The organism is Bradyrhizobium sp. OAE829, assembly GCF_040546575.1.
In the GTDB taxonomy this organism is placed as follows: Bacteria; Pseudomonadota; Alphaproteobacteria; order Rhizobiales; family Xanthobacteraceae; genus Bradyrhizobium.
The window spans coordinates 4,523,382-4,579,856 of the sequence record NZ_JBEPOE010000001.1 but is presented as its reverse complement, the minus strand read 5'-3'; the positions used below and the strand labels follow the sequence as shown (position 1 = coordinate 4,579,856).

General features: G+C 63.1%; 54 protein-coding genes and 2 tRNA genes (2 of these 56 running past the window's edge). 30 read left to right on the top strand and 26 right to left on the bottom strand.

What is annotated here, in order from left to right; translation table 11 throughout:
- The 8 genes from ABIE49_RS22155 to trxA form a co-directional block, all read left to right on the top strand.
- Positions 1-887, top strand: partial view of an alkaline phosphatase family protein gene (locus tag ABIE49_RS22155; protein ID WP_192736245.1) — the 3' end only. Its footprint begins 913 nt before the window's first position; the window shows 887 of its 1,800 coding nt (coding positions 914-1,800); the start codon falls outside the window, past its left edge; it ends in the stop codon at positions 885-887.
- Between the two features lie 312 nt (positions 888-1,199).
- Complete coding sequence (locus ABIE49_RS22150; protein WP_192736244.1) at positions 1,200-3,719, top strand: PAS domain-containing sensor histidine kinase; 2,520 nt, start codon at positions 1,200-1,202, stop codon at positions 3,717-3,719.
- Positions 3,716-5,233 carry a tRNA (adenosine(37)-N6)-threonylcarbamoyltransferase complex ATPase subunit type 1 TsaE gene (tsaE, locus tag ABIE49_RS22145; protein WP_192736243.1) on the top strand — a complete coding sequence of 506 codons (1,518 nt, stop codon included), beginning with the start codon at positions 3,716-3,718 and terminating at the stop codon, positions 5,231-5,233. The genes ABIE49_RS22150 and tsaE overlap by 4 nt, the downstream gene beginning before the upstream one ends.
- Before the next feature lie 83 nt (positions 5,234-5,316).
- On the top strand, positions 5,317-5,649 hold the full coding sequence (locus ABIE49_RS22140; protein ID WP_192736242.1) for a PilZ domain-containing protein: 333 nt from the start codon (positions 5,317-5,319) through the stop codon (positions 5,647-5,649).
- Positions 5,650-5,787: 138 nt separating this feature from the next.
- Positions 5,788-6,510, top strand: coding sequence for a nucleotidyltransferase family protein (locus tag ABIE49_RS22135; RefSeq protein ID WP_192736241.1), 723 nt, complete (start codon positions 5,788-5,790; stop codon positions 6,508-6,510).
- A gap of 239 nt (positions 6,511-6,749) precedes the next feature.
- Complete coding sequence (addB, locus tag ABIE49_RS22130) at positions 6,750-9,896, top strand: double-strand break repair protein AddB (RefSeq protein ID WP_192736240.1); 3,147 nt, start codon at positions 6,750-6,752, stop codon at positions 9,894-9,896.
- Positions 9,890-13,417 (top strand): double-strand break repair helicase AddA, encoded by a 3,528-nt coding sequence (addA, locus tag ABIE49_RS22125; protein ID WP_192736239.1) that lies wholly within the window; start codon positions 9,890-9,892, stop codon positions 13,415-13,417. The genes addB and addA overlap by 7 nt, the downstream gene beginning before the upstream one ends.
- Positions 13,418-13,485: 68 nt before the next feature.
- A complete protein-coding gene (trxA, locus tag ABIE49_RS22120; RefSeq protein ID WP_192736238.1) occupies positions 13,486-13,806 on the top strand; it encodes a thioredoxin in 321 nt (106 codons plus the stop codon).
- Between the two features lie 137 nt (positions 13,807-13,943).
- On the opposite strand, the gene ABIE49_RS22115 is transcribed toward trxA, so the two are convergent.
- The 10 genes from ABIE49_RS22115 to rpsA all read right to left on the bottom strand — a co-directional run bounded on the left by ABIE49_RS22115 (position 13,944) and on the right by rpsA (position 24,064).
- The gene (locus ABIE49_RS22115) at positions 13,944-14,684 is read right to left on the bottom strand and encodes a metallophosphoesterase family protein (protein WP_192736237.1); all 741 of its coding nucleotides are present in this window, start codon (positions 14,682-14,684) and stop codon (positions 13,944-13,946) included.
- A gap of 142 nt (positions 14,685-14,826) precedes the next feature.
- Positions 14,827-16,188 carry a bifunctional folylpolyglutamate synthase/dihydrofolate synthase gene (locus tag ABIE49_RS22110; protein WP_192736236.1) on the bottom strand — a complete coding sequence of 454 codons (1,362 nt, stop codon included), beginning with the start codon at positions 16,186-16,188 and terminating at the stop codon, positions 14,827-14,829.
- Entirely contained in the window at positions 16,185-17,126 is a 942-nt protein-coding gene (accD, locus tag ABIE49_RS22105) for an acetyl-CoA carboxylase, carboxyltransferase subunit beta (protein WP_192736235.1), read from the bottom strand. Before accD ends, ABIE49_RS22110 begins: the two co-directional genes overlap by 4 nt.
- Before the next feature lie 163 nt (positions 17,127-17,289).
- Complete coding sequence (gene trpA, locus ABIE49_RS22100) at positions 17,290-18,126, bottom strand: tryptophan synthase subunit alpha (protein ID WP_192736234.1); 837 nt, start codon at positions 18,124-18,126, stop codon at positions 17,290-17,292.
- Positions 18,123-19,352: a tryptophan synthase subunit beta gene (gene trpB, locus ABIE49_RS22095; protein WP_192736233.1), complete on the bottom strand. Its 1,230-nt coding sequence runs from the start codon at positions 19,350-19,352 to the stop codon at positions 18,123-18,125. The genes trpA and trpB overlap by 4 nt, the downstream gene beginning before the upstream one ends.
- A complete protein-coding gene (locus ABIE49_RS22090) occupies positions 19,349-20,008 on the bottom strand; it encodes a phosphoribosylanthranilate isomerase (RefSeq protein ID WP_192736232.1) in 660 nt (219 codons plus the stop codon). Before ABIE49_RS22090 ends, trpB begins: the two co-directional genes overlap by 4 nt.
- A gap of 64 nt (positions 20,009-20,072) precedes the next feature.
- Complete coding sequence (locus ABIE49_RS22085) at positions 20,073-20,465, bottom strand: lipopolysaccharide assembly protein LapA domain-containing protein (RefSeq protein ID WP_192736231.1); 393 nt, start codon at positions 20,463-20,465, stop codon at positions 20,073-20,075.
- A 154-nt stretch (positions 20,466-20,619) separates the two neighbouring features.
- Entirely contained in the window at positions 20,620-20,925 is a 306-nt protein-coding gene (locus ABIE49_RS22080) for an integration host factor subunit beta (RefSeq protein WP_192736230.1), read from the bottom strand.
- Positions 20,926-21,097: 172 nt separating this feature from the next.
- Positions 21,098-22,078 (bottom strand): signal peptide peptidase SppA, encoded by a 981-nt coding sequence (gene sppA / locus ABIE49_RS22075; protein WP_192736229.1) that lies wholly within the window; start codon positions 22,076-22,078, stop codon positions 21,098-21,100.
- Positions 22,079-22,363: 285 nt separating this feature from the next.
- Positions 22,364-24,064 carry a 30S ribosomal protein S1 gene (rpsA, locus tag ABIE49_RS22070; RefSeq protein WP_192736228.1) on the bottom strand — a complete coding sequence of 567 codons (1,701 nt, stop codon included), beginning with the start codon at positions 24,062-24,064 and terminating at the stop codon, positions 22,364-22,366.
- Between the two features lie 490 nt (positions 24,065-24,554).
- Between rpsA and ABIE49_RS22065 the strand changes: the two genes are divergently transcribed.
- Positions 24,555-24,725, top strand: coding sequence for a hypothetical protein (locus ABIE49_RS22065; protein ID WP_192736227.1), 171 nt, complete (start codon positions 24,555-24,557; stop codon positions 24,723-24,725).
- Positions 24,726-24,735: 10 nt separating this feature from the next.
- Here ABIE49_RS22065 and cmk read toward each other — a convergent pair whose 3' ends face one another.
- Positions 24,736-25,365, bottom strand: coding sequence for a (d)CMP kinase (gene cmk, locus ABIE49_RS22060; RefSeq protein ID WP_192736531.1), 630 nt, complete (start codon positions 25,363-25,365; stop codon positions 24,736-24,738).
- A gap of 252 nt (positions 25,366-25,617) precedes the next feature.
- Between cmk and ABIE49_RS22055 the strand changes: the two genes are divergently transcribed.
- The gene (locus tag ABIE49_RS22055) at positions 25,618-26,607 is read left to right on the top strand and encodes a Bug family tripartite tricarboxylate transporter substrate binding protein (protein ID WP_192736226.1); all 990 of its coding nucleotides are present in this window, start codon (positions 25,618-25,620) and stop codon (positions 26,605-26,607) included.
- 18 nt (positions 26,608-26,625) lie between these two features.
- Here the strand turns inward: ABIE49_RS22055 and aroA are convergent, their stop codons facing one another.
- Positions 26,626-27,975: a 3-phosphoshikimate 1-carboxyvinyltransferase gene (gene aroA / locus ABIE49_RS22050; RefSeq protein WP_192736225.1), complete on the bottom strand. Its 1,350-nt coding sequence runs from the start codon at positions 27,973-27,975 to the stop codon at positions 26,626-26,628.
- A 147-nt stretch (positions 27,976-28,122) separates the two neighbouring features.
- Between aroA and ABIE49_RS22045 the strand changes: the two genes are divergently transcribed.
- From ABIE49_RS22045 to ABIE49_RS22035, 3 genes are all read left to right on the top strand, one after another.
- On the top strand, positions 28,123-28,542 hold the full coding sequence (locus ABIE49_RS22045) for a TIGR02300 family protein (protein ID WP_192736224.1): 420 nt from the start codon (positions 28,123-28,125) through the stop codon (positions 28,540-28,542).
- Between the two features lie 62 nt (positions 28,543-28,604).
- Positions 28,605-28,680: transfer RNA gene (locus ABIE49_RS22040), tRNA-Ala, on the top strand.
- Positions 28,681-28,829: 149 nt separating this feature from the next.
- Entirely contained in the window at positions 28,830-29,069 is a 240-nt protein-coding gene (locus ABIE49_RS22035; RefSeq protein ID WP_192736223.1) for a GIY-YIG nuclease family protein, read from the top strand.
- Positions 29,070-29,080: 11 nt separating this feature from the next.
- Here the strand turns inward: ABIE49_RS22035 and ABIE49_RS22030 are convergent, their stop codons facing one another.
- Complete coding sequence (locus ABIE49_RS22030; RefSeq protein ID WP_192736222.1) at positions 29,081-29,536, bottom strand: MarR family winged helix-turn-helix transcriptional regulator; 456 nt, start codon at positions 29,534-29,536, stop codon at positions 29,081-29,083.
- A 162-nt stretch (positions 29,537-29,698) separates the two neighbouring features.
- Here ABIE49_RS22030 and ABIE49_RS22025 point away from each other — a divergent pair, with 162 nt between their 5' ends.
- The 8 genes from ABIE49_RS22025 (at position 29,699) to ABIE49_RS21990 (ending at position 36,972) form a co-directional block, all read left to right on the top strand.
- Entirely contained in the window at positions 29,699-30,127 is a 429-nt protein-coding gene (locus ABIE49_RS22025) for an organic hydroperoxide resistance protein (protein ID WP_192736221.1), read from the top strand.
- 149 nt (positions 30,128-30,276) lie between these two features.
- Positions 30,277-31,479: a CaiB/BaiF CoA transferase family protein gene (locus ABIE49_RS22020; protein WP_192736220.1), complete on the top strand. Its 1,203-nt coding sequence runs from the start codon at positions 30,277-30,279 to the stop codon at positions 31,477-31,479.
- A 350-nt stretch (positions 31,480-31,829) separates the two neighbouring features.
- Entirely contained in the window at positions 31,830-33,143 is a 1,314-nt protein-coding gene (ugpB, locus tag ABIE49_RS22015) for a sn-glycerol-3-phosphate ABC transporter substrate-binding protein UgpB (protein WP_192736219.1), read from the top strand.
- A 64-nt stretch (positions 33,144-33,207) separates the two neighbouring features.
- The gene (ugpA, locus tag ABIE49_RS22010) at positions 33,208-34,089 is read left to right on the top strand and encodes a sn-glycerol-3-phosphate ABC transporter permease UgpA (protein ID WP_192736218.1); all 882 of its coding nucleotides are present in this window, start codon (positions 33,208-33,210) and stop codon (positions 34,087-34,089) included.
- A complete protein-coding gene (gene ugpE / locus ABIE49_RS22005) occupies positions 34,089-34,937 on the top strand; it encodes a sn-glycerol-3-phosphate ABC transporter permease UgpE (protein WP_192736217.1) in 849 nt (282 codons plus the stop codon). The genes ugpA and ugpE overlap by 1 nt, the downstream gene beginning before the upstream one ends.
- Positions 34,938-34,973: 36 nt before the next feature.
- Positions 34,974-36,065, top strand: a complete 1,092-nt coding sequence (locus tag ABIE49_RS22000) for a sn-glycerol-3-phosphate import ATP-binding protein UgpC (protein WP_192736216.1) — start codon at positions 34,974-34,976, stop codon at positions 36,063-36,065.
- Between the two features lie 164 nt (positions 36,066-36,229).
- Positions 36,230-36,655, top strand: a complete 426-nt coding sequence (locus ABIE49_RS21995) for an Hsp20 family protein (protein WP_024584318.1) — start codon at positions 36,230-36,232, stop codon at positions 36,653-36,655.
- A 50-nt stretch (positions 36,656-36,705) separates the two neighbouring features.
- Complete coding sequence (locus ABIE49_RS21990) at positions 36,706-36,972, top strand: BQ00720 family protein (RefSeq protein WP_192736215.1); 267 nt, start codon at positions 36,706-36,708, stop codon at positions 36,970-36,972.
- A 206-nt stretch (positions 36,973-37,178) separates the two neighbouring features.
- On the opposite strand, the gene ptsN is transcribed toward ABIE49_RS21990, so the two are convergent.
- The 7 genes from ptsN to ABIE49_RS21955 all read right to left on the bottom strand — a co-directional run bounded on the left by ptsN (position 37,179) and on the right by ABIE49_RS21955 (position 43,741).
- Positions 37,179-37,640: a PTS IIA-like nitrogen regulatory protein PtsN gene (gene ptsN, locus ABIE49_RS21985; protein WP_192736214.1), complete on the bottom strand. Its 462-nt coding sequence runs from the start codon at positions 37,638-37,640 to the stop codon at positions 37,179-37,181.
- A gap of 244 nt (positions 37,641-37,884) precedes the next feature.
- Positions 37,885-38,484, bottom strand: coding sequence for a ribosome hibernation-promoting factor, HPF/YfiA family (hpf, locus tag ABIE49_RS21980; RefSeq protein WP_192736213.1), 600 nt, complete (start codon positions 38,482-38,484; stop codon positions 37,885-37,887).
- Positions 38,485-38,555: 71 nt separating this feature from the next.
- Entirely contained in the window at positions 38,556-40,229 is a 1,674-nt protein-coding gene (gene rpoN / locus ABIE49_RS21975; RefSeq protein ID WP_192736212.1) for an RNA polymerase factor sigma-54, read from the bottom strand.
- A gap of 93 nt (positions 40,230-40,322) precedes the next feature.
- Entirely contained in the window at positions 40,323-41,354 is a 1,032-nt protein-coding gene (gene lptB, locus ABIE49_RS21970; protein ID WP_192736211.1) for an LPS export ABC transporter ATP-binding protein, read from the bottom strand.
- Positions 41,355-41,543: 189 nt separating this feature from the next.
- Positions 41,544-42,245, bottom strand: a complete 702-nt coding sequence (locus tag ABIE49_RS21965) for an LptA/OstA family protein (protein ID WP_192736210.1) — start codon at positions 42,243-42,245, stop codon at positions 41,544-41,546.
- Positions 42,242-42,985, bottom strand: coding sequence for an LPS export ABC transporter periplasmic protein LptC (lptC, locus tag ABIE49_RS21960; RefSeq protein ID WP_192736209.1), 744 nt, complete (start codon positions 42,983-42,985; stop codon positions 42,242-42,244). Before lptC ends, ABIE49_RS21965 begins: the two co-directional genes overlap by 4 nt.
- A gap of 141 nt (positions 42,986-43,126) precedes the next feature.
- Positions 43,127-43,741 carry a ribonuclease D gene (locus ABIE49_RS21955; RefSeq protein WP_192736208.1) on the bottom strand — a complete coding sequence of 205 codons (615 nt, stop codon included), beginning with the start codon at positions 43,739-43,741 and terminating at the stop codon, positions 43,127-43,129.
- 163 nt (positions 43,742-43,904) lie between these two features.
- Between ABIE49_RS21955 and ABIE49_RS21950 the strand changes: the two genes are divergently transcribed.
- The 3 genes from ABIE49_RS21950 to ABIE49_RS21940 all read left to right on the top strand — a co-directional run bounded on the left by ABIE49_RS21950 (position 43,905) and on the right by ABIE49_RS21940 (position 47,622).
- Positions 43,905-44,663 (top strand): NYN domain-containing protein, encoded by a 759-nt coding sequence (locus ABIE49_RS21950; protein ID WP_192736207.1) that lies wholly within the window; start codon positions 43,905-43,907, stop codon positions 44,661-44,663.
- 178 nt (positions 44,664-44,841) lie between these two features.
- Positions 44,842-46,113 (top strand): MFS transporter, encoded by a 1,272-nt coding sequence (locus ABIE49_RS21945; protein WP_192736206.1) that lies wholly within the window; start codon positions 44,842-44,844, stop codon positions 46,111-46,113.
- A gap of 417 nt (positions 46,114-46,530) precedes the next feature.
- Positions 46,531-47,622 (top strand): beta family protein, encoded by a 1,092-nt coding sequence (locus ABIE49_RS21940; protein ID WP_192736205.1) that lies wholly within the window; start codon positions 46,531-46,533, stop codon positions 47,620-47,622.
- Here ABIE49_RS21940 and ABIE49_RS21935 read toward each other — a convergent pair.
- The gene (locus ABIE49_RS21935; protein ID WP_210337281.1) at positions 47,534-48,148 is read right to left on the bottom strand and encodes a sce7726 family protein; all 615 of its coding nucleotides are present in this window, start codon (positions 48,146-48,148) and stop codon (positions 47,534-47,536) included. The genes ABIE49_RS21940 and ABIE49_RS21935 overlap by 89 nt on opposite strands.
- A gap of 205 nt (positions 48,149-48,353) precedes the next feature.
- Between ABIE49_RS21935 and ABIE49_RS21930 the strand changes: the two genes are divergently transcribed.
- Together ABIE49_RS21930 and ABIE49_RS21925 are read left to right on the top strand one after the other, a co-directional pair.
- Complete coding sequence (locus tag ABIE49_RS21930) at positions 48,354-48,548, top strand: ribbon-helix-helix protein, CopG family (RefSeq protein WP_192736204.1); 195 nt, start codon at positions 48,354-48,356, stop codon at positions 48,546-48,548.
- A 2-nt stretch (positions 48,549-48,550) separates the two neighbouring features.
- Positions 48,551-48,694, top strand: coding sequence for a hypothetical protein (locus ABIE49_RS21925; protein WP_192736203.1), 144 nt, complete (start codon positions 48,551-48,553; stop codon positions 48,692-48,694).
- 7 nt (positions 48,695-48,701) lie between these two features.
- Here the strand turns inward: ABIE49_RS21925 and ABIE49_RS21920 are convergent, their stop codons facing one another.
- Complete coding sequence (locus ABIE49_RS21920; protein WP_192736202.1) at positions 48,702-49,694, bottom strand: PIN domain-containing protein; 993 nt, start codon at positions 49,692-49,694, stop codon at positions 48,702-48,704.
- Between the two features lie 410 nt (positions 49,695-50,104).
- Positions 50,105-50,191: transfer RNA gene (locus tag ABIE49_RS21915), tRNA-Leu, on the bottom strand.
- Positions 50,192-50,346: 155 nt separating this feature from the next.
- Here ABIE49_RS21915 and ABIE49_RS21910 point away from each other — a divergent pair.
- On the top strand, positions 50,347-51,315 hold the full coding sequence (locus ABIE49_RS21910; RefSeq protein ID WP_192736201.1) for a complex I NDUFA9 subunit family protein: 969 nt from the start codon (positions 50,347-50,349) through the stop codon (positions 51,313-51,315).
- 138 nt (positions 51,316-51,453) lie between these two features.
- On the opposite strand, the gene ABIE49_RS21905 is transcribed toward ABIE49_RS21910, so the two are convergent.
- Positions 51,454-52,260, bottom strand: a complete 807-nt coding sequence (locus ABIE49_RS21905; RefSeq protein WP_192736200.1) for an undecaprenyl-diphosphate phosphatase — start codon at positions 52,258-52,260, stop codon at positions 51,454-51,456.
- Between the two features lie 366 nt (positions 52,261-52,626).
- Between ABIE49_RS21905 and ABIE49_RS21900 the strand changes: the two genes are divergently transcribed.
- Genes ABIE49_RS21900 through ABIE49_RS21890 form a run of 3 tightly spaced genes read left to right on the top strand, consistent with a single transcriptional unit; the run spans position 52,627 to position 55,293 of the window.
- Positions 52,627-53,319 (top strand): glutathione S-transferase family protein, encoded by a 693-nt coding sequence (locus ABIE49_RS21900; protein ID WP_192736199.1) that lies wholly within the window; start codon positions 52,627-52,629, stop codon positions 53,317-53,319.
- Positions 53,268-54,461, top strand: coding sequence for a tRNA epoxyqueuosine(34) reductase QueG (gene queG, locus ABIE49_RS21895; protein ID WP_192736198.1), 1,194 nt, complete (start codon positions 53,268-53,270; stop codon positions 54,459-54,461). Before ABIE49_RS21900 ends, queG begins: the two co-directional genes overlap by 52 nt.
- 34 nt (positions 54,462-54,495) lie before the next feature.
- Positions 54,496-55,293 carry an acyl-CoA thioesterase domain-containing protein gene (locus ABIE49_RS21890; RefSeq protein WP_192736197.1) on the top strand — a complete coding sequence of 266 codons (798 nt, stop codon included), beginning with the start codon at positions 54,496-54,498 and terminating at the stop codon, positions 55,291-55,293.
- A gap of 96 nt (positions 55,294-55,389) precedes the next feature.
- On the opposite strand, the gene ABIE49_RS21885 is transcribed toward ABIE49_RS21890, so the two are convergent.
- Together ABIE49_RS21885 and ABIE49_RS21880 are read right to left on the bottom strand one after the other, a co-directional pair.
- Positions 55,390-55,860, bottom strand: coding sequence for a nuclear transport factor 2 family protein (locus ABIE49_RS21885; RefSeq protein ID WP_192736196.1), 471 nt, complete (start codon positions 55,858-55,860; stop codon positions 55,390-55,392).
- Positions 55,861-56,001: 141 nt separating this feature from the next.
- Positions 56,002-56,475: the 3' portion of an alpha/beta hydrolase gene (locus tag ABIE49_RS21880; protein WP_192736195.1), read on the bottom strand. 342 nt of this gene lie beyond the right edge of the window; the window shows 474 of its 816 coding nt (coding positions 343-816); its start codon lies off the right edge, out of view; its stop codon occupies positions 56,002-56,004.

Sequence of the window (56,475 nt, the reverse complement as noted above, 5' to 3'; positions counted from 1 at the left end):
GCACGGTGTCGAAGCAAAGCAAGACCAGTCCGGCTGCAAAACTGAAATACGACAATGTGCCCGAAGGGCAGTTGCCACCCGGCTTTCTTGCCATCGATCTTGCGCACGCTGTGGGCCTGCCGCTGCATGAGCCCTCTGCTCAAGGCGCTGGCATCGACTACAGGAGCGGGAAATACCCGCGCCGCGCCAGCGCTTCGATCGGCAACGATCCGGCCAAACCCGATATCGTGGTTGGCGCCAACGGCGGCAACGATCTCATCTATCTGCCGCAGGACAACGCCAAGACCCTGGTGAGGCAGGTGGTCAAGGCGCTCCTGGCGCAAGACTACACCAGCGGCGTCTTCGTTCGTGATGACCTTGGACCGATTTCAGGAACGCTGCCGCTGAGCAGAGTGGGCCTCAAAGGGGGAGCGCGAACGCCAACGCCGGCCATCGTCGTCAATTTCCGCTCCGAAACGACGGGGTGTGATCAGCCGCTGTTTTGCAGCGTGACCGTATCCGATACCACCCTCTTGCAGGGGCAAGGCCATCACGGCAGCTTTAGCCGCGCCGACACCGGAAACTTCATGGCGGCCATCGGGCCTGCGTTCAAGGCCGGCTTCAACGACACGGCTCCGGTCAGCAACGCCGATATCGCTCCGACACTCGAGAAGATTTTGGGTGTCACCCTCCCGCCGGTCGGCAAGCTGCGCGGCCGCGCGCTTACCGAAGCACTTCCCGGCGGGAAGCCCGCCCGGCCGTGGCGACAGGACATTGTCTCCAAGCGAGGCGACAACGGCCTGCGCACCATCGTCAACATGCAGTTTGTCGGCCTGACACGCTACTTTGACGCCGCTGGCTTTCCAGGACGCACTGTCGGATTGAAGGTGCCGGCGAGTGCGAGGTGAATAGGTGCTGTAGCAAGCGATGAGACGGGACCGCCGTTCCCCTCAAGACGGAACGCTGTCACGTCGAAACGACTGGATTTATGATCCGGTGGCATTTGCGCCAACGGTCGCAGGTGGCGGCCTCTTCCATTTCCAACCAGTGGCCTGTTTCGGCCAGCACCCAGGAGCGTTATCCGCCCATTTTTGCACAGCCAGATTCACGTTCACGGTCTGGACTCTTACCCACGGAGTCGCGTTGGGGATACTCTCACTCGATTCGTGCACGGCTGATGTAAAGCGCCGGGCCTGAAGTCGTGCGTTCTGGGGCAAATCATGTCGGGCGTAGTCGCGGCGATGCGTCGAAACCTGCTGTCGTGCACCTCACTGGCACGTCACGGCATGATCGCGCTCGCCTCTGCCTTATCCCTCGTATCGGAACCGGCCTTGGCCGGCGATTTGCCGCTCTCCGAGGTGATTTCGGCCTGGCTCGACCTCAATCAGCAGGAATTCGCGGTGCTGACCACAGCATTGTCGCTGCTCGGCTTTACCGTCGTGGCGGCGATCCTGTTAATGCGCACCCGCGTCAAGGCGACCCGCACCGAGGTCCGCCTGCGCCAGGACATCGCCGATCTGCAGGTTCAGGCCGACCGGTTGCGGGCGCTGCTGTTCGCCGAGCCGCAAGTCCTGATCTCCTGGGCCGCAGGCGACAGCCGGCCCCAGATCAGCGGTGACACCGCGCTGTTGATCTCGCAGGAAGCGTTGCAAAACTCGCCGCAGCGGATCCTCGCCTTTGGAACCTGGCTGCCGCCGGAACCGGCGCTGCAGATGGACCATGCCGTCGATGCGTTGCGCGAGGCCGGCGAAGGCTTTCTGCTCAACCTCTCGACCTCGAACGGCCGCGCGATCGAGGCGATGGGCCGCGCCATCGGTGGCCAAGCCGTTGTTCGGATTCGCGAACTCGGCGGGTTGCGCCGCGAACTCGCCGAATCCAATCTGCGCTACAAGACGCTTCAAGAAGAGACTGAGCTGCTGCGCGACTTCGCCGCCGCCGCGCCTTGGCCGATCTGGGCCAAGAGCCCCGAGGGCAATCTGCGCTACGCCAATACGGCCTATGTGCGGGCGACCGAAGGAACCAGCGTCGCCGATGTCGTCCGTCGCAACCTCGAACTTTTGGAAACCGACCAGCGCACCGACATGAGCCGGACCTTGAACGACAGTTCCAGCTTCAGCGCGCGGCTGCCGATCGTCGTCAGCGGCGAACGGCGCATCTATGACGTGCAAGCCCTGAAGCTTGGTGGCGGCAGTGCCGGCATCGCGATCGATGCCAGCGAGGCGACCCAGCTGCGCGCCGCGCTGCAGCGGATGGTGGAGGCGCATCGCCGCACTCTCGACCAATTGTCGTCGGGGGTTGCGGTATTCGACGCCCAGCGCCGGCTTGCCTTCTACAACGAATCCTACCGCCGGCTGTGGGGCCTCGATCAGGCCTTCCTCGACGGCCAGCCCGACGATTCCAGCGTGCTCGACCGGCTGCGCGCCACGCGCAAACTCCCGGAGCAGCCGGACTTCCGGGCCTGGAAAGCCAAGCTGCACGAGGCCTATCGCGCGGTCGAGCCGGAGACCTACACCTGGTTCCTGCCCGACGGCCGCGCGGTCAGCGTCGTCACCACGCCTAACCTCGAAGGTGGCGTCACCTATCTGTTCGACAATGTCACCGAAAGCCTCGATCTGGCACGGCGGTTCGACGGGCTGACGAGGGTACAGCACGAGACGCTCAGCAATCTCGCCGAGGCGGTCGCGGTGTTCGGCAGCAATGGCCGGGTGGAACTGTTCAATCCCGCCTTCGCCAAGATCTGGAAGCTGTCGGAAGAGCAGCTGCGCGAACAGCCCCACATCGAGACTGTGGAATCCTGGTGCAAGCCGCTGTTCGACGACGCCCTGACGTGGCGCGCATTGCGCGAGGCGATTACCGCGATCGGCAACCGGGCGCAGGTGGCGCTGAAGCTCGAGCGCAAGGACGGCAGCGTGCTGACCTGCATGACGATGCCGCTGCCCGACGGCGCCACCATGCTGACCTTCCAGGACATCACCGACACCGAGAATGTCGAACGCGCGCTGCGCGAACGCAACGAGGCGCTGGAGACCGCCGACCAGATGAAGGTCGACTTCGTCCACCACGTGTCGTACGAGCTGCGCGCCCCGCTCACCACCATCATCGGCTTCGCGCACTTTCTGAGCGATCCCTCAACCGGCCCGCTGACGCCAAAGCAGGCCGAGTATCTCGACTACGTCACCAAATCCACCAACGCGCTGCTGGCGCTGACCAACAACATCCTCGATCTCGCCACCATCGACGCCGGTGCGATGAAGCTCGAGCTCGGCCCGGTCAACATCGCCAAAGCCATCGAGCAGGCCAGGGAAGGCATTCAGGACCGCCTCGCCACCGACCGCATCGAACTCAAGGTCGACATCGATCCCAGCATCGGCGACTTCACCGGCGACGAACGCCGCGTGGTGCAGGTGCTCTATAATCTGCTCGCCAATGCTGTCGGCTTCTCGCCGCATGATGCAACGGTCAACATCAGCGCGCGGCGCAACGAGCATCGCGTCATCTTCACCGTCACCGATTCCGGTCCGGGCATCCCGCCCGACGTCAAGGACAAGGTGTTCGACTGGTTCGAGAGCCATTCCAACGGCTCGCGGCACCGCGGCGCAGGGCTCGGCCTGTCGCTGGTGCGCTCCTTTGTCGAACTGCACGGCGGCAAGGTGCGGGTCGATTCGGAACTCGGCAAGGGCACGACGGTCACGTGCGACTTTCCGATCGACCAGAACGCCCATCGCAACGCCGCCGAATGACCGTATCAGCGACATTCTCGCTGGCGCTCGCGAACGAGACCGCGACCGCGCAACTGATGGCCGATCTTGCGCTGCTGGTTGGACCCGGCGATGTGATCACGCTGTCGGGCGATCTCGGCGCCGGCAAGACATCAGCCGCGCGGGCGATGATCCGCTATCTCGCCAGCGACGAGACGCTGGAGGTTCCGAGCCCGACGTTCACGCTGGCGCAAAGCTATGACCAGCCGTTTCCGATCGTTCATGCCGATCTCTATCGCATCAACGATGCGAGCGAGCTGGAGGAAATCGGGCTGTCGCCGCTGCCCGAGGGCGCGCTGGCGCTGATCGAATGGCCGGAGCGCGCGGCGGACGCGCTGCCGGACGACCGCATCGACATCGCCTTCAGCCATCGTCCCGCGCTCGGATCCAGTGCGCGCGCCGCCGAATTTACCGGCTATGGCAAGGCGGCGGCGCAGGTCGAAAGGCTCAAGGCGCTGCGCCAGTTCCTCGAGACCTCAGGCTTTATGGGAGCGCAGCGCGAGCGCATGCCGGGCGATGCCTCGACGCGCTCCTACGCGCGGCTGCATCTTGACGGCACCGCCATCCTGATGAATTCGCCGAAGCGGCCGGACGGCCCGGCGATCTATGACGGCAAATCCTACAGCGCGGCCGTGCATCTGGCCGAAGACGTCAAGCCGTTCGTCGCCATCGCCAACGGCTTGCGCGAACGCGGCTTCTCGGCGCCGGCGATACGTCACCAGGACCTCGATGCCGGTTTCCTGATCACCGAGGATTTCGGCCACGCTGGTATCGTCGAAGGCGATCCGCCGCAGCCGATCGTAGAGCGCTACGAGGCCGCGACCGACATGCTGGCGGCGCTGCATCGCGAGCCGCTGCCGGACATCCTGCTGCTGACCTTGCAATCGACCCACGCCATCCCCGTGTTCGACACCGAAGCGTGGCTGGTCGAGATGGGGTTGATGCTCGAATGGTACATGCCCGATCGCGGCGTCGAGCCAAGTCAGGAGCTGCGCGACGAATTCGTCGCGATGTGGCGGGAGTTATTGAAGAAGCCGGCTGCCGCGCCACGGACCTGGGTGATCCGGGACTTCCATTCCCCCAACATCATCTGGCTCGATGATCGTTCCGGAATCCTGCGGGTCGGCATCATCGATTTCCAGGACGCCGTGCTCGGACCTGCCGCCTATGACCTGGTGTCGCTGCTGCAGGATGCGCGGATCGACGTGCCCGAAGCGCTCGAGCTGACGCTGCTGACCCGCTACATCAAGGCGCGGCGCTTAGCCGACAGCAATTTCGATCCCGCCGGTTTCGCCGAGCTCTACGCCATCATGTCGGCGCAGCGGAATACCCGCCTGCTCGGCACGTTCGCGCGGCTCAACCGGCGCGATGGCAAGCCGCAATATCTGCGTCACCAGCCCCGGATCTGGACCTATCTTACTCGTTCATTGGCCCACCCGGCCCTGGCGGATTTTCGCGAATGGTACGCCGCCAACGTGCCGCCGCCGGGCTCCTGATTTACCACTTGTTAGCCACCCCTGCTTTAATCTGGCGAAGGCTATGCTCCGCGCGTGCGAGCGGCTGTTTCAAATCCGGGAATATGGCGATGGCGACATCAGAGCGGCGCAAGGGAGATCGCGTCACATTCGAGCGCGGCTATCCGGCGCATATGATGGGCATCGACGGCACCTGGCGGCGTGAATGCGTGATGGAAGACGTCTCCGAGACCGGCGCCAAGCTGACGGTGGAAGGCTCCGTCGAGGGTCTGCACCTGAAGGAATTCTTCCTGCTGCTGTCGTCCACCGGACTGGCCTACCGCCGCTGCGAACTGGCCTGGGTCAATGGCGACCAGATCGGCGTCAATTTCCTGAAGCAGGGCGACAAGAAGAAAAAGGCGGCCGGCAAGCGCGGCGCGGAGACCGCCGAAGCATGAGCCCCGCCGCGCCCAAATCCTCTTACAGCCGTCGTCTTACAGCCGTCATCTGCAATGACTATGGCCTCACAGTCGCTGGATCAGCCGAATCACCGTGATATGATCCGAAGCGCTGATCCGTTTCGAGAACTCCAGGAAATGTCCGTCACGCCCAAGAAAGCCATGGTCCTCGCCGCCGGTCTCGGCCTGCGGATGCGCCCGTTGACCGATCACATGCCAAAGCCGCTGGTGCGCGTGATGGGCCAGCCGCTGCTCGATCACGTGCTGGACAAGCTGGCCGGCGCCGGTGTCAGCGAAGCCGTGGTCAACGTGCATTATCTGCCCGACCAGATCATCGAGCATACGGCGTCCCGGACCCGCCCCCGAATCACTATCTCCGACGAGCGCGATCAGGTGCTCGGCACCGGCGGCGCCGTCGTGAAGGCCCTGCCTTTGCTCGGCACAGAGCCGTTCTTCCATCTCAACGCCGACACCATGTGGATCGACGGCGTGCGGCCCAATCTGACGCGGCTGGCCGAAACCTTCGATCCCGCGCGCATGGATATCCTGCTGTTGATGGCGCCGACGACCAGCAGCATCGGCTATGCCGGCCGCGGCGATTACTCGATGCTGCCGGACGGTGCACTGCGCAAGCGGCGCGAACATCAGGTGGTGCCGTTCGTCTATGCCGGCGCTGCGATCATGTCGCCGTCGCTGTTTACAGATGCGCCCGCGGGCGAGTTCTCGCTGACGAAATTGTTCGACCAGGCCAACGAGCAGGAGCGGCTGTTCGGCCTGCGGCTCGACGGCGTCTGGATGCATGTCGGAACCCCCGACGCGGTGCAGGCCGCGGAAGAGGCGTATCTGGAGAGCGTGGCGTAACTCTCGTAGGGTGGGCAAAGGCGCGCTTTGCGCCGTGCCCACCACCTCACCCGACTGCTGACTCAAGATCCCGAAAACAACCCCATGCAAAGTATGCTTGGGTGGCAAAGGCGCCCTTCGCGCGCACAAGGGTGGTGGGCACACTTCGCTTTGCCCACCCTACGATCCGGCAAATGCCGGAACCCATGACCATTGCCAGATCACTCCCTATATTGCCCTGACCTCGAATCAGGCAGCCCATGCGCGTTTTCAGCGTTCCCGTATCCGTGCCGCTCTTGCGAACCGTTATCGCCGCACTGGTCGACGGCCGGCTGGTCGATGGTTTCGAGGCGCGCAACAATCCGCTGAACCTGGCGCAGGCGACGCTCTATCTGCCGACCCGGCGCGCCGGCCGGATGGCGCGGGAGATCTTTCTCGACGAGATGAAGACCGATGCGGCGATCCTGCCGCGCATCGTGGCGCTCGGCGATATCGACGAGGACGAACTGGCGTTCGCTGAAGGCTCCGAACAATTCGGCGGCGTGGCGCCGCTCGACATTCCGCCGCGGCTCGGCGAGCTCGAGCGGCGGCTGACGCTGGCCCATCTGGTGGCGGCGTGGGCCAAAACGCCGGTCTCCGCGCCGCTGGTGGTCGGCGGCCCGGCCTCGACGCTGGCGCTGGCCGGCGATCTGGCGCGATTGATGGACGACATGGTCACCCGCGGCGTCGACTGGAATGCGCTCGACAAACTGGTGCCGGACCAGCTCGATCGATACTGGCAGCACTCGCTGGAGTTCCTGCGCATCGCGCGCAAGGCGTGGCCGCAGCATTTGCACGAAATCGGACGGATCGAACCGGCGGCGCGGCGCGACCTTCTGATCGACGCCGAGGCCGCGCGCCTGACTGCGCACCACAAGGGCCCGGTGATCGCGGCGGGTTCAACCGGCTCGATGCCCGCGACCGCAAAGTTCCTGCACGTCGTCGCCAAACTCAAACAAGGCGCGGTGGTGCTACCGGGACTAGATACCGATCTCGATGACGCGGCCTGGCAGACCATCGGCGGCATCAGAGACGCGCACGGCAAGTTCACCACGCCGCCGGCCTCGAACCATCCGCAATTCGCGATGCATGCCCTGTTGGACCGATTCGGCATCACGCGCAGTGACATCGAGATTTTGGGCACACCTGCGCCTGATGGACGAGACGTGCTGGTCTCCGAAACGATGCGGCCGTCGACGGCGACTGAACAATGGCATGACCGACTGGAGCAGCCTGACATTGCCGCGAAGATTTCGGGCGGCATGAAAAACCTCGCGGTGGTCGCGGCGCCCAATCCGGAGATGGAGGCGCTGGCGATCGCGGTCGCCATGCGCGAAGCGCGGCATCTGGGCAAATCGGCCGCGCTGGTGACGCCAGACCGTGCGCTGGCGCGGCGCGTGATGGCAGCGCTCGGCCGCTGGAATCTCGAATTCGACGATTCCGGCGGTGACGCGCTGATGGATACCTCCGCCGGAATCTTTGCGCGGCTGGTGGCGCAAGCCGCGGCGAAGGGGCTGGAGCCCCCGACCTTGCTGGCGCTGATGAAGCACCCGCTGTTCCGGCTGGGTGGTGCGCATGGTGCGCTGAAACACGCCATCGAGGTGCTGGAGCTGGCCCTGCTGCGCGGCACGCGGCCGCAAGCCGGCAGCAATGGCCTCGCGCGCGACTTCGATCGCTTTCGCGCTGAACTCAGGAAATTGAAAGACGGCGAGACCTCCTCGCTCCACGCGTCCGAGCAACGCGCCAGATTGCGCGATGACGAACTCGATCGCGCGCGAGCGTTGATCGCGGCACTGCAGCAGGCGCTGTTGCCGCTGGAAAGCATGGCGTCGTCACAGCCCTATGACTTCGCCGAACTGGCGTATCGCCACCGCGAGGTGTTGATCGCCCTGTCATCCGATCAAACCGAAACCGCCGTCGTGTTCGAGGGCGCCCAGGGATCCGCACTGGCCTCGGCGTTTGCCGATCTGTTGGGTGAACAGAAACCCAGCGGGCTGATGGTACTGCTCGGCGATTATCCCGAATTGTTCCAGACCGCCTTCGCCGACCGCATGGTGCGGCGGCCGGAATCGGCGAGCGCGCACCTGCACATCTATGGCCAGCTCGAAGCACGCTTGACCGAATCCGATCGCGTGATCCTGGGCGGGCTGGTCGAAGGCGTGTGGCCACCGTCACCGCGGATCGATCCGTGGTTGAGCCGGCCGATGCGGCATGAACTCGGGCTCGATCTGCCGGAGCGGCGCATCGGGCTGTCAGCGCATGACTTCGCGCAACTGCTCGGCCACACCGACGTCATCCTGACCCATTCAGCAAAAGTCGGCGGCGCACCGGCGGTGGCCTCGCGCTTCCTGCACCGGCTGGAGGCCGTCGCCGGCGAAGAACGCTGGAAACAAGCCACGCGGACCGGCGAGGACTATATCCGCTTCGCCGCCGAACTCGACCGGCCGACAAAGATAGAGCCGATCCCGCAGCCCGCGCCAAGGCCGCCGCGCGCGACGCGCCCGCTGAAATTGTCGGTGACGGCGATCGAGGACTGGCTGCGCGATCCCTACACGATCTACGCGAAATACATTTTGCGGCTCGATCCGCTCGATCCCGTCGATATGCCACTGTCCGCTGCCGATCGCGGCTCGGCGATCCATGAAGCGCTCGGCGAATTTACAAAAACCTTCGCCGACACATTGCCGGCCCAGCCTGCGCTCGCACTGCGCGGCATCGGCGAGAAATTTTTTGCGCCGCTGATGGAGCGCCCCGAGGCGCGGGCGCTGTGGTGGCCGCGGTTCCAGCGCATCGCCGCATGGTTCGCCGACTGGGAACTGGCGCGCCGCGATCACATCCAGCGGATCGACGCCGAGATCAGGGGCGAGATCGGCATTCCGCTCGACAACGAACGAACCTTCATCCTGTCCGCCCGCGCCGACCGCATCGAGCAGCGCGCCGACGGCCGCTTCGCGATCCTCGACTACAAGACGGGCCAGCCGCCGACCGGCAAGCAGGTGCGGATGGGACTGTCGCCGCAGCTCACCCTCGAGGCCGCAATCCTGCGCGAAGGCGGCTTCAAGGATATAGCTGCGGATTCGTCGGTCGCCGAACTCGCCTATGTCAGGCTCAGCGGCAACAACCCGCCGGGCGAGCACCGTTCGCTGGAACTGAAGATCAGGAACAACGACACGCCGCAGCCGCCGGACGAGGCGGCGGATTATGCGCGGCTGGAGCTGGAAAAACTGATCCGCAAATTCGAAGACGAGAACCAGGCCTACACTTCGCTGAACCTGTCGATGTGGTCGAACCGCTACGGCGCCTATGACGATCTCGCCCGGATTAAGGAGTGGTCCGCGGCCGGCGGATTGGGGATCGAGGAATGGTGAAGGCTCCCCGCATCATTCCGCCGAATGTGCGCGATACCCAGGCGCGCGCGTCCGATCCGGCGGCGTCCTCGTTCGTGTCGGCCAATGCCGGATCGGGCAAGACCCATGTGCTGGTGCAACGCGTGATCCGGCTGCTGCTTGGCGGCGTGGCGCCGGAGAAGATCCTTTGTATCACCTTCACCAAGGCTGCCGCCGCCAATATGGCGGAACGGGTGTTCTCGACGCTCGGCCATTGGGTCACGCTCGACGATGTTTCGCTGGATGCCGCAATCAAGGAAGCGGGAATTGCGAATCCCAATGCAAAATTGCGGAAGTCGGCACGGCAGCTCTTTGCTTGCGCGCTGGAGACGCCCGGCGGGCTGAAAGTGCAGACCATCCACGCGCTATGCACGCGCCTGCTGCAGCAATTTCCGTTCGAAGCCAACGTGCCCGCGCGCTTCGCCGTGCTCGACGACCGCGACCAGAACGAGATGATGGAGCGCGCCAACCTCACGGTGTTTCTGGAGGCATCGCGCCACCCCGACAGCGCGACCGGCCAGGCGCTCCGGATGGCGATGGCCAGTGCCGCCGACGTCACCTTCAAGGAGGTGGTGCGCGAGGCCTGTCTTAGCCGTGATCATTTCATGGCATGGACGGATACTGCCGGCAGCGCGCACGCCGCGGCGAGGCAGACTTCCGCCGCGCTGGGTGTCGACCCCGAGGATCGTATTGAGGATGTCGAGCGCGACATCGTCGATGGACCGAACCTGCCGCGATCTGAATGGGAGGCGATCGCGCGTGTTCTCGACACCGGCAGCAAGACCGACCAGGATCAGGCCGCCCGGCTTCGTTCAGGACTGATGTTCTCCGGCGCTGCGCAGGTCGAAGAATATCTCGGCGTGTTTCTAACCGAGACCGACCGCACGCGCCGCAAATCGGCGGTGACGAAAAAATTCGTCGACAACAATTCTGTCGTTGGTCGCCTGTTCGAATCCGAGGCTGATCGCATCGCCCCTCTGATCGAACGTCGTCGCGCGTTAACAGCCCGCGACCGCACCGAGGCGCTGCTGCACATCGCAACCGCTTCTGCCGCGAATTACCGGCGCGAGAAGCTGGAACGTGGACTGCTCGATTATGATGATTTGATCGACAAGACGCTTGAGATGCTGGACCGCGTCTCCTCCGGCTGGGTCCATTACAAGCTCGATCGTGGCGTCGATCATGTGCTGATCGACGAGGCGCAGGACACCAGCCCGCGGCAATGGGACATCGTCGCGCACATCATTTCCGAGTTTACGTCCGGCGCGGGTGCGCGTGATCGCGTGACGCGCACCGTGTTCGCGGTCGGCGACGAGAAACAGTCGATCTTTTCGTTTCAGGGCGCCGCGCCCCGCGAGTTCGACCTGCGTCGGCGAGCGCTGAAGAAGAAATTCGAAGATGCCGGCCTGAAATTCGATCCGGTATCTTTCAACTATTCGTTTCGTTCCGGGCCGGCGATCCTGCATTCGGTCGATCATGTTTTCCGCGAGCAGGAGATATTCCGCAGTATCCACGCGGTCGAGAACGGATACCCGATCCATCATGCGCTGGAAGACGCAGGCCCGAGCCTGATCGATCTCTGGGAATTGGCCATAGCCGACGACAGGCCTGACATGGAAGGCTGGCGCGCGCCGTTTGACGGCGTCTCCGTGACCAGTCCCGAGGTAAAGCTCGCCCGGCGGATTCAGGCCGAGATCAAAGCGCTGGTCGAAAGCGGCACCATGACCGGCAGCGCAGGTAGCCGCCGTCCACTGCGATATGGCGACATGCTGGTGCTGGTGCGCCGGCGTGGCAATGCGTTCGATGCGGTGATTCAGGCGTTGAAGCACGCAAATGTCCCGGTCGCCGGCGCCGACCGACTCAAACTGACTGAGCACATCGCGGCCATCGACCTGATGAATTTGGCGGACGCGCTGTTGTTGCCGCAGGACGATCTGGCGCTGGCGGTGGCATTGAAGAGCCCGCTGTTCGGTCTTACCGACGACGATCTGTTCAAGCTGGCCTGGCAGCGAAGGGGATCGTTGCGTGCGGCCCTGAGCGCGCGCGCTGCGACCGACGGACTGCTGAGGGACGCGCTTTGGCGGTTGGAGCAATGCGAGCGACGCGTCGTCAACGCGACGCCGTTTGCCTTCTATTCCTGGCTGCTTGGCGGCGACGGCGGCCGTGCACGGATCCTGAACCGGCTCGGACATGAAGCCAATGATGCGCTCGATGAATTTCTGGAACTTGCGCTGAGCTACGAGCGCAAGGCGCCTGCCTCGCTGCAGGGCTTCATGGCGTGGCTGCGTGCGGCCGATACCGAGGTCAAGCGCGACATGGAAATCTCGCGCGACGAAGTTCGCGTCATGACCGTGCATGGCGCCAAGGGCCTGGAGGCGTCTGTGGTGTTCCTGGTCGACACCACGACATCTCCCTCGGATACGCAGCGGCTACGGCTCATCAACCTGCCGCAGGGCAATGCTGGTCTGCACGCCCCCGGAATCGTGGTTTGGGCCGGCCGCAAGGCCGAGGATCCCCCTGCCCTCGTCACCGCACGGGCGGCGATGCTCGGCGATACCGAGGATGAATACCGCCGCCTGCTTTACGTGGCGATGACGCGCGCGGCCGATCGCCTGATCGTCGGTGGTTGCATGCCCGGCAACAGGAAGGATGTTCGCCCCTCCTCCTGGTATGATCTTATCAGCAAGGGCCTCGAACGTTCCGAATTGCAGCTCGAGGAGATCAAGACATCGAGCGGCGTCGTGAAACGCTATTCTCGTTCCGAGAAAGTCGCGCCTGCCACGGGATCAGTTGCGCCGGCAAAGACGCCATCGATTGATTTTCCATCGTGGTTGCTGACCCCGGCGCAGCCGGAGCGTCCGGCGGAGGGTTTGCTGCGCCCGTCCGATCCCGCTGACGACGACAGCCATCCGGTGCGGTCAGGCGAATCGATCCTCGTCCGCGCCAAGGCGCTCAAGCGCGGCACGTTGGTACACCGGTTGCTGCAGTCGCTGCCCGATATCGCCGCCGAACGCCGCCGCGAGGCCGCGCTGTCGTACCTCGTGCGAAATGCCGATGGCTGGACCGAGGACGAGCGGCTCACGCTGGCGGAAAAAGCGCTCGCGCTGATCGCGGATGCGCGCTTTGCGCACGCCTTTGCGCCGGGCAGCCAGGCTGAGGTCTCGATCGTGGGGCGGCTGGATCGGCCCGGGCAGCCACCGGCGCTGGTTTCCGGCCAGATCGACCGGCTGGTGGTCACGGAGCGGGAGGTCTTGATCGTCGATTACAAGACCAACCACGCCCCGCCCAAAACCCCGGAGGAGGCGCCGCGGGGCTATGTCCGCCAGCTCGCGCTCTACCGGGCGGTGCTGGCAAAACTTTATCCCCAGCTGCCGGTCCGGGCCGCGCTGCTTTGGACCGAAACGCCTGATTTGATGGAGATTTCCGCCCCCGCGCTGGACGCGGCGCTGGCATCCTATCATCTCGGCGTGACCGCGCTTGACCCGGCAGGATCGCGTTCATAGGTTTGCCCATATCCTGACGGGCGCGATTCTCATCCGCGCCGCTGTTTCCAACCGAACGAGGTATTCCCATGGCCGTTGGCAAGGTTTCTGACGCCGATTTCGAAGCCGAAGTGCTCAACGCGACCGGGCCGGTGGTCGTCGATTTCTGGGCTGAATGGTGCGGGCCGTGCCGCATGATCGCACCCGCGCTCGACGAAATTTCCGGCGCCATGGGCGACAAGGTCAAGATCGTAAAGCTCAACGTCGACGAGAGCCCGAAGACGGCCTCGAAATACGGCGTGATGTCGATCCCGACCCTGATGATCTTCAAGGGCGGCGAGATGGCCTCCCGCCAGGTCGGCGCCGCGCCGAAGGCGAAGCTGCAGCAGTGGATCACTGCCGCGGTCTGATCGGCTTCGACCGATTGTTATTTGAAACGGCCGGCTCACCGCCGGCCGTTTTGTTTTGATCCCGTAGCCCAGATGGAGCGAAGCGTAATCCGGGAGGGCCGGCCGCGGATACCGAGCCCCGCATCCGGGCTACGAACTTATCTGATCCACCCCGTCGCCAGCGCGCTAGCCAGCTCAAGCTGGCCGTTCTGCCGCGCCAGGGCCGCCATCGCCTCATGGTCGTAGGGCACATGGCGGAACGTCACGCGCCAGTTGCCATCGGCCAGTTCGAGGATCGCGTAGCGCGCATCCGGCGTGCCGGCTTCGATCACATGCGGAAACGGATGGGTGTCGCGATAGCCGGGTGAGCCGACGCTGCCGGGATTGACGATTCTGCGGCCATCGCCAAGCCGGACGGTGCGCGCAACGTGGGTGTGGGCGCAGAGGATCAGCGGCTGCGTGATCCCTTCGGCTTGCTTTTCGATCGCATCGAGCGAGGCCATGCAAACGGTGCCGTCTGATATCACCGTGTCCAGCCAATAGACCTCGTCATGCGCCGGCGTCGCGTGGCAGAGAAACACCTGGTCGCGATAGACGCGCGTTGGCGGCAGCGCGCGCAGCCAGTCGAGATGGGTCTTGTCGAGCTGCGCATGGGCGGGCCGGTCCCAGGAACCCATCTTCTCCGGCGGCCGGTCGATCAGATAGCGATCATGGTTGCCCAGCACGTGCTCCGCATCGAGCGCCATTAGCGTATCCATCGTGCGCCGCGCATCAAGCGGACCGCTCGCCATGTCACCGAGATTGACGATCTCTTTGACGCCCTGCGCGCGGATGTCGGCGATGACAGCCTCCAGCGCGAGATAGTTTCCGTGCACATCGGCAATCGCAGCACATCGCATTATTCATCCCAATCACTATCGCGGGGAACGACCCCGGATTAGCAGCGCGCAAGCGGTGCGCTGCTAATCCGGGGTCCATCCCGTGGGTCCCGGCTCTGCGCAGCGGCACTACGTGCCGTACCGCGTCCGGGACACGAAAATCTCATGCAGGCGGCGTGCCATTGCGGGCCAGCACGTGGCCTGCGAGATAGAGCGATCCCGTGATCAGGATGCGCGGCGGCACTTCGTAAGCAAGTTTCGACAGTGTTTGAAGCGCGGCTTCGACACTGGCGGCATTTTCCACGCGCATGCCCAGCGCACGGGCGGCATCCGCCAGCCGGTCCGGCGGCATCGACGCGGCCATCGAGCTCGCATTGTCGCGCCCGGGGATCGGCACCGCCATGATATGGCGCGTCAGCCCGGCGAAATTGGCGAGGAACGCGCCCGCGTCCTTGTTGGCCATCATGCCTGTTATAACTACCAGCGGCCGCGACACCCGCTCTTCGAGATCGCCCAATGCAGCCGCGGCGACGCGCCCGCCTTCGGCATTGTGTCCGCCATCGAGCCAGATCTCGCAGCCCTGTGGGCCCTGCTCGACCAGCGCGCCGGAAACCAGGCGCTGCATCCGCGCCGGCCATTCGGCGTTGACGATGCCGGCCTCGAAATGGGGCATGCCGATCTTGAAGGCATCGAGCGCACGCAAGGTCGCGATGGCGAGCCCGGCATTGTCGAACTGATGCCGGCCGAACAGTTTTGGCGCCACCAGATCCATCAGGCCGCGATCATCCTGATAGACCAGCCGGCCGCGCTCGACGCTGACATGCCATTGCTGGCCGGCCGCATGCAGCGGCGCGCGCAAGCGGCGCGCCTGCGCCTCGATCACATTCATCGCTTCCGGCGCCTGCTCGGCGCAAACCACCGGCGCATTGCGCTTGATGATGGCGGCTTTCTCCCCGGCAATCTCGGTCAGCGAATTACCGAGGAATTCCGTATGATCCATGCTGACCGGCGCTATCACGCTCGCAACCGGCGCCTCGATCACATTGGTGGCGTCCAGCCGTCCGCCGAGCCCTACTTCCAACAGCACGACATCGGCCGGATGCTGTGCAAACAGACAAAACGCCGCCGCCGTCTCGATCTCGAAAATCGTGATCGGATCGCCCGCGTTGGCGCGTTCGCAATCCTTCAGCACGGCGCACAATTCATCGTCATCGACCAGCACGCCGCCACCGCTGCGGCCAAGACGAAAACATTCGTTGAGCCGCACCAGATAGGGCGAGGTATAGACGTGAACGCGCAGGCTAGCTGATTCCAGGATCGCGCGCAGATAGGCAATGGTAGAACCCTTACCGTTGGTGCCGGCGACATGGATCACCGGTGGCAGCTTCCTTTCAGGGTGATCGAGCCGCGCCAACAGGGCCTGCATGCGATCGAGACTGAGATCGATGCGGCTGGGATGGAGCGCCGACAGCTGCGCGATCAATTCGTCGAGCGAGGGCTGCGGTCTGTCGGCGGATACGTTCACGCGTGAGGTGCGGCCGGCACCGCTTCCGGCGCCGAGACGATCTGGGCCGGGTCGGTAACCTGCGGCACGGCTTTCGACGCAACATCAGGCGCCGGCGACTTCGTCAGCAGCCGGCACAGCCGCGCCAGGGTGGGGCGCATTTCGTGGCGGTGCACCACCATGTCGACCATGCCGTGGTCGCGCAGATATTCGGCGCGCTGGAAACCTTCCGGCAGTTTCTCGCGAATGGTCTGTTCGATGACGCGCGCGCCGGCGAATCCGATCAGCGCACCGGGCTCGGCGATCTGCACGTCGCCCAGCATGGCGTAGGACGCGGTGACGCCGCCGGTGGTCGGGTTGGTCAGCACAACGATGTAGGGCAGTTTTGCTTCGCGCAGCATCTGCACGCCGACCGTGGTTCGCGGCATCTGCATCAGCGACAAAATGCCTTCCTGCATCCGCGCGCCGCCGGAGGCTGCGAACACGATGAACGGCGATTTCTTTTCGACCGCGAGCTCGAGCCCGCGCACGATCGCTTCACCCGCGGCCATGCCGAGCGAACCGCCCATGAAATCGAAATCCTGCACGGCCACGACGACGCCGGCGCCTTCGAGTTTGCCGTAGCCGACCTTGATGGCGTCGTTCAAGCCGGTCTTGGCGCGGGCATCCTTGATGCGGTCGGCATATTTGCGCTCGTCGCGAAACTTCAGCGGATCGGCGGTCACGTCAGGCAGCGCGATATCGTACCAGGTCTCGTTGTCGAAGATCGACTTCAGCCGCGCCACCGCGCCCATGCGCATGTGATAGTTCGAGCCGGGAATGACGAATTGGTTGGCCTCGACATCCTTGTAGAACACGAGCTGCCCGGAATCCGGGCACTTGATCCACAGATTCTCCGGCGTCTCGCGGCGCAGGATGCTGCGGATCTTCGGCCGGACGACGTTGGTGAGCCAATTCATGTTTCGCTCCGAAATGCGGTTGAACGCATCGACCTTATATTCTGACGCGCTTTCTTCACGCGAACCGGTATCCACTTCGCTCGAAAACGCTACGCTCGATATATGGCGGCCCCGGCCTGACCCGGCAAGCCGCAGGTAGCGCCTCAATCTACGCCAAAATGGCCTATTCTGCGGCCTGCTTGGCGCCCCTAACGCCCTGCGCCAGGGCGGCAACGAGGTCGGCCACGGCGGGTACGGTCTTGGCGGTGGCGCGCCCCTCGGCGTCGAGGCTGCCGCGCAGGGCATCGACCAGGGCGGTGCCGACCACGGCGCCATTGGCGTTCTCGGCGATCGCGCGCGCGGCATCCGGCGTCCTGATACCGAAGCCGACGCAGACCGGCAGTTTGGTGTGCCGCTTGATTCGGGCGACGGCTTCACCGACCACGTGGGAATCGGCGCTGGCGCTGCCAGTGATGCCGGTGATCGCGACGTAATAGACAAAGCCCGAGGTGTTCGCGAGCACCGCCGGCAGGCGCTTGTCGTCGGTGGTCGGCGTCGCCAGCCGAATGAAATTGAGCCCGGCCTTCATCGCCGGCAGGCACAGCTCGTCGTCTTCTTCCGGCGGCAGATCGACGATAATCAGACCATCGACGCCGGCGGTCTTCGCGTCGACGAGGAACTTGTCGACGCCGTAAATGTAGATCGGATTGTAATAGCCCATCAGCACCAGCGGCGTGGTGTCGTCGTCCTGGCGGAAGCCGCGCACCATCTCCAGCGTCTTCTTCAGGGTCATGCCGGCTTTCAGCGCGCGCAGGCCCGCCGCCTGAATCGACGGCCCGTCGGCCATCGGATCGGTAAAGGGCATGCCGATCTCGATCATGTCGGCGCCGGCCTTCGGCAGCGCCTTGAGGATGTCGAGCGAGGTTTTCGGATCGGGATCGCCGGCCATCAGGAAGGTGACGAAAGCCGAGCGGCCCTGCTTGGCGAGTTCGGCGAAGCGTGCGTCGATACGGGTACTCACTTCTTCTCACCCTTCAAGATTTCGGCGACCTGCGGGATGTCCTTGTCGCCGCGGCCCGAGAGATTGACGACCATCAAATGATCCCTGGGCCGCTTCGGCGCGAGCTCCACGACCTTGGCGATGGCGTGTGCCGATTCCAGCGCGGGGATGATGCCTTCCAGCCGCGACAGCAATTGGAACGCGGCGAGCGCCTCGTCGTCGGTGGCGCTGAGATAGGTGACCCGGCCGTTTTCATAGAGCCAGGAATGCTCCGGCCCGATGCCGGGATAATCCAGTCCCGCCGAGATCGAATGCGCGTCCTGGATCTGGCCGTCGTCGTCCATCAGCAAATAGGTGCGGTTGCCATGCAGCACGCCGGCCCGGCCGCCCGCGATCGAGGCCGCATGCAACTGCGTCAGGCCATGGCCCGCCGCCTCGACACCGAAGATCTCGACCGAGGGATCGTCGAGGAAGGGATGAAACAGCCCCATCGCATTGGAACCGCCGCCGATGCAGGCGACCAGCGAATCCGGGAGCCGGCCCTCGGCCTCCTGCATCTGCTCGCGGGTTTCGTCACCGATCACGCACTGGAAGTCGCGCACCATCATCGGATAGGGGTGCGGCCCCGCGATCGTACCGATACAATAGAACGTGTTGTGCACGTTGGTGACCCAGTCGCGCAGCGCCTCGTTCATCGCGTCCTTCAGTGTGCGCGTCCCTGATTGAACCGGGATCACCTTGGCACCGAGCATTTCCATGCGGAACACGTTGGGTGCCTGACGCGCGACGTCGACCGCCCCCATATAGACGATGCATTCCAGCCCGAACCGAGCACACAGCGTCGCGGTGGCGACGCCGTGCTGGCCGGCGCCGGTCTCGGCGATGATGCGCTTCTTGCCCATCCGGCGCGCGACCATGATCTGGCCGAGCACATTGTTGACCTTGTGCGAGCCGGTGTGGTTGAGCTCCTCGCGCTTGAAATAGACTTTTGCGCCGCCGAGATGCTCGGTCAGGCGCTCGGCGAAGTACAGCGGCGACGGCCGTCCGACATAGTGCTCGAGAAAGCCCTTCATTTCCGCGGCGAACGACGGATCGGCCTTGGCGGCGATGTAGGCCTTCTCCAGATCCAGGATCAGCGGCATCAGCGTTTCGGCGACGAAGCGGCCACCGAAATTGCCGAAATGACCACGCTCGTCGGGGCCGGTGCGGAAGGAGTTTGGCAGGGGATTCGACTGACCTGGATTCATCGGACCATCAATTCTTCGGTGGCGCGCGCGGCGCGGATAAAATCGCGGATCATGTCGGGATCCTTGACGCCGGGCGAACGCTCGACGCCCGAGGACACATCGACGCCGCCCGCACGGGTGACGCGAACGGCCTCGGCGATGTTGGAAACGTTGAGCCCGCCCGAAACCATGAACGGCAGTTCGAGGTCGAGCTTCTCAAGCAGGCTCCAGTCGAACACAGCCCCTAACCCGCCCGGGCGGGTGGCATCCTTTGGCGCACGGGCGTCGAACAGGATGCGGTCGGCGACTGCAGCATAGCCCGCGAGCGGCACGAGATCGGCCGCGGTCTCGACCGGAAGCGCCTTCATCAGCGGCAGGCCGAATTTCGCCTTGATGTCGCGCAGCCGCGCGGTGGTTTCCTTGCCGTGCAATTGCAACATGTCCGGCCGCAGGGTCTCGACGATATTCTCGAGCGTCGCGTCGTCGGCATCGACCGTGAGCGCCACCTTGACGGCGCGGCCCTTGGCTTGCTTGCCGAGCTCGCGCGCGGTCTCGAGGCCGACATGCCGCGGCGACTGAGGGAAGAACACGAACCCGACCATGTCAGCGCCAGCCCCGAGCGCGGCGTCGAGCGTCTCGCGCGTGGACAGGCCGCAAATTTTGACGAGCAGGGACATGGTCTCTCGGACGCGGCTTTCAAGCCGCCAAATGCGGGTTGGAACTGAGCTGTTTGGGCGGGTTCTACAACGTCGCGCCCTGCTTGTCTCGCCCGGCGGCCCCGTAAATGCCGCGCGGGGCCGGCCCTGCAAGCTGCGGCACGGCACCCCGGGAGACCGCCGCAGCGGCGCGCAGATCGGCTATTTCCGACCGCGCCCGCCGGGCCTCGGCCTCGTGCTGGCGTGCGGCGCGGCGCCAGCGGCGCTGGCGGAACCAGGTCGCCATGCCGCCCGCCGCGACCCCCAAAATCGCGACCGCAATGATCACCACGAACAGCGGCATCGACACCGCGAGCGACGGATTGACGGAATCGAACGGATCGAACGACACCGTCACCGAATGACGGTTGGCGACCGCAAAGACGATGAAGATGACGCCCAGGGGAATGACGACCAGCGCCGAGAAGAATTTTCGCATGACCATCTCTCGCAGTGCGGACTCTCGAAGCAGCTGACATCGGCGGGCATGTGTCCCGCAACACGGCACCCGATAATCAGAACCCGGTGGGGTCTTTTACTTGACGCGTTTTCTTCACGCGAACCGGGGTCCACTTCGCCCGAAAACGCTATGGTTACGCGCCGGCCTCGGGCGAACCGCCCTCGCGGTTCAGCCGCTCACGCATTTCCTTGCCCGTCTTGAAAAACGGAACGCTCTTCTGATCGACCGGCACATGCGCGCCGGTGCGTGGATTGCGTCCTGCGCGGGCTGGACGATGCTTGACCGAGAAAGCGCCGAAACCGCGGAGCTCGACACGGTCGCCGCGCGCCAGGGCAGCGACGATCTCATCGAGAATCGCGTTCACAATGTTCTCCACATCCCGCTGATAAAGATGCGGGTTGTGCTCGGCGATGCGCTGAACAAGTTCGGATTTGATCATCGAGACTGGGGTCCACTGTCGTGCGGACTTCCATTTCCGTGAAAATGCCTTGAACTGTCAAGACGCTAAATCAATTTTGGGCCACGCGAAATGACGTGACAAATGGCCCGGAAAGGGGTTGTCGCAACACCCGCAATGCGGGAGGACCGCGCCAAACCTCGCTTGCGCGGCTTCAATTGGAGGCCGCGGGCCGCCACAGTGCCAGCATACCGTCCAGTGCCAGCTGGTCGACGGCTCCTGTGACGCCGGCCAGCTCGATCTGACGCGCGATCGCGCTCAGGCCGAGCGCATCGAGGCTCACTGACGCAACTGCGCGCAGGAAAGTCATGTCGCCGAACCGCGGGGTCAGCTTGAAATCGCGCACCGGCAGATCGCTCTTGATCTTCTTCTCGGCGACCAGCCATGCCACCGCGGTTTTCTCGTCGCCGAGCTGATCGACCAGCTTCAGCTCGACCGCCTGGCGGCCGGTGAACACGCGTCCGTCCGCGACTTTTTCGAGCAACGCCTCGTCCATGCCGCGCCGCGCCTTCACGAGGCCGCGGAACCAGGCGTAAGAGTCCTTCACCAGCGCGTCGAGCGCCGCCCGCGCCTCGGGGCTGGTTGGCTCAAAGCCGTTCGGCGCCGCCTTGAGCGGCGAGGATTTCACTTCCTCGACCTTGACGCCGACGGTCTTCATCAACTCGGTGAAATTCGGAAACTGAAACAGCACGCCGATCGAGCCGACCAACGAGCTCTGCTGGGCGATGATGTGATCGGCCGCAAGCGCCCCGATGTAACCGCCTGAGGCGGCCAGCCCTTCGACCACCACGACCAGCGGCTTCTTGGCCTTCAGCCGCGTCAGCGCGTCGTAGAGCTGCTCGGAGCCGGCGGTGGTGCCACCCGGCGAATTGATGTGCACGATGACGGCCGCCGCCGACGACTTCTCCAGCCGCTCCAGCGCCTCGACGCGCTGCTGATCGCTGCGAATGAGGCCCTCGATATTGACGCGGGCAATCGAGTTGGACACCGACAGCGACGAGCGGCCGGCCGGTGTCGCGAGCACACCGACGACAACGACCGCGGCAAGCACGACCACGGCCGCCACCAGGCGCCAGAACGTCAGCTTGCGGCGTATCCTGCGGCGATCGACGATCACGTCCGAATCGAGCGACATCGAAATTCTCCTGACGTCAGCAGCGCGTTTTGCCTTCGCAGCGTCACCAGCACGTTATCCAATTACATCAATTGCGACGCAATATGAAGAAAACAAGGCCCGTTAGCCTGCGTTTGTAGCCCGGATGGAGTGCAGCGCAATCCGGGGATAGGTCGACCCGCAGGCAAGACTGCCCCGGATTTCGCTTCGCTCCATCCGGGCTACGCCCTCCCACAAGGGAAGAAGGGAAAAGAAAAGGCCCCGGTCGAAACCGGGGCCTGGTCTTTGCGAACAGGGAAGCTGCGCTTACTTGTCGCGGTTCTTGAGCGCGGTGCCGAGAATGTCGCCCAGCGTCGCTCCCGAATCGGAGGAACCGTACTGCGCGATGGCTTCCTTTTCTTCGGCAACTTCCAGCGCCTTGATCGAGACCTGCACCTTGCGGGCCTTCTTGTCGAACTGGATCACGCGGGCATCGACCTTCTCGCCGACGGCGAAACGCTCGGCGCGCTGATCGTTGCGATCGCGGGCGAGTTCCGACCGCTTGATGAAGGTGGAGAAGTCGGTCCCCGAGATCTTCACCTCGATACCGGCTTCCTTCACTTCGAGCACTTCGCAGGTCACGACCGCGCCCTTCTTGACGTCGCCAGGCTCTGCGAAGGGGTCGCCTTCGAGCTGCTTGACGCCGAGCGAGATGCGCTCCTTTTCGACATCGACGTCGAGCACCACGGCCTTGACCATGTCGCCCTTCTTGAAGTTGTCGATCACCTGCTCGCCCGGAAGCTTCCAGTCGAGGTCGGAGAGATGGACCATGCCGTCGACGTCGCCGTCGAGACCGAGGAACAGACCGAACTCGGTCTTGTTCTTGACCTCGCCTTCGACGGTCGCACCGACCGGGAACTTCTCGACGAAGACTTCCCAGGGGTTGCGCATGGTCTGCTTGAGGCCGAGCGAGATGCGGCGCTTGACCGAATCCACTTCGAGAACCTGCACTTCGACTTCCTGCGAGGTCGAAACGATCTTGCCGGGGTGCATGTTCTTCTTGGTCCACGACATTTCCGAGACGTGGATCAGGCCTTCGATGCCCGGCTCCAGTTCGACGAACGCGCCGTAGTCGGTGATGTTGGTGACGCGGCCGGTGAAGCGCGCGTTCAGCGGGTACTTCGCCTCGATGCCCTGCCACGGATCGTCCAGCAGCTGCTTCATGCCGAGCGAGATACGGTGGGTCTCGTGGTTGATCTTGATGATCTTGACCTTGACGGTCTGGCCGATGGTGAGCACTTCGGTCGGGTGATTGACCCGGCGCCAGGCGATATCGGTGACGTGCAAGAGGCCGTCGATGCCGCCGAGATCAACGAACGCACCGTAATCGGTGATGTTCTTGACCACGCCGTCGATCACCTGGCCCTCTTCGAGGTTCTGCACCAGCTCCTGGCGCTGCTCGGCGCGGGTCTCTTCGAGAACCGTGCGGCGCGACACCACGATGTTGCCGCGGCGGCGATCCATCTTGAGGATCTGGAACGGCTGCGAATTGTTCATCAGCGGCGCGACGTCGCGGATCGGGCGGATGTCGACCTGCGAACGCGGCAGGAAGGCCACCGCGCCGTCGAGATCGACGGTGAAGCCGCCCTTGACCTGGTTGAAGATGACGCCGTGAACCTTCTCGTTGTTGTTGAAGGCCTTCTCGAGCTTGCCCCAGCTCTCCTCGCGGCGCGCCTTGTCGCGCGACAACACGGCTTCGCCGAGCGCATTCTCGATCCGGTCGAGGAACACCTCGACTTCGTCGCCAACCTTGAGTTCGCTGTCGCGGCCGGGTCCTGCGAATTCACGCAGCGCCACGCGGCCTTCGGTCTTCAGGCCGACGTCGATGACGGCCATGTCCTTTTCAATTGCAACTACCTTGCCCTTGATGACGGAGCTTTCCTGCAAATTGCCGCCGGCGAAGGACTCGTCCAGCATCGCAGCGAAATCGTCGCGGGTAGGATTATAAGAAGCAGCAGTCGAAGCCATTTGTTCTCCAGATGCGGGTATCGCCGGCCATTCGGGTTAAGGGGCGTATCGCGCGTGAAGTGTCAGGGGTCCGCAAACCCTAACGACCGCCGTTTGCGGGAAATCGCAAATAGCGGGCCGGCAGCATGCCTGCACGTTCGATCCGTTGATTTATCCGGAGCCTCGAAGCGTATCGACTTCAGGAACCTGGAGCGGGCTTTCCTCCAATGACGGCAGGGGCTCAAACCGCCTGCCGGCCCGCTCGGACAGCCCTGATCTTATCGATGGCGGCCCGGATGGCCGGTGATATAGCCCCAAGGGGTCTTTTCGGCAAGCGGAAATGCCCGATTTACGAGGCTTTAAGGCTGGCGGGCGCTCGCCATGAGCCCATGTTTTCAACGCCTTGTTCACCGCAGGACGCAAAAGGCCCGCAGTGTCAGGCGAGATGGAACCCGACCTTAAGCGCCGCCCCCCAACGATGGCACGGTTCAAAAACAGGGGGAGTGTCACCATGAAGAGCCTGATCGCGATGACCGCCATCGCCGTCTTTACCGTCGCTACGGCCGTTGCCGGCAAGCCGGCCTATTTTGCGACCGACAAGGCGATTGCCGCGGCCAAATCGAAGCCCGTGCAAATGGCCGAACAGCGATTGCCGTTCGACCGCGACCGCTCGAAAAACTGATCCGAAAACGTCAGCGCCCGGCGCGGACGGCTTCGACGATCGCGATCGCGGCGCGAACGCCGCCTTCGATATCGAGATTGGAATTGTCCAGGACATGCGCATCGGGGGCCGCCTTCAGAGGCGCCGCCGCCCGATTGCGGTCCCGCTCGTCGCGCTTGAGAATATCGGCCAGCACCAGCGCTTCGTCCGCCGCTTCGCCGCGCGCGAGCGCTTCCAGCGTGCGGCGGTGGGCCCGCACCGTTGGGTCGGCGACGACGAAAATCTTCACCTCCGCATTCGGGCAAATCACGGTGCCTATGTCGCGCCCGTCGAGCACCGCGCCCGGCGGATCGGCCGCGAACTGGCGCTGAAAGCTCACCAGTGCTTCCCGCACTGTGGGAATGGCTGACACCACCGAAGCGGCATCGCCGATCCGCTGCGACTTCAGCTCGGGATGGCCGAAGTTTTCCGGATCGAGCGCCATCGCGGCGGCGACAGCGCGGGCTTCGTCGGTGAGATCAAATCCCTGGTCCAGCAGCATTTTGGCCACGGCGCGATAAATCACGCCGGTATCGAGGTGGCGATAGCCGTAGTGCTGCGCGAGCCGCTTGCCCAGCGTGCCCTTGCCCGAGGCGGCGGGTCCGTCGATGGCGATGATCATGAGCGCCATGTGCGACAGAGCGGCCATGGCGGTCAAGACCGTGCGTCAGAGGTGAAGGGCCCACCGCTCCGGGAGACGGCCGCCTCATCGCCAGGGAAACCTGCATTCCGCGATGCGGACATAGGCGCGCCGGATGCGTCCAAATGTGCCTCGCCCCCGCCGCAGCCCGCCTCTATCCTGAGACCAGCCGGGGCATTCCATCGCATCTGCGAATCGCCCGATTCAAAAAAAAGATACGGCCGGAGGGATACGATGAGCACGATTTCACGACGTCAATTTATTGGCACCGCCGCAGCAGCCTCGGCGATCCCGCTGATCGGGAGTTCGGCGCATGCGCAGACCGACTGGCCGATCAAGCCCATCAAGATCATCGCCGGCTATCCCGCCGGAGGTCAGACTGACCTGTTTGCACGGACTTATGGCGAACATATCCGGGCCACCACGGGGCAGAATGTGGTGGTGGAAAACAAGGCCGGTGCCTCGGGATCGGTCGCGGCGGTCGAAGCCAAACGCGCCGCGCCCGACGGCTACACGCTGATGTTCACGATCTCGACGACGATGATCATGAACCGCGTTCTGATCAAGGACATCGCTTACGACACCGACAAGGATTTCATTATCGTTTCGATCATGCCGGCAGGCAGCCTGCCGTTCGTCGCCGCAGAAAAGACGGGCGCCAGGACTCTCGCGGAATTTGTCGCCTACGCGAAGAAGGCCGAGAAGATCAACATCGGCACCTATGGCGCAGGGTCATACGCGCACATGGCGGTCGCCGAAACGAACAAGCAATACGGTCTCAAGATGGAAGCGGTGCACTATCGCGGCGAAGCGCCGATGTGGACCGATCTGGCCGGCGGATTCATCGATGGCGCGCACGGCAGCTACTCCGCGGCGTTGTCCGTGCTGCAGAGCGGCCGCGGCCGTGCGGTCGCCGTCTCGCGCAAGCGCATGTCGACATTGCCGGACGTTCCTTCCTTTGCAGAGCAGGGCACCACATCGCCGATCTTCAAGCTGACCGGCTTTCAGTGCTGCGCCGTGCCGACAGGAACGCCGCCGGAAATCGTTCAGAAGCTGTCAAAACTTCTCGTCGAGGGCGGCAAGACTGAAAAAGTGCTGCAGCTGATGAAATCATTCGGCGTCGACGACACCGCGATGACCTTCGAGGAGACGCAGAAACTGTACAAGGAAGAAGCGCCGATCTGGCTCGAGGCGGTGACCAGTCTCGGGCTTGCGCCGTCCTGAACCGCGCGAGCCTCCGCCTTATGAGAACTCCGCCCCGAGCCCGCGCATCATCGGGATGAAGTCCGGAAAGCTGGTGGCAATGAAGCTGGTGTCGTCGATCTTGACCGGCTTGTCGGCGGCAAGCCCCATCACCAGCGCCGACATCGCGATGCGATGATCCATGTGGGTGGCGACAAGGCCGCCGCCGGGCACGTGCCCCCTGCCTTCGACGATCAGATCATCGCCCGCGACCTCGACCTTGACGCCGTTGACGCGCAGCATGTCGGCGGTCGCCTCCAGCCGGTCGGATTCCTTGACGCGCAGCTCCTGCAGGCCGCGCATGATGGTGGTGCCTTCGGCAAACGCGGCCGCGACCGCGAGCACCAGATATTCGTCGATCATCGAAGGCGCGCGCTCCGGCGGCACCTCGACACCACGCAGTTTTGAAGCCCGCACGCGCAAGGTGGCCATCGGCTCGCCGGCGTCGCCGCGCACGTCGCTCTCCTCGATGTGAGCGCCCATCTCGCGCAAGGTCGTGAGCAGGCCGGTGCGCAGCGGATTGGTCATGACGTCGGAGAAGACGATGTCGGAGCCTTCGACAATCAGCGCCGCGACGATCGGGAACGCTGCGGACGAGGGATCGGCGGGCACCACGACATCGGCGCCGTGCAGTTCGGGCTGTCCCGTGAGCGCGATCTTGCGGCCATGGCTGCCTTCGCTGGTCGAGACGATCTGCGCGCCAAAATGCTTCAGCATCAGTTCGGTATGGTCGCGGCTCGCCTCCTGTTCGATCACGGTCGTGACGCCCGGCGCAGCAAGGCCCGCCAGGAGGACGGCCGATTTGATCTGGGCGGAGGCTACCGGCGTCCGGTACAGGATCGGCACGGGATCGCGGGCGCCATGCAGCGTCAGCGGCAGGCGGCCGCCTTCCTTGGCCTCGCCGGTCCTGGCGCCCATCAATTCCAGGGGATCGAGGATCCGCCGCATCGGCCGCGAACGCAGCGAGGCGTCGCCGTCGAAAACCGCCGAAATCGGGCAGCCGGCCACCGCCCCCATCACCAGCCGGCAGCCGGTGCCGGAGTTGCCGAAATCGAGCGGGCTCGCGGGTTGGGCGAAGCCCGCCACCCCGACGCCCAGCACCTGCCAGGCAAACGGGCCTGTTCGTTCGACCTTGGCCCCCAGCGCCTGCATCGATTTCGCCGTATTGAGCACGTCTTCGCCCTCAAGCAGGCCGGAAATCGTGGTCTGGCCGACCGAAAGCGCCCCCAGGATGAGGGCCCGGTGCGATATCGACTTGTCGCCTGGAACCCGGACTTTACCGGTCAGGGAACCGCTGGAGCGGGATTCCAGCGGGGTCGGGCGGGCTGCAAGCCGGTCTGAATGGGTCAAGATTGTGTCCTCTCGCGCAGGGCGGCAGGTATCACATAGGCAAGCCAGCGTCACGCGGCCGTCTCATGCGCGCAAACCGCTATTGACAGCGGCCTAGCAACTAGCCAAGTGAAGCACCGTTTTTCAGAAATTCCCAGGACTCCACACGTGGCCAAATCCGATCTCGGAACCAAACGCATTTGCCCGACGACGGGTAAGAAGTTCTATGACCTGAACAAGTCGCCGGTGATCTCGCCCTATACCGGTGAGGTCGTGCCGATTGCGCCGATTGCGCCGCCCCGGGCCGCCCGCGGCGATGCTGCACGCGCTGCCGCCGCAGCGAGCGCCGCCGCCGATGCGCCGGAACCGGCGGAGGCCGAGGAATTGGTCTCGCTCGAAGAGGCCGATGCCGAGGAGAACACCGGCAAGGTCAAGGCCGTCGTTCCCGAATCGGAAGACGACATCGAAATCGACGAGACCATCGAGGGCGACGAAGACGACGATTCGACCTTCATTCCCGACGAGGAAGAAGGCGATGAGGACGTCACCGACATCATTGGTGACGTCGGCGGCGACGAAGAGACTTGAGATCGGCCCTGAACTGTGGTTCAGGGTGCCTGCGCGTCGCCCAAGGCGCGCGGATCGGTTAAGGGGCCATAGCTCAGCTGGGAGAGCGCTTGCATGGCATGCAAGAGGTCGGCGGTTCGATCCCGCCTGGCTCCACCACGCTTCGCCCTTCGGGCTACGCGTGGCGCAGCCACGACGGAGCCTGAGGGGCGAAGCGTGGTGCCCGGCATAGCCCGAAGGGCGACGACGGGCTGGAGAGACAAACCGAGACCATCTACCATCCGGGCTCGCCTTTCGCGTGAGCACCCATGTGGTACGTCTACATCCTCCGCAGCATTGATTTTCCCGAGCAGGAATACATCGGCGCGACTTCAGATTTCAAACGGCGGCTGCCCGAACACAACGCCGGCAAATCCGCCCACACCGCCAAGTTCAAGCCATGGCAGTTGATCTGGTACTGTGCCTTTCGGAACAAGCTTAAAGCGCTGGAATTCGAGAAATACCTCAAATCCCACTCCGGCCGAGCCTTCGCCAAGAAGCGCCTCTAACCGCCAGCCCCCTACTCCCCCAACGCCGCATTCAACTTATCCCGCAGCGCCAGCAGGTCATTCTTCATCGCCACCAGTTCCCCCACCGAGCACGCCGAGCTCGCCAGAATGCCCTGCGGCACCGCCCTGGCTTTTTCCCGCAGCGCCTGGCCTTTCGGCGTCAGTGCGATCAGGACCTGGCGCTCGTCCTCGGTGCTGCGTGTGCGGCGGATCAATTCGGCGGCCTCCATCCGCTTCAGCAGCGGGGTCAGCGTGCCGGAATCGAGGAACAGCTTCTCGCCGATATCCTTTACGGGCACGCCGTCACGCTCCCACAGCACCATCATCACGAGATATTGCGGATAGGTCAGCCCGAGCTTGTCGAGCAGGGGCTTGTAGACGCGGTTGAAGGCGTGCGCCGTGGAATACACCGCAAAACAGATCTGATTGCCGAGCAGCAGCGGATCGACCGCCGGTTTCCTAGCCATTTGCACCTCGCCAAGTGGGGACGCCCGTGATCATTTAGGGCCGCGGACGAGCCTAATCAATTGCATACAATTAAATTGCGGACCTCTTCATTTTTTCTATTGTGCACAATCTAATTGTGTGCAATACGATTGCCATCGAAACCAAACCCAAGGGAGACCAACATGTCCGTGAAAGTCCTCTACAAGACCACCGCAACGGCCACCGGCGGCCGTGACGGCACCGCCTCGACGGCTGACGGCGCCTTCAGCGTCAAGCTTGCGACCCCGAAGGAACTCGGCGGCGGCGGTGGCGCCGGCAACAATCCCGAACAGCTGTTTGCGGCCGGCTATGCCGCCTGCTTCATCGGCGCGATGAAGGCGGTTGCAGCTCAGGGCGGCGGCGTGAAGGTGCCCGCGGACGCCTCCGTGACCTCCACCGTCGGCATCGGCCCGCGCTCGGAAGGCGGCTTTGGCCTTGATATCGACCTCGCCGTTTCCCTGCCCGGCCTTGCCCGCGTCGACGCCGAAGCACTGGTCCAGAAGGCCCATCAGGTTTGCCCGTATTCCAACGCCACCCGCGGCAATGTGGATGTGCGCCTGACCGTGGTGTAACGACCGCGTCGAACGGCCCGCTGCGACAAGCCGCGGGCCGTTTTCGCGCGCCTTCTGTCTCCGCATGCGCCTGTGCGCGCGCGGGCATTGCCGACGCGCCCGAAGACCGCTAGCTCAGGAATTCCATTACTTGAGCGAAGGTTTTTTCCATGAGTTCTCCGGCTCCCGGCGCGATGACCGGCCTGCGCGTGATCGATCTCACGCGCGTGCTCGGCGGCCCCTATTGCACGCAGATCCTCGCCGACCACGGCGCCGACGTGATCAAGATGGAGCCGCCCGCCGGTGACGAGGTGCGCGACTGGGGCCCTCCGTTCCATGAGGAGGACGCCGCCTATTTCGTCGGCATCAACCGCAACAAGCGTTCGATCGGGCTTGACCTCGCCTCCGAGGGCGGCCGCGCCGTGTTGTTGAAGATGCTGGAGACCGCCGACGTCCTGATCGAGAATTTCAAGCCGGGCACGCTCGACAAATGGGGCATCGGCAACGACGTGCTGCGCGCGAAATTCCCAAAGCTCGTGCATTGCCGGATTTCCGGCTTTGGCGGCGACGGCCCGCGCGGCGGCAATCCCGGCTATGACGCGATCATCCAGGCCATGACCGGCATGATCGCTGCGACCGGTTCGCCGCAGAGCGGCCCGATGCGGATCGGCGTTCCGCTCGTCGACATCACCACCGGGCTTTATGCCGCGATCGGTATCCTGATGGCGCTGTCGGAGCGGCAGCGCTCGGGCCTCGGCCAATTCCTCGAGACCACGCTGTATGAAACCGGCCTTGCGATCATGCATCCGCACACCGCGAATTATTTCATGCATGGCAAGCCGCCTAGTCTAACCGGCAACGAGCATCCCAATCTCGTGCCTTATGCGATCTTTCCGACCCGCACCGACAACATCTTCATCGGCGTCGGCAATGACGGCACCTTCCGCAAGCTTGCCAAGGAAATCGGCAAGCCGGAACTCGGCACCGATCCGCGCTTTGCCCGCAACAAGGACCGCATCGCCAACCGCGATGCGTTGCGCGCCGAACTCGCCGCGGTGTTCAGCCAGCACGATGCCGCGCCGCTGTGCGACCGCCTGCTCGCGGCTGGCCTGCCGGCCGGGCCGGTCCAGTCGATCGACCAGGCGCTGACCGCCGCCCACACGCTTCACCGCGGCGATGTCATCGAAAAGGACTGGTACAAGGGCGTGGCCTCGCCGATTCGCCTGGAGCGAACCAAGCCGAGCCTGCGCCGGACCCCACCGAAATTCAGCCAGCACTCCGCCGAGGTGCTGGGCGAGTTCGGCTACTCCAAAAGCGAGGTCGAGGCGATGGTCGCCAAGGGCGTGGTCTGCGGGTCGGAGCGGAAGCGGTAAGCCGCATCTCCATCGTCGTCCCTGCGACCCGTCTCCGCCAAGGCTTCGCCGAGGTTGTGGCATGAGGCCGCCGAAGCTTTAGCGAAGGCGGCACGCAGGGACCCATAGCCACCGGCTTTCGTTCTGCGATGGGCCTTAGCGATCCTGCCTTTTCGCTACATCACGCGGTATGGGGCCCTGCGTACGCAGGGGCGACGGTAGGGTTGAGTCCGTCGGCCTCAGCCTATTTTCCGGCTTCCCTTGGCGCCCGCTTCCCCCCTACGCTGCTTTCGCTTATACGGTCATTTGTACGTCATCCGGCGCTGCTATCGCGCGAAACGAAGATGATGACCCAACCTGGAGGGAATTACATGGCATTTCGACAATTCGGCGTAGCGGCGAGCGTGACTGTCGCGCTTGCGCTCGCCACGCCTGCCTACGCTGCGACCGAGATCCAGTGGTGGCACGCGATGACCGGCGGCAACAACGACATCGTCAACAGGCTTGCCGAGGATTTCAACGCCAGCCAGTCCGACTACAAGGTCGTCCCCACCTTCAAGGGCAGCTATCCCGACACCATGAATGCCGGCATTGCGGCGTTCCGCGCCGGCACCGCGCCGCACATCATCCAGGTGTTCGAGGTTGGCACTGCGACCATGATGAGCGCCACCGGCGCCATCAAACCGGTCTACCAGCTGATGAAGGATGCCAACGAGCCGTTCGACCCCAAGGCCTACCTGCCGGCGATAACCGGTTACTACTCGACGTCGAAGGGCGACATGCTGTCGTTTCCCTTCAATTCGTCGTCGACGGTGATGTGGATCAACAACGACGAGCTGAAGAAGGCCGGCATCGCCGCGATCCCGAAAACCTGGCCGGAGGTGTTCGATGCCGCCAAGAAGCTGAAGGCGGCCGGACACACGACCTGCGGATTCTCCAATGCGTGGGCGTCATGGGTGCATATCGAACAGTTCTCGGCCTGGCATAACGTGCCGATCGGCAGCAAGGCCAACGGCCTCGACGGCTTCGATACCGTGCTGACGTTCAACTCGCCGCTGCATGTGAAGCATCTGCAGAACCTGATCGACCTGCAAAAGGACAAGACCTACGACTATGCCGGCCGCGCCAACGCCAGCGAGAACCGCTTTGCGTCCGGCGAGTGCGCGATCTTCCTGACCTCGTCGGGCTATTACGCCACCGCCAAGAGCACCGCCAAGTTCGACTTCACCTCGGCGCCGATGCCCTATTACCCCGATGCCGCCGGAGCTCCGCAGAACTCGATCATCGGCGGCGCTTCGCTGTGGGTGATGGGCGGCAAGAAGCCTGAGGAGTACAAGGGCGTCGCCAAGTTCTTCACGTTCCTGTCCGACACCAACCGTCAGGCCGACCTGCACCAGAAATCCGGCTACCTGCCGATCACCAAGGCAGCCTACGAAAAAACCAAGGCGGACGGCTTCTACGAGAAAAACCCCGTCCTGCAGACGCCGCTGAAAGAACTAACCAACAAGGAGCCGACCGAGAATTCGCGCGGCCTGCGCTTCGGCAACATGGTGCAGATGCGCGATCTCTGGGCCGAGGAACTCGAAGCGGCGCTGGCCGGCAAGAAGACCGCCCAGGAAGCCCTCGACGCCGCGGTCGCGCGCGGCAATGCGATGTTGCGGACGTTTGAAAAGACGGCCAAATAGTATCGGCGAAGACTCCCTCTCCGCCTTTCGGAGAGGGAGCACCTCTGGCATCACAGCGTCCTGAATGGAAAAGTCGGTCGTCTTCAACAACAAGCTGCTGCCATATCTGCTGCTGGTGCCGCAGCTCATCATTACATTCGTATTCTTCTACTGGCCGGCGAGCCAGGCGGTCTTTCAATCCTTCAAGCGCGAGGACGCGTTTGGCCTGACATCCGAGTTCGTCGGGCTGGAAAATTACCAGTCGCTTTTCGCCCAGCCTGAATATTACAAGTCGATGCTGACGACGGTGATCTTCTCGTCGCTGGTCGCGGCGTTGTCGCTTTCCATTGCGCTGTTGTTCGCAACCCAGGCCGACAAGAACCTCAAGGCCGCCGGCACCTACAAGACGCTGATGATCTGGCCTTATGCGGTGGCGCCCGCGGTCGCCGGCGTGCTCTGGATCTTCATGTTCCATCCCTCGCTCGGCACGCTGGCGCGGCCGCTCCGCTGGATGAATTTCGACTGGAATCCGCTGCTCAACGGCAACCACGCCATGACCCTGGTGGTGATGGCCGCGGTGTGGAAGCAGATCTCCTACAATTTCCTGTTCTTCCTGGCCGGCCTGCAATCGATCCCCAAGAGCGTGCTGGAAGCCGGCGCGATCGACGGCGCGGGTCCGATGCGGCGGTTCTGGACCATCGTCTTTCCGCTGCTGTCGCCGACGACGTTCTTCCTTCTGGTCGTCAATGTCGTCTACGTCTTCTTCGACACGTTCGGCATCATCGATGCGGTCACCGGCGGCGGCCCGGCCGGCGCCACCACCACGATGGTCTACAAGGTGTTTGCCGACGGGCGGCTCGGCGGCGATCTCGGCGGCTCGGCCGCGCAGTCGGTGGTGCTGATGGTGATCGTGATCGCGCTGACCGCGGTCCAGTTCAAGTATATCGAGCGCAAGGTGCAATACTGATGGTCGAGCACCGCCCGCTCAACGACATCATCGCCTACGCGATCCTGACGCTCGGCGTCTTCATCGTCGCCTTTCCGGTCTATCTGGCGCTGATCGCATCCACCCACGACGCCGCGACCGTGGTCGGCGGCAGCATGCCGCTGACGCCCGGCAGCCAGGCGCTGGAAAACTACTACCGCGCGATATTCGTCGGCGGTTCGCGGACCAGCCGCGAGCCGGTCGGCAACATGCTGATGAACTCCTTCATCTCGGCGCTCGGCATCGCGATCGGGAAGATCTTCATCTCGATCCTGTCGGCCTACGCCGTGGTGTATTTCCGCTTCCCGTTCCGCAAGACCGCGTTCTGGATCATTTTCGTCACGCTGATGCTGCCGGTCGAGGTGCGCATCTATCCGACCTACAAGGTGGTCGCCGACCTCAAGATGCTCGACACCTATGCGGGACTGATCATGCCGCTGATCGCGTCCGCCACCGGAACGCTGCTGTTCCGGCAGTTCTTCATGACGGTTCCTGAGGAATTGCTGGAAGCATCGCGGATCGACGGCGCGGGTCCGTTCCGCTTCTTCTGGGATACGCTGCTGCCGCTGTCGGTAACGACGATCGCGGCGCTGTTCGTGATCCAGTTCATCTATGGCTGGAATCAGTATCTGTGGCCGCTGCTGATCACCACGCAGGATTCGATGCAGACCATCGTCACCGGCATCAAGAAGATGCTGTACACGACCGACGAGCTGGCTGAATGGCAGCTTGCGATGGCGACCGCCATCCTCGCGATGCTGCCGCCGGTCGCGGTGGTCGTGTTCATGCAGCGCCTGTTCGTGCGCGGACTGGTCGAGACGGAAAAGTGAGGAAGCGAGTGGCGCTGGTGACCCAAGGCAACGTAAATGGCTAACGTAACGCTGCGTAACGTCCGCAAGACCTATGCCGGTGGCTTCGAAGCCATCAAGGGCATCGAATTTGACGTCGGCGACGGCCAGTTCTGCGTGCTGGTCGGACCTTCCGGCTGCGGCAAGTCCACGCTGCTGCGGATGGTCGCGGGGCTCGAGACGATAACCGGCGGCGAGATCGATATCGGCGGCCGTATCGTCAACCAGATCGAGCCGGCCGACCGCGACATCGCGATGGTGTTCCAGAACTACGCACTCTACCCGCACATGAGCGTCTTCAACAACATGGCCTACGGCCTGCGCAACCGCGGCATGCCCGAGCCCGAGATCAAGACCCGCGTCGAGGAAGCCGCGCGCATCCTCGAACTCGGCGCCATGCTCGACCGCAAGCCGCGGCAATTGTCCGGCGGCCAGCGACAGCGCGTGGCGATGGGGCGCGCGATCGTGCGGCAACCGAAAGTGTTTCTGTTCGACGAGCCGCTGTCGAACCTCGACGCCAAGCTGCGCATCGCGATGCGGGTCGAGATCCGCAAGCTGCAGCGCCGCCTCTCCACCACGGCGATTTACGTCACCCACGATCAGCTCGAGGCGATGACGCTGGCCGACATCCTTGTCGTGATGAATGCCGGCCAGGTCGAACAGATCGGCAATCCGCTCGACATCTATCAGAAGCCCGCGACCACCTTCGTCGCCTCGTTCATCGGCGCGCCACCGATGAACCTGATGCCGCTGCGGTCCGATGAACTCAAATCGCAACTGGCCGGCGACGTCAGACTCAACGAGGCCGCCATCCTCGGAATCCGTCCCGAGGACTTCGTCATTTCAAATGAGGCCGTCGGCGGCGGTGTGGCACTTGGCCTCACCGTCGAGGCGATCGAGCACGTGGGGGCCGAAACCTTCATCTACGGCGCCCGACAGAACGAGACGCAAGCCGTGGCTGCCAACCCCGGGGAACTGCCGCCCGGCGAGGTGATCGTGCGGATTCCCGGCGCCATCGGCCCCGCCATTGGCGAGCGAATCAGGGCGGTGGCGCCAGCAGACAAACTGCATCTATTTACCGCCGATGGCCGCAAGCGGGTGGGTGATTAACCCTGTCATTCCGGGGCGGCGCGGCCGATTTACGCAGCGCCTGGAGCGGCTTGAACCCTCCCCAAATCACCCCCATATTGCTGTTTGACCGGTCAGCAAACCCGCCGGCCGGTCGCATGGGGTGCCGCAAGGGCCCCTCAAAGTCGCTTCGAGAGGACTTTGTAATGTCTCGTGTTCCATCGTTATCCAGTCCGTTCCTGCTTGGGTTCGACGAAATTGAGCGTGCGCTCGATCGCGTCGTCAAAGGCGCCGACGGCTATCCTCCCTACAACATCGAGCGCTGCGACCGCAGCAATGGGCAACCCGAACGCTTGCGCATCACGCTGGCGGTCGCCGGGTTTACCCGTGACCAACTCGATGTGACCATTGAGGAAAACCAGCTGGTGATCCGGGGCCGTCAGCAGGACGACAAGGCCCGGCAATACATCCATCGCGGCATCGCCGCGCGCCACTTCCAGCGCACCTTCGTGCTGGCGGAGGGGATGCAGGTGCTGGGCGCGGATCTGAAGAACGGGCTGTTGTCGATCGACCTTGCCAGGCCGGAACCTGAAAGGGTCATTAAGACAATTGCTATCAATGAGCACGAATAATGGAACGAGGAGCGGACTCGACCGCTTAGTCTCATAGAGGAGTCGAGACCATGAGTGATGTGAGTGTGACGTTCGAAACTGAAAAGGTTTCCGTTGAGGCACTGGCCCATCTTGGTGAGGGCCATATCGCCTACGTAAAGCAAGTCCGTTCCGAGGACGTGCCCGGGCTGTTTCCGCAGGCGCCGAAGATCGCGCCAGGACTGAAACTGTTCGCGCTGCATGCCGCCGACGGTACCCCGATCATGCTGACCGACAGCCGCGAGGCGGCGGTCGCCAATGCATGGAGCAACGAATTGCAGGCCGTCAGCGTGCACTGACCCGGCCTAACCGGTGTCGGCTGATCCGACGCTTGTCGGTATCAACTGACGCAGCGGTGGCTGCTGTCACTGGCGCAGGCTTGGTAGCGGTCGCGTAGACCGCGATGAGAGTTCGCAATACGCGGGCATGTTCCTCGGATCGGGGACGGCCCGCGTATTTTTTTGGCCGGCGTAATTCGCCAGCGTCAGTTCGGGAATGAAGGGTGTTACGCCGCGCTCGCCGGCGGCAGCGCCAGTACCGAATAGATCGCCTGGGCGTCGCGCGAGGCGCGCAGTTTCTTGGCGACGTCCTGATCGCGCAGCAGGCGGGCAATCCGCGCCAGCGCCTTCAAATGATCGGCGCCGGCGCCTTCCGGTGCCAGCAGCAGGAATACCAGGTCGACCGGCTGGCCATCCATTGCTTCGAAATCGATCGGGCGCTCAAGCCGGGCGAAAAACCCGAACAGCTTTTCAAGCTTGGGCAGCTTGCCGTGCGGTATAGCAACGCCGTAGCCGACGGCGGTGGTCCCCAGTTTTTCGCGCTGCAGCAGCACTTCGAAGACCGCGCGCTCGTTCTGCCCGGTCAGGGTCGCCGCCCGCGCCGCAAGTTCCTGCAACGCCTGCTTCTTGCTGATGACTTTCAACGCGGGGAGTATCGCCTCGGGTGCGACCAGATCGGTAATCGTCATGGGGCGTTCCGAGGTGAATTAAGCCGTCAGGGTGCGAAATGGGTTCGAGAACTTCAGCTTCAAGAATTGGGCGTCAAGAAGATGAGGTGGGAGGCGGGCTTAGGCCCGGGTCCCGATTGGTCGGCTTCTACTCCAACGCATGACCGGTGCCAACTCCCACGGGTGAGTTCCCGCACGCTATCCTTAAAGGGCGGCGGACCATAGGGAGGGGCGCTTTGGGCGTCAATGCTGTCAGCCATGCTTGTCAGGGGGTAACGGCCGGGGGATCGACCCACCCGACATTGCCGTCCGTGCGCCGGTAAATGATGTTCACCCGGCCGCTCGAGCCGTGCTGAAACACGATACAGGCCGCCCCGGTCAGATCGAGCTCCATGACAGCTTCGCTGACCGATAGCCGCTTCAGCGACTTGGTCGCCTCCGCAATGATCACGGGGCTGTATTCAGAGACCTCGTCGTCGCCCTCCGGGGCCTCGATGATGTAGCTCGGCGCGTCCAGACCCCCGCCGTTCAACTCCGCGAGCGCCGCCGAAGCCGCGTAGGTCTTGCGGGCCGAACGGTCCTTCAGCCGGCTCTTGTAGCGGCGCAGGCGCTTCTCGATCATCACCAGCGCCTGGTCGGCGCTGGCATAGGCGTCGGTGGCGTTCGAATCGGCTTCCAGCGTAATGCCGGAATCGAGGTGCAGCGAACAATCGGTACGGAAGCCGAAGCCATCCTTGCTCAGCGTGATGTGGCCGGAATAATTGCCGTCGAAATATTTTCGCAGGACCTCATCGGTGCGCTCGCTGACGCGGGAACGAAGCGCTTCGCCGACGCTGATGCTTTTCCCGGAGATTCGAAGGGTCATTTGATGCCTCGCTTGATGCCTCGTCCACTCTGTCGGGAAACCGACACTATCGCGATTTGACGCGAACGCAATCAGGCCGGCGCCGTATCACGGGACCGGTCGGAGGAAGTGGCCGGGGCTGAAAGTGCGTTACCGAGCATGCTCTGTTTGTCACGGCGGCGCTGCACCGAGGAAGGAATTCGCATCGCTTCGCGGTACTTCGCGACGGTGCGGCGGGCAATATCAATGCCCGACTCGCGCAATCGTTCCACGATCGTATCGTCGGAGAGGATCGCGGCCGGGGCTTCCGCGTCGATCAACTGCTTGATGTGGTGGCGGACCGCTTCGGCCGAATGGGCCTCGCCGCCGTCGGCCGAGGCGATCGAGGCGGTGAAGAAATACTTTAGTTCAAAGCTGCCGCGATTGGTCGCCATGTATTTGTTGGCGGTAACCCGTGACACCGTCGATTCATGCATCTGGATCGCATCCGCCACCGCCTTGAGGTTCAGCGGCCGAAGATGCGCCACGCCATGGGTGAAGAAGCCGTCCTGCTGGCGCACGATTTCGGTCGCGACCTTCAGGATGGTGCGGGCGCGCTGATCGAGCGCGCGGACCAGCCACGTCGCGTTCTGCAGGCAGTCGGTGAAGTAGGATTTGTCACCGTCTTTCCGGATCGTCTTCGACAGCTCGGTGTAATAGACCTGATTGACCAGCACGCGCGGCAACGTGTCGCTGTTGAGTTCGACATGCCAGCCGCCGTCCGGGCCCGGCCGCACATAGACGTCCGGCACCATGGTCTGGGTGCGGGCCGAGCCGAACTTCAGGCCGGGCTTGGGATCGAGCCGGCGGATCTCGCCGATCATGTCGGTGATGTCCTCGTCGTCGACACCGCACAATTTGCGTAAAGACGCGATGTCGCGCTTGGCCAGCAAATCCAGATGTTCGACCAGCGCCTGCATCGCGGGGTCGTAGCGATTGAGTTCGCGAAGCTGGATCGCGAGGCATTCGCTCAAATTGCGCGCGCAAACGCCGGGCGGGTCGAACTTCTGCAGCACCGCAAGAACCGCATCGACATCGGCTTGCGCCGCGCCGAGCCGTTCGGCGGCCTGCCCGAGGTCCTGCGGCAGATAACCGGCGTCGTCGACCAGATCGATCAGGTATTGTCCGATCATGCGCTGCACCGGACCGGGGAAAGCCACCGCCAGTTGTTCGGCGAGATGGCTGCCGAGGGTAATTTCGGCGGCGACAAAGGCTTCCAGGTTGTAATCGTCGTCGTTCGACGCGCCGCCGCCCCATTCGGTGTAGGCGGTGGGCGCGGCATCCTGCGCCACCCGGGCGGCCGCCTCGGCGGGCTCCTCGGAGAAGACGTTGTCGAGCGGCGTATCCAGCGTCTGCTCAATTTCTGTGCGGCTGCCGAGATCGCGGTTCAGCCAGTCTTCCTGGCCGGCCTCGAACTGGCCGGGCTCAAAACTGTCGCCATTGGTCCCGCCGGCCATCTCGCCCGGCTCGGTACCGCCCTCGTCGCCAAAGCTCTGGGAATCACCGGAATTGGAGAATTCAGCCTGTTCCGGGACCGGTTCACCCCTGACCGGCGCTTCCGGCCCGTCGCTGGCCCGCTCGAGCAGCGGATTACGCTCCAGCTCCTCCTCGACGAAGGCCGAGAGATCGAGGTTCGACAGTTGCAGCAGCTTGATCGCCTGCATCAGCTGCGGCGTCATGACCAGCGACTGCGACTGGCGGAATTCTAGTCTCTGCGTCAGTGCCATGGAGGCGAGAACCGATCCACTGAAAGTTGGTCCGATTCTTGCTTATCCTAGTCCAAAGCCGATGTACACGGCTTGACGTCTGCTAAAAAAGGGCTAGAGGCGGAATTCCTCGCCAAGGTAAAGACGGCGTACATCCGGATCGTTGACGATGTCGTCCGGGCTGCCTTCAGTCAAGATTTCCCCGGCATAGACGATGTAGGCGCGGTCGGTCAGGCCAAGCGTTTCACGCACATTGTGGTCGGTGATCAAGACGCCGATGCCACGATTGGTGAGATGGCGCACCAGGTCCTGAATGTCGCCGACCGCGATCGGATCGATGCCGGCGAACGGCTCGTCGAGCAGCATGTAGTTCGGACGCGTCGCCAGCGCGCGTGCGATCTCGACGCGGCGACGCTCGCCGCCGGACAGCGCGATCGACGGCGATTTACGCAAGCGCGCGATGTTGAATTCATCGAGCAGCGAATCGAGTTCGGCCTCGCGCTTCTTCCTCGAGGGTTCCACCACCTCGAGCACCGCGCGAATATTCTGTTCCACCGTGAGGCCGCGGAAGATCGACGCTTCCTGCGGCAGATAGCCGATGCCGAGCCGCGCACGCTGATACATCGGCAGCTTCGTGACGTCATGGCCGTCGAGTTCGATGGCGCCGCGGTCGGCCTTGATCAGCCCGGTGATCATGTAGAACACCGTGGTCTTGCCGGCGCCGTTCGGCCCCAGCAAACCCACCGCCTCACCGCGGCGAACATAGATGCTGACGCCGCGCACGACCTTGCGGGTGCCAAAGCTTTTTTCCACGCTGTGCACGGCCAGGTAGCCCGGCCGCTGGATCAGACGGGGCGCAGCGGCGCCATTGGTCCTGGATTGGTTCTTTGGGGCTTGGGTCTTGGGGGCCTGCGCGCGCGGGCGCGATTCCTCGTACGGTGGTTCCACCGCGTGCTCCGGCGGCTCGGGCAATTCCAACCCGGTCAGCGGGACGGCACGCGCCATCGGCGGCGCATCGCGCACCGGGTTCGTCAGCATGTCGCCAAAGGAATCGCCGAGCGCGGTGATGTCCTCGCGCGAACGCGCAAATCCTGCCGGCCCGCGTTTTGCGGGGCGTCGACGGAACATGCCGAGTAAATCCACCATCCCGCTTCGCTTAGCCTTTCACGGTGATCCCGCGCCACCCGCCGGCGAATCGATCCGCCTGCAAAGCATGAATGAATGGATGTTCCCTGCCCAGTGGAACACCTTGCCGCGCCCGACCAGTAGATACAGCCTCGGAACCCCGGCTTCAACCACGAGCGCCCAAATTAATACTTAAGACATTGATTTGTCTTATTTTTTGCCCGGAAACAGCGAAGGCATGGCCGGCTTCGCAGCACCGCCAGCCGGCGCCGGTGCCGACCCCGGCCCACAACCCTGTGACCCCTGGTCGAACATGCCCTGCACCTTGCCGCTGTCGGATTCGACCCGCGACACGCCGGTGGTCATGTCCACCTTCAGGCGGTCGCCGCGCAGCACGTTCTTGCATTGGGTCAACACGATGCCGCCGGTCATCGTAATCAAATTGGCCTTGGTATCGAAGATGGCGGTCTCACCGGTCACCACCTGATCCTTTTGCGTGACGACGACGCTGCCCCTGGCTTCCAGCCGCCGGATCGATGAACTGCCGCCGGGTCCCGGGGTCGCAGACTGCATCGGCGCTGACTTGGCAGCCTTCGCGTTGGCGGGAGGCGGCGTGGCCGGCGCCGCCGGGCCCGAATCGTAGAACACGACAAGCGTTTTCGACGTCATGGTGGTGTCGCCCTGCACGACTTTCACGTTGCCGGCAAAGGTCGCCTCTTTTTTCTTGTCGCGCATCTCCAGCGACGCGGCTTCGATCTGGATCGGCTGATCGCGGTTCTGCGAAAAGCCCTGCATCGCGTTGGGCACGCCCGACATCGCGCTTTGCGCAAGAGCGGCACCAGGCGCGATCAGCGCAAGCGCCAACGCCGCCAGAGCCAGACTGCGCGAGAAGAACATCTTCATGAAAATCATTTCGTGCTGGAAGATTTGCCGGAGACGGATCGCGTCTTCGGCTGTGGAGCAACGGGTTCGGGCGCTGGCGCAGGCTGAGCGGGCGCAACGTCATCACCCAGTTTGTCCAGATTCATCACGACATTGCCTTCGAACCGCACCACCTCGCCGCTGTTGAGGATTCTGAGCCTGTCCGCGACCAGCGTTCCGTTCAGCAGTTTGACGTCGACATGTTCATCCGAGGTTACCGTGCCCTTGTTGATGTCGATATAGGCCTGCGACAGGCGGGCTTCATAGCCGGTGGAGGATTGCAGGAAGATATCCTTACGCAGATCGAGCAATTGCTGCTTGCTGTCGTAATAGCCGGTGCGGGCATCCATCGTCACCGTGCTCTTGTCTTCCAACATCACCTTGGCGCGCGGCGCCTTGAGTTCCATATGGTCGGGATCGGTCAGATCCTGGATCGCGGCCTTGGCCCAGACTTCGTACGGCCGCTGGTCGGTCGAAAAGCCGGCGAGATGCGGCGATTCCATCGTAATCTTGGTGCCGGAAACAACCAGGTTACCGATATCGACCGGGAGCTTCGGCAGCAGCATCCGGAACGGGTTGAAAACCGACACGGCGACGATGCTCGCCATCGCCAGCACCACTGCCGACGGCACCGCGATCCGCAGCATCCGTACCATCCGGCTGTGGCGCGCCGCGCTGGCAAAGCGCGCCTCCATTCCGGCGACGTAGGCTGGGTTCTGTGACGAGTTCACCGCTGCTCCAGAGCGAGGTTAGCCCGCCATTGTAGCCGGGATTGCCTCACGATGCAGCCCGGACCTCGCTTTACCAGTGTGACCGAAACGGGGCGTAAACACCCCCCAAGCACCCCGGGGACTGCTTCAAATCGCCCCGGTTCAGGAATGCGCGAAAATATCCTCGAGCTCCCAGCCGCCGAGGTCGAGCCTGGCCCGGGTCGGCAGGAAATCGAAACAGGCCTGCGCCAGTTCCGTGCGCCCCTCGCGCGCCAGCATGGTGTTGAGCCGTTCACGCAGGCCATGCAGATGCAGGACATCGGAGGCGGCATAGGCGAGCTGCGCCTCGCTGAGGCTGGCGGAACCCCAGTCGCTCGACTGCTGCTGCTTCGACAGGTCGATATTGAGCACCTCGCGCACCAGGTCCTTCAGGCCATGCCGGTCGGTATAGGTGCGGCTCAGCCGCGAGGCGATCTTGGTGCAGTAGACCGGCTGCGGCATCACGCCGAAGGCGTTGTAGAGGGCGGCCAGATCGAAGCGGGCGAAGTGGAAGATCTTGATGACCTTGGGATTGGCGAGCAGCGCCTTCAGGTTCGGCGCGTCGCTGTGGTCCTTCGGGATCTGGATCACGTCGGCGGTGCCGTCGCCATTCGACATCTGCACCACGCAAAGCCGGTCGCGATGCGGGTTGAGCCCCATGGTCTCGGTATCGATCGCAACCGAATCCGTGTAGCGGGAAAGATCCGGCAGATCGCCGCGATGCAGGCGGATGGTCATGGCGTTGGGAACCTCTTCGAATCGGCAGAGCGTAAAGTCCTAAGGTAACGTCGAAATCGCCGCCAAACGAGGGTCCGGCCCGCCAAATCGCGTACTTTATGCGGCTTTTCCAGAATCGGCGGAGTTGCGTCAATATGGCCGCGACCACAAAGGGGGTGCCTTGATGAAAGCCGAACAGCAGCGATTGCCTCGTTTTGCCGTGCTGATCGATGCCGACAACACCTCGCCGCTGATTGCCGGCGGCTTGTTCGAGGAAGTCGCGAAATTCGGCGAGGCCAGCGTCCGCCGCATTTACGGTGATTTTTCCGGGCCGCACCTCAAATCATGGTCCGAGATCCTGCAAAAGCACGCCATCGATCCGTACCAGCAGTTTGCCTACACCAAGGGCAAGAACGCGTCTGACATCGCGCTGGTCATCGACGCCATGGACCTGCTGCACAGCGGACGGTTCGACGGCTTTTGCCTGGTGTCGTCAGACAGCGATTTTACGCGCCTTGCCTCCCGGATGCGCGAGCAAGGCGCCGATGTTTACGGATTTGGCGCCCAGAAGACGCCGGAGAGTTTCAGGCAGGCGTGCCGCAGGTTTATTTACACGGAGAATCTTTTGCCGGCGGCGGCGACGACCTCAAACGCGGAGACGCCATCCAAGCCGGTTTCCCTCCAGCCTCGGAGTGCGGCGATTCCAATATTGAAAAAGGCCATTTCGCAGATCGAGGGCGAGGACGGATGGGTTTCGCTGGGGCAGGTGGGCACGCAACTTTCAAACCTGTTCTCTGATTTCGACCAGCGCTCATACGGCCATAGCAAACTCATCGATCTGGTCCGGAAGACGGAAGCCTTCGACGTCGAAAGGATCGATAGCGGGCATGTGCGGATCAGGGCCAAGGCAGCGGCCAAGAGTCCGAGAGGCAAAGCGAAGTAGTTTTTCCCGCCCTGATCGCGTTTCGACAACCTCTCGCCCGATTTCGGCGCTTGATCATCCCCCGCCCGCCTCGGCTTGCGCCGTCCGCGTGAATCGCATCTGTCCCAGCCCATATGTTCCCGGCCATGCGGCGTCCGTCCGGCGCGCCGCACGGCATCGCTCCCGACGAAAGAATGTCATGACCGAACAGACCGCGGCGGCGCCAACCGAGGAACAACCGGAGCAGGAGCGCGGCTTTTCGCGCTACCAGTCATTTCTCATTGCGCTGCTGGCGTTCGCGCAGTTCACGATCATTCTCGACTTCATCATCATGTCGCCGCTCGGCGCCATCCTGATGCCCGCGCTCGATATTACCGCCGGGCAATTCGGCGTGGCGGTTTCGGCCTACGCGTTCAGCGCCGGCATTTCGGGCATCCTTGCGGCCGGCTTCGCCGATCGATTCGATCGCAAACGCCTGCTGCTGTTTTTCTATGCCGGCTTCACGTTGGGCACGCTGCTTTGCGCGGTGGCGCCGAACTATCATTTGCTTCTGCTCGGCCGGATCGTGACCGGACTGTTCGGCGGCGTGATTGGCGCCGTGGTGCTCGCGATCGTCACTGATCTGTTTCCGCTACACCTGCGCGGCCGTGTGATGGGTTTCGTACAAACCGCCTTCGCCGCCAGCCAGGTGCTCGGCATTCCGGCCGGACTTTTTCTCGCGAACCACTGGGGCTGGCACGTCTCTTTCGGCGCGATCGTCGGCCTGTCACTCGTCGCGATGGCCGCGATCCTGCTCGTGATGCGGCCGGTGAACGCGCATCTCCAACTAAAGCAGGACAGGAACGCGTTCCGGCACCTGATCGCGACCATCGGACAGCCGCGCTATACGCTGGCTTTCGCGGTGACGACGCTGCTGTCGACCGGCGGCTTCATGCTGATGCCGTTCGGCAGCGCCTTCACCGTGCATAATCTCGGCATCGATATCCTGCATCTTCCAACCATCTATCTGGTTTCCGGCGTTTTCAGCATTTTCATCGGGCCGCTGGTCGGACGGGCGAGTGACGCTTTCGGAAAATTCCCGACCTTTGCATTCGGCAGCGCCGTTTCGGTGGTCATGGTGCTGATCTATACGCATCTCGGCCACGTCAGTTTGACAACCGCGATCGTCGTCAACGTCCTGATGTTCGTCGGCATCTTTTCACGCATGATCCCGTCGCAGGCGCTGATTTCAGCGATACCCGACGCCAGCCAGCGCGGCTCGTTCAGCGCGGTCAGCGCTTCCCTGCAGCAACTCTCCGGCGGGCTCGGGTCAGTGTTCGCCGCAGCGATCATCGCGCAAAACCCGGACGGCACGCTCCGGCATTTCGACTGGCTGGGATACGTCGTGGTCGCGACCTCGATCCTCTCGCTGATCATGATGTATTTCGTGCAGAGGTCGGTCGCGAATCAGACCACCCGGCGCATGGTCTGAGGTTTGGGCGTCGGCCGGCGACAGCGATCGTGCAGCGTGGGCTGGGGCATTCAGATCATTGTCCGAGCAGCGGATACGACGCTGCGTGGCAAGCCGAGACGCAATATCGCGAAAACAACCCCATGCAAGGAAAGGGGCCAGGGTCGGCACGCGGTCTGCGGACCAGCCGGTCCGCCATTCAGCGATCTCTTGGGCTTGGGCAAATGGTGCCCAGGAAAGGACTCGCTGGTTTGACCTGCAAGTAATTGATTCGTATCGTATTTTCATGATGCCGTCGAGACATTGTTACACAATCTTGAAACGCACCAAAATAATTCCGCAAAACGGGCACTTGTACTCCGATTCTATCAAATTATGTGGCAGTATGTCGGCTTGAGAATCAGGTCGGTGCTAGCTGTGCGGCTATCGGAGATTTCGATGTTCAACCACAATCACTACGTGCCCATTCTGAAGTGGAAGATGGGTGAGTATCAAGCGCTGAGCCGGCTAACTGATCCGGTGAAGGCTAAGATCACGCCACTCCTCGAAATTCCGCCTGTCGGATTCGACTTCGAAACGCAGACGAAAAAGGAAACGCTCGATGCCCACATCGGCGACTTCGGGAAGCGGCTGAAGTCCAAGTGGCAGGCGCGTCCCTGCTTCGTTGATCTCAAGTATGTTGCCACGAGTCCCCTGTGCGCTGGAGGCAAGCACTGCGTCGAGGTGCTCTTCGAAACCGCCCGCGCCGAGGGCTGCGTTGCAATCCCTGTCGTTAGCTTCAATAGCGACCCCGCATATGTCGCGGCCGTGGCCAACGTCGCGAGGCAAGACCGCCATGGGGTCTGCCTGCGGTTGTATCTGACCGACTTCGACAGGCCTAACCTCGGAACCGATATCGAGAATTTGCTCCGCCCGGCCGCTGATGGGTGGGGAGATTGCGACCTCGTTATCGATCTTGAATCGCAGAGCTACGTCCCGATGACGGTCTTCGTGACCATCATGCAGACCTTGATGTCGAAGGTGCCTGCTCTCAATCGGTGGCGCACCATCACCATTGCCGGAACGTCTTATCCCGCGACGGTGGCGGGCATGCAGTCGCCCTCCTTCATCCCGCGCATGGAATGGCAATCATATCGCGCGCTCTTGCCCACGCTGGGGCCTCTTGGTCGAATTCCCGCATTCGGTGACTATGCCGTGGCCCACCCCGATCCGGTCGAGTTGGACATGAGGTTGGTCAAGCCGTTCGCGAAGATGCGCTACACCGTCACCGACCACTGGTATTACGAGAAAGGGGCACAGGTCCGCACCCATGGGTTTGGACAGTTCCAGACGATGTGCGCCAATCTGGTCGCTCAGCCGTTCTTTGCAGGCGCAGGCTTCTCGGCGGGAGATGCGTATATCGCCGACTGCGCGGCCGGCAAGGTGACGACCGGCAATCTCTCTACGTGGGTCTGGGTGTCAACGAATCATCACCTGACGAAGGTGGTCTCTGACCTCGCCATCGCTCACGGGCTTTCAGTTGCTGCCTGATAGTGACCCTCAGCTCATGGAGCGGCATGATCTCGACGAGGTGCTTGTAGAGAGCTCCTCTCGGCTGCCTGAGAAATTTCGCCGAGGCTCCGCTCTTCTGGAGGAGCGCGACAAGTTCGTCTCGCCAAAGCAACTCAGCCAAAGCCAGCGCATCGATGGCCGGGTTCATCTGGATCGACCGTGCTGTCTCGAAGTCGATGCCCCCGCGCGGTCCGCTGCACACGACCTTGATGCCCCACCACTCGGGCACGTACAGCTTGGCTTTTTCAACATGCCGTTCGCCGACCACGAGCGTCGCCCGGTCAAGCACCTTGCTGTAGACGTCCACTTGGGTGGGCAGCCGAGCCAAGGTGTCGGCATCGCTCTTGATCTCGTAGCCGTGCAGGAAGCCGTTGACGACGGCTATGTCCACGCGGACGGTCCCGTGCCGCAACCCGAGTTCGTCAAGCACCAGCGTATTGGGTTGTCCATGATGCTCGCGCAGCACACGGTTGTGAAGCGCCTGCCGCACCTCGCGGTCTCGCATTCTGGTCCCGCCCTTCGCCGGGCCGTCAGGAGTTGTCCGCTGTGTTGAGGCAGAAGGCATGGTCAAAGTGTAATGCGCGACTGGCGACGTTGGCCACAGAGCGGTGGTCATCATGGTCAAAAACCCTGCGCGAGAGTCTATTTCGCCACAGGTGGCGTATTACGTTCTTAACGTGGTGTTTACTAGTGCCATGTAGGCTGGGGCTATGAGCAAGCAAGTCATATCATTCCGGCTATCCGAGGCGGAACTTCAGTCGCTTGACCTCGCCTGTGCCCGGTTTGGGGAAAGCCGCTCGCAGGTCGTAGCTCGCGCCATCCGCTCGCTGGTCGAGGAATATGTCGAGGACGGGAAAACCGTCACGCGGCGTCCCTACTGGCTGGCAGACATAAAGGGCGATTGAGCATGCAACAGCTCAACCCCAACAATCTGCTCTTGGCTGCAGTGGTCGTCATCCTGGCTGTGCTCGCTGTCAGCTACGGCTACAGGTTGGAGATCAGTCAGTCCGGACTCAGATTTGAAACCAGCGCTGCGACGGTGCGGCCATGAGCCCGGCCTAAGCGAGCGGATCGTCTTCTTCCGGCTCCGGCTTACCTTTCTCGACAAGCTCCTTGAGGAGTTCGTAGTCGCCGTCCTTCAGACCGCCACCATACTTGTCGAGCAGCTTTGCATAAAACTCGTGAACGTCGGTGTCGTCGATGATCCAGCCGACTTGCGCATTCTGTCCGGGAATTTTGACGAGCCGCTCCACCTGAGCAATGGTGAACTGATCGAACGTGTCGAGCTTCCCGATACACACGTGCGTAGACGCGAAACTGCCGCTATTGCTCAAGCGATTAATAGCGAGATCGGCCTCGACCTGGCTGGCGATCTTAATGTCCGGGAAGCAGTCCTTAAAGAAGTCGGAGATCTTCGAATAGTAGATCAGCGACGACTTCTTTTTCGTCTCCCATTCCTCCCGTAGGAACTCATTGAATACGCCTTCGGATAGCTGCGACCGATAATCTTTGTCCTCCGACACAAGGTAGAGATCGGTCCCCTTATCCACCGTCACCAGTAAGGTTTCCCAATTCACGGCGTCGCCAAGGCTCTCGTTCTTCCCCGGGGGATTGCCGAGTCGAACGCGTCTTAGCGCATTCAAATAGTGATCGTCATCGAACTCGGGCTTCGTCGCTTTTTTGAAAAGGCCCGTTACGACCTCATCCGCCTTTAGAGACGTATCCTTCGCATCGGCCATTATCTTGCTGACCAGCTCAGCATGCAGCTTGTCAGCCTTCTTCAACAGGGTGCGAAGTTCATCGTATTCCCCGTAGTCCTTCGAGAATGCCGGGAAGGACGCATTGAATCTCGCCTCCCTCAGTTTCTTCATTGCATCGGAAATCTTGCCACCGCGATTGCGCCAAAACTCGTCCTCAACTTGCTTCGGAACTATGAGACTGATCTCTTTGTTCTTAACCAACGCGACAAGCTTCTTCAGCTCTTCAATGTCCTCGCTAGTCAGGTGATAAAACGATAGCAGGACGTTTGTATCGATAAAGAGCGTGATCATGTGACGACTCGTTTGGTCGATCGGCAGTGAAGGGCATACGCGAGCGCTTTTCAAGAGTTCGCGCAGAAGTTTAGCGCCTCAGGGGGACCAACATTCGAACCGGCCACACTCACAACCTCGAATATTACGGGCCCGATCCAAGCCGGATCGACCTGTCGCACTTCGTTTGAGAGAGCTGAGCCATGTTTGGATTCAAGCCACTCTCGTCGATGCAGGAGCGCCAGTCGTATTTCGACAAGGCGTGGAAATTGTTTCTTGGTGGCGCAGGTTCAGATCGATAGCGGGAATAGGCCCGTTTGGGCCAAGCCCCCACGGGCCGTCCCGGAGCAAGGCGGGAGCCCTCGGCCGGCCAAGTGTGACCGGTCTGCGGTCCGACCGGCCCGCATTAGCGATTCATGGGCATGGGCAAATGGTGCCCAGGAAAGGACTCGAACCTTCACGGCCGTTAAGCCACTGGCACCTGAAGCCAGCGCGTCTACCAATTCCACCACCTGGGCCCGGGCGGGTTGATAAGGATCAGTCGCGCGCTTGTCAAATTGATGAATTGCGACCCAAATACGCTGTACAGCGACGGCGGGTTGGCGTATCGCGAATCCGCTAAATGTGCCCACGATCTCTCGAATTTGACCGCAGACCCGCAGGAATGGACGCCATGGCATCGAACCAGGAAACGCTCGTCACGATCTTCGGCGGATCGGGCTTTCTGGGGCGAAACGTGGTCCGGGCGCTGGCCAAGCGCGATTATCGCATCCGGGTGGCGGTGCGGCGGCCAGAGCTGGCCGGGCATCTGCAGCCGCTCGGCAGGGTCGGCCAGATCCACGCCGTGCAGGCCAATTTGCGCTATCCGGCCTCGGTCGAGGCCGCGATGCGGGACGCGCAGGTCGCGATCAATCTGGTTGGCATCCTGGCCGAGGGCGGCGCGCAGTCCTTTGACGCCGTTCAGGCCAAGGGCCCCGAGACGATCGCCAAGGCGGTTGCGGCCGCCGGCGGGCGGATGGTGCATGTCTCCGCGATCGGCGCCGACGAAAACTCGCCGTCGGGCTACGGCCGCTCCAAGGCCGCCGGCGAACAGGCCGTACTGGCGGCCGTGCCCTCCGCCACCATCCTGCGGCCGTCGCTGATGTTCGGCCCCGAGGATCAATTCACCAACCGTTTTGCCGCGCTCGCCCGGATGTCGCCGGCGCTGCCGCTGATCGGCGGCGGCGAGACGCGGATGCAGCCGGCCTATGTCGGCGACGTTGCGACCGCGGTCGCGGAGGCCGTCGATGGCAGGGCAAAGCCAGGCGCGACCTATGAGCTCGGCGGGCCGGAAGTGCTGACCATGCGCGAGATCATGGAAATCATTCTTAGCATCACCGAACGTAAACGTGCGCTGGTTTCGTTGCCGTTCGGCCTGGCGAAGCTGAACGCGCTGTTCCTGCAATTCGCACCGGGCGCGCTGAAACTGACGCCGGACCAGGTCGCCATGCTGCGCTCGGACAATGTGGTGTCGGACGCGGCGAAGGCCGCAGGGCTGACTCTGGAAGGGCTCGGCATCGCGCCCGATTCGATGGAAGCGATCGCCCCGCAATACCTCTGGCGCTTCCGCGCCGCCGGCCAGTTCCAGAGGAAGGCCGTGTAACTAGTCGTCCCGGCGAAGGCCGGGACCCATAACCACCGGCGGAAATGGGTTGCAGACGCTGGTCGTTGTCTTCCTTTTTCAACAATACCGGCCGCGGTGTATGGGTCCCGGCCTTCGCCGGGACGACCCACGGATAAATTATCTGCCCAGCGCCAGCGCGATCAGGCCGACCGTGCCGGCGATCACGCGCCACCACGCGAAAAACGTGAAGCCGTGGCGCGTGACGTACGTCAAAAAGGTCTTCACCACGATCATCGCGGTGATGAAGGAGACCACGAAGCCGATCGCGACGACGCCGATGTGGTCGGTCGTCATCTCGCCGCGGTTCTTGTAGAAATCATAGGCGAACGCACCGATCATGGTCGGGATCGCCAGGAAGAACGAAAATTCCGCCGCCGACCGCTTGTCACCGCCGAGCAACATCGCCGCCACGATGCTGGCGCCGGAGCGCGACACACCGGGAATCATCGCCACGCACTGCGCGATGCCGATCCACAGATACATCATCAGCGGATACCGCGTGGCGTCGTCCTCGTGCGGTTTGAGTTCGAGCTGATCGACCCACAACAGGACTGCGCCACCGACGATCAGGGAGAAACACACCACCCACGGATTGAACAAAAGTTCCTTGATGTACTTGCCGCCAATCAGGCCCACGATCACCGCCGGCAGGAACGCCACCAGCACACCGATGACGAAGCGCCGGTCGTCGGGATTGGAGAACATCCCGAGCGCGACCCGCCATAATTTGCTGAAGTAGAGCACCACGATCGCGAGAATCGCGCCGAGCTGAATCAGCACGACAAAACTCTGCCAGAAAGCGCCCTCACCAAGGCCGAAGAAGCGTTGCGCCAGCAGCAGATGGCCGGTCGAGGAAACCGGTATGAATTCCGTCACACCCTCGATGATGCCGAGAATCACCGCCCGCACTGCATCTGACATCATGATTGGGTCCGTTCCGATCGAAATCCAGCCGAAAAAGCCGCGCCCTTCTCGCCTATTCGAACCCATCTCGCAATCGCAAAAAAACGGCAAACACCGGTTGCCTCGTATGCAGGCTCGGCTATAGCGTTTCGAGCGAACCGAGGTCGGATCGCACAGCAATCTGCCTTACGCAGATTGGTAAACTTATCTGCGGCAGGAAAACGCGTCGAAACAAGAGATTGCGGCCTCCCTTCTGATTTCAATCGAGACCCGAATAGGCTCTAGTGTCTCCGTTTGATGACGCGGCCTTAAAGAGATTGAGGGTTTTTTAAGCGCCTGCGAACTAACCCCGAGGCTTCCTGATCCAAGGACCAATTCAAGGACTTCATGTACACGCTGCACCATCATCCGTTCTGCCCGCATTCGCGTTTCATTCGCCTGATCCTCGGCGAACACGGCCTCGATTTGCGCCTGGTGGAAGAACGGGTCTGGGAACGTCGCGAGGCGTTTCTCGCGCTCAACCCCGCGGGCACCACGCCGGTCCTGATCGCCGAAGGTTATCCCGCGATACCCGGCGTCGGCATCATCGCCGAATATCTCGATGAGGTGCATGGCCCCAGCGCCGACGAGCGGCGGATGCTGCCGATCTCGATGGGCGAGCGCATCGAGGTGCGCCGCCTGATGGCATGGTTCAACGAGAAATTTTTCGAGGAGGCCTCCAATCCGCTGGTGACCGAGCGGATCTACAAGCGCTTCATGAGCGAGGAGAATGGCGGCGGCGCCCCGGCGGCTGACGTGATCCGCGCGGCCAAGGTCAATGTGCGCTATCATCTGGCCTATATCGGCTGGCTGGCGCAGACCCGGAACTTCCTTGCCGGCGACCGGCTGACCTACGCGGACCTCGCCGCCGCGGCGCATCTTTCGGCGATCGATTATCTGGGCGACGTGCCATGGAGCGAGGACGACGCGGCAAAGGCGTGGTACGCGCGGGTGAAATCCCGCCCGTCGTTCCGCCCGTTGCTGAGCGAATGGCTGGCCGGCGTGCCGGCGTCGCAGAGCTACGTGGACCTCGACTTCTGAACAAGGTCAAACTCTCCGGCGAGGACCTCAAGGCCGCGCTGGCGCATGAAGCGCGCGCGCTCGGCTTCGATGGCATCGGCGTCACCGGTCCCGAAGCGATCGCGCAGGCCGGCATGCATTTTCGTGAATTCCTTCAGACCGGCGCCCATGGCGACATGGACTGGCTCGCCGCCAGCCCCGAGCGCCGTACCGATCCGCGCGTGTTGTGGCCCGGCGTGCGCTCGGTGATCATGCTCGGCGTCAATTACGGGCCGGATGAAAATCCGCTGCACATTCTCGAACAGCGCTCGCGCGGCGCGATCTCGGTCTATGCGCAAGGTGACGACTATCACGATTTGATCAAGAAGCGCCTCAAGGCGCTGGCGCGATGGCTGGTCGCGATGTCGGGCGACGAAGTCAAAGTGTTCGTCGATACCGCGGCCGTGATGGAAAAGCCGCTGGCGCAGGCGGCTGGATTGGGCTGGCAGGGCAAGCACACCAATCTGGTGTCGCGCGAGTTTGGATCATGGCTGTTTCTCGGCGCGATCTACACCGCCTCCGACCTGCCGCGCGACGAGGCGGACGCCGATCGTTGCGGCTCCTGCCGCGCGTGCCAGGACATCTGCCCGACCGCGGCATTCCCGGCGCCCTACAAGCTCGATGCGCGCCGCTGCATTTCCTATCTCACGATCGAGAACAAGGGCCCGATCCCGCGCGAGTTCCGCAAGGCAATCGGCAACCGCATCTATGGCTGCGACGATTGCCTCGCAATATGCCCGTGGAACAAGTTCGCGCAACAGGGGCGCGAAACAAGACTAGCTGCCCGCGCGGAGTTGCGTGCGCCGGCACTTTCGGAATTGGCCCGGCTCGACGACGGCGCGTTTCGCGCGCTGTTTGCGAAATCGCCGGTCAAGCGCATCGGCCGCGACCGCTTCATTCGCAATGTGCTGATTGCGGTCGGCAACTCCGGCGATGCCTCACTCGCGCATGAGGCTGAACGACTGCTTGACGACGAAAGCGCGCTGGTGCGGGGCGCGGCGGCCTGGGCGCTGTCGCAGCTGATGCCACCTGCGGCCTTTGCCGAACTGGCGAGCCGCGCCACGGCCGGCGAGACCGACGCGACTGTTCGCGCGGAATGGATGGATTGCGCCCTGCCCGCTTGATTTTATCGCGCGGTTTCCGTCATGTTCGCCGGTCATGACAAACCAGCCATTTTTCGCCAAGAACGGCGACGCCTTCATCCCCAATCCGGTTTCGAACGGTCCATGGAATCCGACCTCGATGCATGGTCGTGTCGTGGTCGGTCTTCTGGCCCATGTGATCGAGGAGCGTCACGGCTCCGACGAGTTCGTGCCGGCACGACTGACGGTCGACATGTTCCGCCTGCCGGACATCCACACGCCGGTGGAGGTCACCACGCGGCTGGTCCGCGAGGGCCTGCGGATCAAGGTGGTGGAAGCCGAGTTTTTCTCCGGTACCACCCGCATGGCACGCGCTTCCTGCCAGTTGTTGCGCCGGACGGAAAATGCGCCGGGCAATGTCTGGTCGCCGTCGAACTGGGACGCGCCGCTGCCCGAAGCAATCCCGGCGCCGACCGACCCAAAGCTCGGCATGAACGGCAAATGGACGACAAGGCCGATCACAGGCCACATGGGCTCGCTCGGCCCGCGGCGGCTATGGATGAGCGAGGTGCGCGAGCTGGTCGAGGGCGTGCCGATGTCGCCCTTCGTCCATGTCGCCACCGGCGCGGATTTTGCGAGCCCGTTTGCCAATGCCGGCGATAAGGGCCTCGGCTACATCAACAGCGACGTCACATTGTATCTGCACCGCCTGCCGGTGAGCCGATGGATCGGCTTTGACGTCGTCAACCATCACGCCAGCGACGGCGTCGCTATCGGCGAGTGCTGGCTCTATGACGAAAAAGGCCCGATCGGCACTTCTACGGTGGCCGCACTGGCGCAGAAGAAGCCGATGACGAACGTGCCGCCGCCGTAATTCTTCGTCGTTCCGGGGCATCGCGCAGCGATGAACCCGGAACCTCGAGATTCCGGGTTCGATGCTTTGCATCGCCCCGGAATGACGTCTGCGCCGTCACTCCACCAAATGCCGCGCCATCTCGGGCCGCGCCTTCAGCGCCGCGCCCTGCTTGGCGACGATCTTGGCAATCCGCTCCGGCGCAAAATTCAGCTGGACGAAAGCCGGCGCGGTGTTGGCGACCTCGTGGTATTCGAGAATCCTGCCGTCGCGCAGCCGCATGATCGAAACGCCCTCGAACATCGCCCGCGCGCCCCTGGCCTCCGGCAGGGTCGAGCGGTAGCTGAACGTATAGCGCGCATAGAGTGTCTGGCCGTCGCTGACGGGGCTGTGCATGTCCCAGCGAAAATCGGTGGCCGTGCGATAGAACCAGTCGTCGATCAACTCGGCGATTTTGGCGCGGCCGGCGAACGCGCCGTAGAACACGTCGTGATAGACGCCGTCTTCGGTGAACAATTCGGCGAACGCCTTGCCGTTGTGCTGTTCGACGCGATCGCAGAACGCGCGCAGCAGCTCCGATGTGTTCATGGGGGTTCTCTCCCGGCCGTTGTCATGCCCCGCGAAGGCGGGGCATCCAGTATTCCAGAGAGCGCGTGATGAATCGAGATGTCACGGCGTACTGAATCGTCCGCCTGCGCGGACGATGACACCACGGGTGGAGACGAAAAATTACCCGATCTCCGCCACGGCGGCGATCATCCGGGCGATGTCCTGCGGTCGCGACAGGCGGTGATCGCCGTCCTGGATCATGGTCAGCACCACGTCCTCGCTCGGCAGCCGGTGCGCCAATGCGAAGGCGTGCTGCCACGGGACGTCAGGATCCTGCGCGCCCTGCAGGATGCGGACGGGGCAACCGACCTCGATGGCGCTGCCGAGCAGAAGGTGGTTGCGGCCGTCCTCGATCAGCGCGCGCGTGATCGGGTAGGGCGCGCCATCACCATATTGCGACGGCCGCATCCAGACACCCTTGGCCTGGATCTCCTGCTGAATTTCGGGCGTAAAGTTGTTCCACATCAACTGCTCGGTGAAGTCGGGCGCCGGTGCGATCAGCACCAGTCCCGCCAAGCTCGCCTGGCTCGCTTGCGATGCCGCCTGGCTCGCTTCCCGCTTTGCAATCTCGCGCGCCAGCAGCAACGCCATCCA

Bases quoted from the DNA above. Each gene is read 5' to 3' on its own strand.
- ABIE49_RS22150 (WP_192736244.1), top strand. From the start codon at position 1,200: ATGTCGGGCGTAGTCGCGGCGATGCGTCGAAACCTGCTGTCGTGCACC.
- tsaE (WP_192736243.1), top strand. From the start codon at position 3,716: ATGACCGTATCAGCGACATTCTCGCTGGCGCTCGCGAACGAGACCGCG.
- ABIE49_RS22140 (WP_192736242.1), top strand. From the start codon at position 5,317: ATGGCGATGGCGACATCAGAGCGGCGCAAGGGAGATCGCGTCACATTC.
- ABIE49_RS22135 (WP_192736241.1), top strand. From the start codon at position 5,788: ATGTCCGTCACGCCCAAGAAAGCCATGGTCCTCGCCGCCGGTCTCGGC.
- addB (WP_192736240.1), top strand. From the start codon at position 6,750: ATGCGCGTTTTCAGCGTTCCCGTATCCGTGCCGCTCTTGCGAACCGTT.
- addA (WP_192736239.1), top strand. From the start codon at position 9,890: ATGGTGAAGGCTCCCCGCATCATTCCGCCGAATGTGCGCGATACCCAG.
- trxA (WP_192736238.1), top strand. From the start codon at position 13,486: ATGGCCGTTGGCAAGGTTTCTGACGCCGATTTCGAAGCCGAAGTGCTC.
- ABIE49_RS22115 (WP_192736237.1), bottom strand. From the start codon at position 14,684: ATGCGATGTGCTGCGATTGCCGATGTGCACGGAAACTATCTCGCGCTG.
- accD (WP_192736235.1), bottom strand. From the start codon at position 17,126: ATGAATTGGCTCACCAACGTCGTCCGGCCGAAGATCCGCAGCATCCTG.
- trpB (WP_192736233.1), bottom strand. From the start codon at position 19,352: ATGAATCCAGGTCAGTCGAATCCCCTGCCAAACTCCTTCCGCACCGGC.
- ABIE49_RS22090 (WP_192736232.1), bottom strand. From the start codon at position 20,008: ATGTCCCTGCTCGTCAAAATTTGCGGCCTGTCCACGCGCGAGACGCTC.
- ABIE49_RS22085 (WP_192736231.1), bottom strand. From the start codon at position 20,465: ATGCGAAAATTCTTCTCGGCGCTGGTCGTCATTCCCCTGGGCGTCATC.
- ABIE49_RS22080 (WP_192736230.1), bottom strand. From the start codon at position 20,925: ATGATCAAATCCGAACTTGTTCAGCGCATCGCCGAGCACAACCCGCAT.
- sppA (WP_192736229.1), bottom strand. From the start codon at position 22,078: ATGTCGCTCGATTCGGACGTGATCGTCGATCGCCGCAGGATACGCCGC.
- rpsA (WP_192736228.1), bottom strand. From the start codon at position 24,064: ATGGCTTCGACTGCTGCTTCTTATAATCCTACCCGCGACGATTTCGCT.
- ABIE49_RS22065 (WP_192736227.1), top strand. From the start codon at position 24,555: ATGAAGAGCCTGATCGCGATGACCGCCATCGCCGTCTTTACCGTCGCT.
- cmk (WP_192736531.1), bottom strand. From the start codon at position 25,365: ATGATCATCGCCATCGACGGACCCGCCGCCTCGGGCAAGGGCACGCTG.
- ABIE49_RS22055 (WP_192736226.1), top strand. From the start codon at position 25,618: ATGAGCACGATTTCACGACGTCAATTTATTGGCACCGCCGCAGCAGCC.
- ABIE49_RS22035 (WP_192736223.1), top strand. From the start codon at position 28,830: ATGTGGTACGTCTACATCCTCCGCAGCATTGATTTTCCCGAGCAGGAA.
- ABIE49_RS22030 (WP_192736222.1), bottom strand. From the start codon at position 29,536: ATGGCTAGGAAACCGGCGGTCGATCCGCTGCTGCTCGGCAATCAGATC.
- ABIE49_RS22025 (WP_192736221.1), top strand. From the start codon at position 29,699: ATGTCCGTGAAAGTCCTCTACAAGACCACCGCAACGGCCACCGGCGGC.
- ABIE49_RS22020 (WP_192736220.1), top strand. From the start codon at position 30,277: ATGAGTTCTCCGGCTCCCGGCGCGATGACCGGCCTGCGCGTGATCGAT.
- ugpB (WP_192736219.1), top strand. From the start codon at position 31,830: ATGGCATTTCGACAATTCGGCGTAGCGGCGAGCGTGACTGTCGCGCTT.
- ugpA (WP_192736218.1), top strand. From the start codon at position 33,208: ATGGAAAAGTCGGTCGTCTTCAACAACAAGCTGCTGCCATATCTGCTG.
- ugpE (WP_192736217.1), top strand. From the start codon at position 34,089: ATGGTCGAGCACCGCCCGCTCAACGACATCATCGCCTACGCGATCCTG.
- ABIE49_RS22000 (WP_192736216.1), top strand. From the start codon at position 34,974: ATGGCTAACGTAACGCTGCGTAACGTCCGCAAGACCTATGCCGGTGGC.
- ABIE49_RS21995 (WP_024584318.1), top strand. From the start codon at position 36,230: ATGTCTCGTGTTCCATCGTTATCCAGTCCGTTCCTGCTTGGGTTCGAC.
- ABIE49_RS21990 (WP_192736215.1), top strand. From the start codon at position 36,706: ATGAGTGATGTGAGTGTGACGTTCGAAACTGAAAAGGTTTCCGTTGAG.
- ptsN (WP_192736214.1), bottom strand. From the start codon at position 37,640: ATGACGATTACCGATCTGGTCGCACCCGAGGCGATACTCCCCGCGTTG.
- hpf (WP_192736213.1), bottom strand. From the start codon at position 38,484: ATGACCCTTCGAATCTCCGGGAAAAGCATCAGCGTCGGCGAAGCGCTT.
- rpoN (WP_192736212.1), bottom strand. From the start codon at position 40,229: ATGGCACTGACGCAGAGACTAGAATTCCGCCAGTCGCAGTCGCTGGTC.
- lptB (WP_192736211.1), bottom strand. From the start codon at position 41,354: ATGGTGGATTTACTCGGCATGTTCCGTCGACGCCCCGCAAAACGCGGG.
- ABIE49_RS21965 (WP_192736210.1), bottom strand. From the start codon at position 42,245: ATGATTTTCATGAAGATGTTCTTCTCGCGCAGTCTGGCTCTGGCGGCG.
- ABIE49_RS21955 (WP_192736208.1), bottom strand. From the start codon at position 43,741: ATGACCATCCGCCTGCATCGCGGCGATCTGCCGGATCTTTCCCGCTAC.
- ABIE49_RS21950 (WP_192736207.1), top strand. From the start codon at position 43,905: ATGAAAGCCGAACAGCAGCGATTGCCTCGTTTTGCCGTGCTGATCGAT.
- ABIE49_RS21945 (WP_192736206.1), top strand. From the start codon at position 44,842: ATGACCGAACAGACCGCGGCGGCGCCAACCGAGGAACAACCGGAGCAG.
- ABIE49_RS21940 (WP_192736205.1), top strand. From the start codon at position 46,531: ATGTTCAACCACAATCACTACGTGCCCATTCTGAAGTGGAAGATGGGT.
- ABIE49_RS21935 (WP_210337281.1), bottom strand. From the start codon at position 48,148: ATGCGAGACCGCGAGGTGCGGCAGGCGCTTCACAACCGTGTGCTGCGC.
- ABIE49_RS21930 (WP_192736204.1), top strand. From the start codon at position 48,354: ATGAGCAAGCAAGTCATATCATTCCGGCTATCCGAGGCGGAACTTCAG.
- ABIE49_RS21925 (WP_192736203.1), top strand. From the start codon at position 48,551: ATGCAACAGCTCAACCCCAACAATCTGCTCTTGGCTGCAGTGGTCGTC.
- ABIE49_RS21920 (WP_192736202.1), bottom strand. From the start codon at position 49,694: ATGATCACGCTCTTTATCGATACAAACGTCCTGCTATCGTTTTATCAC.
- ABIE49_RS21910 (WP_192736201.1), top strand. From the start codon at position 50,347: ATGGCATCGAACCAGGAAACGCTCGTCACGATCTTCGGCGGATCGGGC.
- ABIE49_RS21905 (WP_192736200.1), bottom strand. From the start codon at position 52,260: ATGATGTCAGATGCAGTGCGGGCGGTGATTCTCGGCATCATCGAGGGT.
- ABIE49_RS21900 (WP_192736199.1), top strand. From the start codon at position 52,627: ATGTACACGCTGCACCATCATCCGTTCTGCCCGCATTCGCGTTTCATT.
- queG (WP_192736198.1), top strand. From the start codon at position 53,268: ATGGCTGGCCGGCGTGCCGGCGTCGCAGAGCTACGTGGACCTCGACTT.
- ABIE49_RS21890 (WP_192736197.1), top strand. From the start codon at position 54,496: ATGACAAACCAGCCATTTTTCGCCAAGAACGGCGACGCCTTCATCCCC.
- ABIE49_RS21885 (WP_192736196.1), bottom strand. From the start codon at position 55,860: ATGAACACATCGGAGCTGCTGCGCGCGTTCTGCGATCGCGTCGAACAG.